At 64.7% G+C, this 57,315-nt stretch carries 53 protein-coding genes (2 of these 53 running past the window's edge); 24 read left to right on the top strand and 29 right to left on the bottom strand.

The window, feature by feature from the left end; genetic code table 11:
- Together LQ954_RS02110 and LQ954_RS02105 are read left to right on the top strand one after the other, a co-directional pair.
- Window positions 1–324, top strand: the 3' portion of a protein-coding gene (locus LQ954_RS02110; protein ID WP_231021714.1) for an aldehyde dehydrogenase family protein. It extends 1,104 nt beyond the left edge of the window; only the last 324 of its 1,428 coding nucleotides appear in the window; its start codon lies beyond the left edge, outside the window; its stop codon occupies window positions 322–324.
- A gap of 63 nt (window positions 325–387) precedes the next feature.
- The gene (locus LQ954_RS02105; protein ID WP_066780549.1) at window positions 388–684 is read left to right on the top strand and encodes an EthD family reductase; all 297 of its coding nucleotides are present in this window, start codon (window positions 388–390) and stop codon (window positions 682–684) included.
- Between the two features lie 465 nt (window positions 685–1,149).
- On the opposite strand, the gene LQ954_RS02100 is transcribed toward LQ954_RS02105, so the two are convergent.
- The gene (locus tag LQ954_RS02100) at window positions 1,150–1,713 is read right to left on the bottom strand and encodes an FKBP-type peptidyl-prolyl cis-trans isomerase (RefSeq protein WP_227771488.1); all 564 of its coding nucleotides are present in this window, start codon (window positions 1,711–1,713) and stop codon (window positions 1,150–1,152) included.
- Window positions 1,714–1,799: 86 nt separating this feature from the next.
- Window positions 1,800–2,006 (bottom strand): 30S ribosomal protein S21, encoded by a 207-nt coding sequence (rpsU, locus tag LQ954_RS02095; RefSeq protein ID WP_007404630.1) that lies wholly within the window; start codon window positions 2,004–2,006, stop codon window positions 1,800–1,802.
- 197 nt (window positions 2,007–2,203) lie between these two features.
- On the opposite strand from rpsU, the gene cysS reads away from it, so the two are divergent.
- Window positions 2,204–3,634 (top strand): cysteine--tRNA ligase, encoded by a 1,431-nt coding sequence (cysS, locus tag LQ954_RS02090; RefSeq protein ID WP_231021712.1) that lies wholly within the window; start codon window positions 2,204–2,206, stop codon window positions 3,632–3,634.
- Window positions 3,635–3,679: 45 nt separating this feature from the next.
- On the opposite strand, the gene LQ954_RS02085 is transcribed toward cysS, so the two are convergent.
- Window positions 3,680–4,696 carry a M48 family metalloprotease gene (locus LQ954_RS02085; RefSeq protein ID WP_231021710.1) on the bottom strand — a complete coding sequence of 339 codons (1,017 nt, stop codon included), beginning with the start codon at window positions 4,694–4,696 and terminating at the stop codon, window positions 3,680–3,682.
- Window positions 4,697–4,719: 23 nt separating this feature from the next.
- On the opposite strand from LQ954_RS02085, the gene LQ954_RS02080 reads away from it, so the two are divergent.
- Entirely contained in the window at window positions 4,720–5,658 is a 939-nt protein-coding gene (locus LQ954_RS02080) for a D-2-hydroxyacid dehydrogenase (RefSeq protein WP_231021708.1), read from the top strand.
- Here the strand turns inward: LQ954_RS02080 and LQ954_RS02075 are convergent, their stop codons facing one another.
- The 6 genes from LQ954_RS02075 to LQ954_RS02050 all read right to left on the bottom strand — a co-directional run bounded on the left by LQ954_RS02075 (window position 5,659) and on the right by LQ954_RS02050 (window position 12,597).
- A complete protein-coding gene (locus LQ954_RS02075) occupies window positions 5,659–6,045 on the bottom strand; it encodes a response regulator (protein WP_227771484.1) in 387 nt (128 codons plus the stop codon).
- Window positions 6,046–6,099: 54 nt separating this feature from the next.
- The gene (locus LQ954_RS02070) at window positions 6,100–8,436 is read right to left on the bottom strand and encodes a tetratricopeptide repeat-containing sensor histidine kinase (protein WP_231021706.1); all 2,337 of its coding nucleotides are present in this window, start codon (window positions 8,434–8,436) and stop codon (window positions 6,100–6,102) included.
- Window positions 8,437–8,483: 47 nt separating this feature from the next.
- Window positions 8,484–9,734: an EAL domain-containing protein gene (locus tag LQ954_RS02065; protein ID WP_227771482.1), complete on the bottom strand. Its 1,251-nt coding sequence runs from the start codon at window positions 9,732–9,734 to the stop codon at window positions 8,484–8,486.
- Window positions 9,735–10,229: 495 nt separating this feature from the next.
- Complete coding sequence (gene ald, locus LQ954_RS02060) at window positions 10,230–11,309, bottom strand: alanine dehydrogenase (protein WP_231021705.1); 1,080 nt, start codon at window positions 11,307–11,309, stop codon at window positions 10,230–10,232.
- Between the two features lie 151 nt (window positions 11,310–11,460).
- A complete protein-coding gene (locus tag LQ954_RS02055) occupies window positions 11,461–11,661 on the bottom strand; it encodes a CsbD family protein (RefSeq protein ID WP_231021703.1) in 201 nt (66 codons plus the stop codon).
- Window positions 11,662–11,712: 51 nt separating this feature from the next.
- Window positions 11,713–12,597 (bottom strand): tyrosine-type recombinase/integrase, encoded by an 885-nt coding sequence (locus LQ954_RS02050; RefSeq protein ID WP_231021701.1) that lies wholly within the window; start codon window positions 12,595–12,597, stop codon window positions 11,713–11,715.
- A gap of 58 nt (window positions 12,598–12,655) precedes the next feature.
- Here LQ954_RS02050 and LQ954_RS02045 point away from each other — a divergent pair, with 58 nt between their 5' ends.
- Window positions 12,656–14,824, top strand: a complete 2,169-nt coding sequence (locus tag LQ954_RS02045; RefSeq protein ID WP_231021699.1) for a primosomal protein N' — start codon at window positions 12,656–12,658, stop codon at window positions 14,822–14,824.
- An 81-nt stretch (window positions 14,825–14,905) separates the two neighbouring features.
- Here the strand turns inward: LQ954_RS02045 and LQ954_RS02040 are convergent, their stop codons facing one another.
- From LQ954_RS02040 to LQ954_RS02030, 3 genes are read right to left on the bottom strand one after another with little or no spacing between them, the layout of a single operon-like run.
- Window positions 14,906–15,409 (bottom strand): Smr/MutS family protein, encoded by a 504-nt coding sequence (locus tag LQ954_RS02040; protein WP_231021697.1) that lies wholly within the window; start codon window positions 15,407–15,409, stop codon window positions 14,906–14,908.
- Between the two features lie 31 nt (window positions 15,410–15,440).
- Window positions 15,441–16,691: a murein transglycosylase A gene (locus LQ954_RS02035; RefSeq protein ID WP_231021695.1), complete on the bottom strand. Its 1,251-nt coding sequence runs from the start codon at window positions 16,689–16,691 to the stop codon at window positions 15,441–15,443.
- Between the two features lie 28 nt (window positions 16,692–16,719).
- The gene (locus tag LQ954_RS02030; RefSeq protein WP_227771475.1) at window positions 16,720–17,364 is read right to left on the bottom strand and encodes a Tim44/TimA family putative adaptor protein; all 645 of its coding nucleotides are present in this window, start codon (window positions 17,362–17,364) and stop codon (window positions 16,720–16,722) included.
- Window positions 17,365–17,516: 152 nt separating this feature from the next.
- Here LQ954_RS02030 and secB point away from each other — a divergent pair, with 152 nt between their 5' ends.
- The 4 genes from secB (at window position 17,517) to LQ954_RS02010 (ending at window position 21,637) form a co-directional block, all read left to right on the top strand.
- Complete coding sequence (gene secB / locus LQ954_RS02025; RefSeq protein ID WP_227771474.1) at window positions 17,517–18,029, top strand: protein-export chaperone SecB; 513 nt, start codon at window positions 17,517–17,519, stop codon at window positions 18,027–18,029.
- Between the two features lie 131 nt (window positions 18,030–18,160).
- The gene (gene murJ, locus LQ954_RS02020; RefSeq protein WP_227771473.1) at window positions 18,161–19,720 is read left to right on the top strand and encodes a murein biosynthesis integral membrane protein MurJ; all 1,560 of its coding nucleotides are present in this window, start codon (window positions 18,161–18,163) and stop codon (window positions 19,718–19,720) included.
- Between the two features lie 10 nt (window positions 19,721–19,730).
- Entirely contained in the window at window positions 19,731–20,738 is a 1,008-nt protein-coding gene (trpS, locus tag LQ954_RS02015; RefSeq protein ID WP_231021693.1) for a tryptophan--tRNA ligase, read from the top strand.
- 143 nt (window positions 20,739–20,881) lie between these two features.
- Complete coding sequence (locus LQ954_RS02010; RefSeq protein WP_231022698.1) at window positions 20,882–21,637, top strand: metallophosphoesterase family protein; 756 nt, start codon at window positions 20,882–20,884, stop codon at window positions 21,635–21,637.
- 29 nt (window positions 21,638–21,666) lie between these two features.
- On the opposite strand, the gene LQ954_RS02005 is transcribed toward LQ954_RS02010, so the two are convergent.
- Window positions 21,667–22,611 (bottom strand): class I SAM-dependent methyltransferase, encoded by a 945-nt coding sequence (locus LQ954_RS02005; protein ID WP_227771471.1) that lies wholly within the window; start codon window positions 22,609–22,611, stop codon window positions 21,667–21,669.
- Between the two features lie 123 nt (window positions 22,612–22,734).
- Window positions 22,735–24,015: a hypothetical protein gene (locus tag LQ954_RS02000; protein ID WP_231021691.1), complete on the bottom strand. Its 1,281-nt coding sequence runs from the start codon at window positions 24,013–24,015 to the stop codon at window positions 22,735–22,737.
- A 173-nt stretch (window positions 24,016–24,188) separates the two neighbouring features.
- Between LQ954_RS02000 and LQ954_RS01995 the strand changes: the two genes are divergently transcribed.
- Together LQ954_RS01995 and LQ954_RS01990 are read left to right on the top strand one after the other, a co-directional pair.
- Complete coding sequence (locus LQ954_RS01995) at window positions 24,189–25,229, top strand: hypothetical protein (RefSeq protein WP_231021690.1); 1,041 nt, start codon at window positions 24,189–24,191, stop codon at window positions 25,227–25,229.
- 20 nt (window positions 25,230–25,249) lie between these two features.
- Window positions 25,250–26,290, top strand: a complete 1,041-nt coding sequence (locus LQ954_RS01990; protein WP_231021688.1) for a class I SAM-dependent methyltransferase — start codon at window positions 25,250–25,252, stop codon at window positions 26,288–26,290.
- Here the strand turns inward: LQ954_RS01990 and LQ954_RS01985 are convergent.
- Window positions 26,283–26,483: a hypothetical protein gene (locus tag LQ954_RS01985; protein WP_227771467.1), complete on the bottom strand. Its 201-nt coding sequence runs from the start codon at window positions 26,481–26,483 to the stop codon at window positions 26,283–26,285. The genes LQ954_RS01990 and LQ954_RS01985 overlap by 8 nt on opposite strands.
- A 381-nt stretch (window positions 26,484–26,864) precedes the next feature.
- Here LQ954_RS01985 and LQ954_RS01980 point away from each other — a divergent pair, with 381 nt between their 5' ends.
- Window positions 26,865–28,253, top strand: coding sequence for a sugar transferase (locus tag LQ954_RS01980; RefSeq protein WP_231021687.1), 1,389 nt, complete (start codon window positions 26,865–26,867; stop codon window positions 28,251–28,253).
- A 5-nt stretch (window positions 28,254–28,258) separates the two neighbouring features.
- On the opposite strand, the gene LQ954_RS01975 is transcribed toward LQ954_RS01980, so the two are convergent.
- The 5 genes from LQ954_RS01975 to LQ954_RS16190 are packed head-to-tail and all read right to left on the bottom strand — an operon-like array spanning window position 28,259 to window position 32,730.
- Entirely contained in the window at window positions 28,259–29,347 is a 1,089-nt protein-coding gene (locus LQ954_RS01975) for a glycosyltransferase family 4 protein (RefSeq protein ID WP_231021684.1), read from the bottom strand.
- Window positions 29,347–30,405, bottom strand: a complete 1,059-nt coding sequence (locus tag LQ954_RS01970) for a glycosyltransferase family 4 protein (protein WP_231021682.1) — start codon at window positions 30,403–30,405, stop codon at window positions 29,347–29,349. Before LQ954_RS01970 ends, LQ954_RS01975 begins: the two co-directional genes overlap by 1 nt.
- Window positions 30,406–30,432: 27 nt before the next feature.
- A complete protein-coding gene (locus LQ954_RS01965; RefSeq protein ID WP_231021680.1) occupies window positions 30,433–31,797 on the bottom strand; it encodes an O-antigen ligase family protein in 1,365 nt (454 codons plus the stop codon).
- Window positions 31,790–32,299, bottom strand: coding sequence for a glycosyltransferase (locus tag LQ954_RS01960; RefSeq protein ID WP_227771462.1), 510 nt, complete (start codon window positions 32,297–32,299; stop codon window positions 31,790–31,792). Before LQ954_RS01960 ends, LQ954_RS01965 begins: the two co-directional genes overlap by 8 nt.
- Window positions 32,296–32,730, bottom strand: a complete 435-nt coding sequence (locus LQ954_RS16190) for a glucuronosyltransferase (protein WP_231021678.1) — start codon at window positions 32,728–32,730, stop codon at window positions 32,296–32,298. Before LQ954_RS16190 ends, LQ954_RS01960 begins: the two co-directional genes overlap by 4 nt.
- A gap of 247 nt (window positions 32,731–32,977) precedes the next feature.
- Between LQ954_RS16190 and LQ954_RS01950 the strand changes: the two genes are divergently transcribed.
- Window positions 32,978–33,895, top strand: a complete 918-nt coding sequence (locus LQ954_RS01950; protein ID WP_231021676.1) for a glucosamine inositolphosphorylceramide transferase family protein — start codon at window positions 32,978–32,980, stop codon at window positions 33,893–33,895.
- Here LQ954_RS01950 and LQ954_RS01945 read toward each other — a convergent pair.
- From LQ954_RS01945 to LQ954_RS01920, 6 genes are read right to left on the bottom strand one after another with little or no spacing between them, the layout of a single operon-like run.
- Entirely contained in the window at window positions 33,883–36,015 is a 2,133-nt protein-coding gene (locus LQ954_RS01945; RefSeq protein WP_231021675.1) for a GumC family protein, read from the bottom strand. The two genes, LQ954_RS01950 and LQ954_RS01945, sit on opposite strands and share 13 nt — an antisense overlap.
- Window positions 36,016–36,059: 44 nt before the next feature.
- Window positions 36,060–37,382: an outer membrane beta-barrel protein gene (locus LQ954_RS01940; protein ID WP_231021674.1), complete on the bottom strand. Its 1,323-nt coding sequence runs from the start codon at window positions 37,380–37,382 to the stop codon at window positions 36,060–36,062.
- A 14-nt stretch (window positions 37,383–37,396) separates the two neighbouring features.
- A complete protein-coding gene (locus tag LQ954_RS01935) occupies window positions 37,397–38,092 on the bottom strand; it encodes a polysaccharide biosynthesis/export family protein (RefSeq protein ID WP_231021673.1) in 696 nt (231 codons plus the stop codon).
- A 6-nt stretch (window positions 38,093–38,098) separates the two neighbouring features.
- On the bottom strand, window positions 38,099–42,211 hold the full coding sequence (locus tag LQ954_RS01930; protein WP_231021672.1) for a translocation/assembly module TamB domain-containing protein: 4,113 nt from the start codon (window positions 42,209–42,211) through the stop codon (window positions 38,099–38,101).
- Entirely contained in the window at window positions 42,211–44,148 is a 1,938-nt protein-coding gene (locus LQ954_RS01925) for an autotransporter assembly complex protein TamA (RefSeq protein WP_443026595.1), read from the bottom strand. Before LQ954_RS01925 ends, LQ954_RS01930 begins: the two co-directional genes overlap by 1 nt.
- Window positions 44,149–44,196: 48 nt before the next feature.
- Window positions 44,197–44,406, bottom strand: a complete 210-nt coding sequence (locus LQ954_RS01920; RefSeq protein ID WP_227771455.1) for a hypothetical protein — start codon at window positions 44,404–44,406, stop codon at window positions 44,197–44,199.
- A 122-nt stretch (window positions 44,407–44,528) separates the two neighbouring features.
- Between LQ954_RS01920 and LQ954_RS01915 the strand changes: the two genes are divergently transcribed.
- The gene (locus tag LQ954_RS01915) at window positions 44,529–44,702 is read left to right on the top strand and encodes a hypothetical protein (RefSeq protein ID WP_231021671.1); all 174 of its coding nucleotides are present in this window, start codon (window positions 44,529–44,531) and stop codon (window positions 44,700–44,702) included.
- A gap of 9 nt (window positions 44,703–44,711) precedes the next feature.
- Here the strand turns inward: LQ954_RS01915 and LQ954_RS01910 are convergent, their stop codons facing one another.
- Window positions 44,712–45,326: a S24 family peptidase gene (locus LQ954_RS01910; protein ID WP_231021670.1), complete on the bottom strand. Its 615-nt coding sequence runs from the start codon at window positions 45,324–45,326 to the stop codon at window positions 44,712–44,714.
- Between the two features lie 86 nt (window positions 45,327–45,412).
- Between LQ954_RS01910 and LQ954_RS01905 the strand changes: the two genes are divergently transcribed.
- Together LQ954_RS01905 and LQ954_RS01900 are read left to right on the top strand one after the other, a co-directional pair.
- Window positions 45,413–45,586 carry a hypothetical protein gene (locus LQ954_RS01905; RefSeq protein WP_227771452.1) on the top strand — a complete coding sequence of 58 codons (174 nt, stop codon included), beginning with the start codon at window positions 45,413–45,415 and terminating at the stop codon, window positions 45,584–45,586.
- Window positions 45,583–45,900, top strand: coding sequence for a hypothetical protein (locus tag LQ954_RS01900; RefSeq protein ID WP_227771451.1), 318 nt, complete (start codon window positions 45,583–45,585; stop codon window positions 45,898–45,900). The genes LQ954_RS01905 and LQ954_RS01900 overlap by 4 nt, the downstream gene beginning before the upstream one ends.
- Before the next feature lie 17 nt (window positions 45,901–45,917).
- Here LQ954_RS01900 and LQ954_RS01895 read toward each other — a convergent pair whose 3' ends face one another.
- Window positions 45,918–46,817 (bottom strand): hypothetical protein, encoded by a 900-nt coding sequence (locus LQ954_RS01895; protein WP_231021669.1) that lies wholly within the window; start codon window positions 46,815–46,817, stop codon window positions 45,918–45,920.
- A gap of 30 nt (window positions 46,818–46,847) precedes the next feature.
- Window positions 46,848–48,053: a TIGR04063 family PEP-CTERM/XrtA system glycosyltransferase gene (locus LQ954_RS01890; RefSeq protein ID WP_231021667.1), complete on the bottom strand. Its 1,206-nt coding sequence runs from the start codon at window positions 48,051–48,053 to the stop codon at window positions 46,848–46,850.
- A 90-nt stretch (window positions 48,054–48,143) separates the two neighbouring features.
- Between LQ954_RS01890 and LQ954_RS01885 the strand changes: the two genes are divergently transcribed.
- The 8 genes from LQ954_RS01885 to LQ954_RS01850 form a co-directional block, all read left to right on the top strand.
- Window positions 48,144–48,284, top strand: a complete 141-nt coding sequence (locus LQ954_RS01885; protein ID WP_227771448.1) for a hypothetical protein — start codon at window positions 48,144–48,146, stop codon at window positions 48,282–48,284.
- A complete protein-coding gene (locus LQ954_RS01880; protein WP_231021664.1) occupies window positions 48,277–49,626 on the top strand; it encodes a putative O-glycosylation ligase, exosortase A system-associated in 1,350 nt (449 codons plus the stop codon). Before LQ954_RS01885 ends, LQ954_RS01880 begins: the two co-directional genes overlap by 8 nt.
- 365 nt (window positions 49,627–49,991) lie before the next feature.
- Entirely contained in the window at window positions 49,992–52,676 is a 2,685-nt protein-coding gene (gene acnA, locus LQ954_RS01875; RefSeq protein ID WP_231021663.1) for an aconitate hydratase AcnA, read from the top strand.
- 105 nt (window positions 52,677–52,781) lie between these two features.
- Window positions 52,782–53,939 carry an isovaleryl-CoA dehydrogenase gene (locus LQ954_RS01870; RefSeq protein WP_231021661.1) on the top strand — a complete coding sequence of 386 codons (1,158 nt, stop codon included), beginning with the start codon at window positions 52,782–52,784 and terminating at the stop codon, window positions 53,937–53,939.
- A 118-nt stretch (window positions 53,940–54,057) separates the two neighbouring features.
- A complete protein-coding gene (locus LQ954_RS01865) occupies window positions 54,058–55,659 on the top strand; it encodes a carboxyl transferase domain-containing protein (RefSeq protein WP_231021659.1) in 1,602 nt (533 codons plus the stop codon).
- A gap of 77 nt (window positions 55,660–55,736) precedes the next feature.
- Window positions 55,737–56,159: an endonuclease domain-containing protein gene (locus LQ954_RS01860; protein WP_269142162.1), complete on the top strand. Its 423-nt coding sequence runs from the start codon at window positions 55,737–55,739 to the stop codon at window positions 56,157–56,159.
- A complete protein-coding gene (locus LQ954_RS01855; RefSeq protein WP_231021655.1) occupies window positions 56,156–56,632 on the top strand; it encodes a nuclear transport factor 2 family protein in 477 nt (158 codons plus the stop codon). The genes LQ954_RS01860 and LQ954_RS01855 overlap by 4 nt, the downstream gene beginning before the upstream one ends.
- A gap of 130 nt (window positions 56,633–56,762) precedes the next feature.
- On the top strand, window positions 56,763–57,315 hold the 5' portion of the coding sequence (locus LQ954_RS01850) for an acetyl/propionyl/methylcrotonyl-CoA carboxylase subunit alpha (protein WP_231021653.1). The gene runs 1,295 nt beyond the window's last position; 553 of the gene's 1,848 nt are visible here — the first part of the coding sequence; it begins with the start codon at window positions 56,763–56,765; its stop codon lies off the right edge, out of view.

The following is a 57,315-nucleotide window of genomic DNA, read 5'->3' as shown; positions in this document are numbered from 1 at the left end:
GACGTGACGCCGGAAATGCGGATCTATCGCGAAGAGACGTTCGGTCCGGTCGCCACCATCACCACCTATGAGGATACCGATCAGGCGGTCGAGATGGCGAATGACACCGATTACGGCCTTTCCGCCACGATTTCGGGCGATCCGTCCGAAGCAGCCAAGATCGCGGGCAAGCTGCGCGCCGGCCTCGTCACGATCAATTCCTGGGGTCCGAACGGCGCAACTCCGTTCGGTGGCTACAAGTCCTCCGGCAACGGCCGTGAGGGTGGCAAATGGGGCCTGACCGACTTCATGGAAGTGAAGACCATCGTCGGCGAAAACGCCTGATTGGAAACCAACGACGGGCGCCCCTTCCAAGGGCGCCCGTTTTCATAAGGGGAGAGGGAAACAATGATCGTTAGTGTTCTGTATCCGAACCATGACGGCGCGAAGTTTGACGCGGGCTACTACAAGGCCAAGCATGCCGAGCTTGCCCGCGAGATCTGGAATCCGGATCGGGTGGAACTGATCGAGGGCCAGGCGCCCGGCGGCGGCGCTGCGCCGTTTGCGCTCATCGCCCATTTCCACTTCGCATCGCCCGAAGCCATGGGTCAGGCAATGGCCAATCCGCGGATCGGCGAACTTCAGGCGGATGTTCCGAACTTCACGGACATCACCCCGACGATCATGGTCGGCCGCACGCTTTGATGTGAACGATGCGTCGTACGTTCCTGATCGCCAGGGACGTGCGGCGCCTATGCCACAGTTGTAAGTCAACGAGGCTCTCAGCTTAGACAAGCGCAACGCCGCGCCAACGTCATCGCCCGCTAACCGCACGGCAGCTCCAGCGCAGCGCCGTCAGCTGATCATTGCGCATTCACCAGCCAGCGAGCGGGTCTGCACTCGTTAGATCAAGCGACGGTTCGGAACGCCAGGGTCTAGCGTTTGGTCGAGCTGATCGCGCCGGCGAGCCGGCAAGCGAACGTACTTCAGACCAGACACGTCGGATTTCAGCGCAGCTTGGCCGAATTCTCATGCCCGACTCAGCGCCTTGCCGATTTGACGGCCTGATTCGCCGACGGCCGACAGGGAGACGCTGAGCCAGATACGTCCGTAACGACAAAGGCGCCGCCGCTTCGTAGCGGCAGCGCCTTTCGAAAGTTTCAGGCCTGCTTAGCGGCCGGCGGGAGGCGCAGCGCCTGGGACACCGGCACCCGGAGCGCCGCCCATCATCTGCTGCTGCTGCAGCTGGCGGAGCACAGCTTCCGGCAGGAAGTCGATCAGCTCGACATCGAACATCAACGTCGAATTGCCGGGGATCGGACCCTTGGTTTCAGAACCATAACCGAGTTCCGGCTTGATCCAGAACCGGTACTTGGCGCCCTTCGGCATGAGCTTCAGGCCTTCCGAAAAGCCCTTCACTACGCCAGTCACCGGGAACGGTGTCGGCTGCTGCGACTTGTCGAAGGTCGTGCCGTCGAGCAGCTTGCCTTCATACATGACCAACGCCACATCCGTGTCCGTCGGCTTCGCGCCGGATCCGGCCTCGAGCACCTGGTACTGAAGGCCAGAGGCCGTCGTCACTACGCCAGCCTTGCGCGCATTGCGCGTCAGGAAGTCGTCACCCTGCACGGCCAGCGCCGCGGCGGCCATCACGGCGGCGACGATGCCGACGATCAGCCACACCACATAGCTGCGCTTGACCGGCGCGATCGGAACGGCGGTGACGGTCGACATGGCGATCCCCCGGTCATGACCAGGCGCGAATCAACGCGCCCGGATTGCAGCAAATGAAAGAGAAAGTTGAGACGATCGCGCGGTGATTACCGGGCGCCGTCACGCTCCGCACGCTTGCGCTCCAGCTTGCGAGCACGACGGACAGCAGCCGCACGCTCACGTGCACGCTTCTCCGACGGCTTCTCATAGTGCCGACGCAGCTTCATTTCGCGATAAACGCCTTCGCGCTGCAGCTTCTTCTTGAGCGCGCGCAGGGCCTGGTCGACGTTGTTGTCGCGAACGATGATCTGCATAAAACCGACACTTCTCCGAGATCTGAAACAGCCCGATTCCGCGAAACGGAAACGGCGGCAGCAAGCATAGCCCGCGCCGTGAACCCGCTGCGTCTACCACTCCCCTGTTGGCGGCGCAACCCGCCGCGCTGTGGCGATTGCGCCACAACCATGCGGCTCCCTTTGCGTGTGGCCAAGGCGGCGGTAGAGCGCGTTCCATGAGGACGCTTTCGCTCTACGACAGCCTGTCGCGCTCGCTGCGCGCGTTCGAGCCCCTTGATTCGGCGAAGGGCGTGCGCGTCTATTCCTGCGGGCCAACCGTCTACAATTACGCCCATGTCGGCAATCTGCGCGCCTATGTCTTTACGGACACGCTGTCGCGCGTGCTGACGTGGAAGGGCTTTGACCTCACCCATGTCATCAACATCACCGACGTGGGCCACCTGACCTCCGACGCGGACGCCGGCGACGACAAGATGGAGGCGGCAGCCAAGCGGGCCGGCAAGGACATCTGGGCAATCGCACGCCATTATACCGATGCGTTCAAGCAGAACCTTGCGGACCTCAACATCCGCAAGCCGACGCATCTGCCGCTGGCAACCGATCACATCGCCGAGATGATCGACTTCGCCGTCCAGATCGAGGCGAAGCATTGCTACCGGCTCGATAGCGGCCTGTACTTCGACGTGACGACGGTCCCCGATTACGGGCGGCTGGCGCGATTGGCGGATGACGCCGGCGAGGGTCGGATCGATCCGGTGGCCGGCAAGCGGCACGCGCAGGATTTCGCGATCTGGCGCACGTCAGCGCCGGGCGAGAACCGCCAGATGGAATGGGATTCGCCCTGGGGCCGGGGGGCACCGGGCTGGCATCTCGAATGCTCCGTTATGAGCAAGAAGTACCTTGGCGAATCATTCGATATCCACACGGGCGGCATCGACCATCGCGAGATCCACCACCCCAACGAGATCGCCCAGAACCAAGCCCATTGCGGTTGCGCCGACAGCGGCGCTGCTTTCTGGATGCACAACAATTTCCTGGTCGAGCGCGCAGGAAAGATGAGCAAGTCCTCCGGCGAATTCCTGACGCTGCAGGCCTTGGTAGATCGCGGCTTCCACCCCCTGTCCTACCGGATGCTGTGTCTGCAGGCGCATTATCGCAGCGAGCTGGAGTTCTCGTGGGATAATCTGGCCGCCGCTCAGGTCCGGCTGAAGCGACTGGTGCAGGCCATCGAGGGCCTGCGGACGCGAGCGGATGCGCCGCAGAAGGGCTCCGCTGCCGGCTATCGCGAGCAGCTGGAAGCCGCAGTGTCGGAGGATCTCAACACACCCAAGGCGTTGCCCATCCTGGACGCATTGATTGCGGACAAGAAGGTTTCGCCTGGCGACCGGCTGGCCGCGCTGCAGGACTTCACCGAAGTGCTCGGCTTGCCGCTCGACACGATCAAGCGCGAAGACCTGCGCGTGCGGCCGGCCTCGGCGACCATTGATGAAGCTGCGATCGCCGCCCGGCTTGCAGAGCGGCAGGAAGCCCGCGCGGCCAAAGATTTCGCTGCGTCTGACGCAATTCGCGACGAACTGGCAGGGGTGGGGGTGGAGGTGATGGATGGCGATCCGCTGGGCTGGGATTGGCGCATTACCACCGTCTGATGGACGCAGGACTCGCGGCTTCGCTCGCGCAGGTTCGGCCCCAGCTCAGCGCAGCGGCGAATCGCGCTGGGCCAAGACGGGCGAAAGGTAGGGTCGTTCGCCGGCCGGTATCGCGCCGGCCGCCGCTTCGATCGCCGCGATCCGACGCTTTGTCGCAGGATGGGTGCGGCTGCGGAACAGGCCGCCGTCGATGTCACCGCCCCGCTCCCGCCAGAAGCGCGCGGCGGACGCAGGATCGAAGCCGGCGTTGTGAAGCAGGGCAACCCCAAGCGTGTCGGCTTCCAGCTCAGCCGTCTGGCCAAGCTGCGCATTGCGTCCGATCTCCTTGAGCAGGCCTCCCTTCACCCCGGCAGCCTCGAGCCGGACGCGATGCTTCAGGATGACGTGCGCGAGTTCGTGCGCCACGATGACCGCCGTTTCCTCGTCACGATAGCGCTCGAAGAAGCGCATGCCGATCTGGACGACCTTGCCATCGGACTGGGCCGTCATCTTCGGCCCGAGCACCACTTCGAAGCGTGCCCGGCAGCCGAGACTTGCCGGGATCTTCACCTCGCGCCGCTCGCCGTCGCGAGCAACGGTCACAAATAAGGGGGATTTCTGGCGCTCCAGTACGTCGAGCGCAGCGTCGCGATCCGCGCTGGAAGGCGGTTGCGCAGCGGCGCCGAGCGCATCCGATCCGATCTTCGCCAGCCCATCATTTGCGCGGATCCCGGCAACAGCAGCGGGAGAGCCAGGCACCACCGCTTCCACCGATACCGGGGTTGCGAAACGGAACGCCTGACGCGCAGCTGGCTGTGACGCAGGGTCATACTGAGTTTCGGCGTGAAGGATCATGCCAGTGGCCGGCACGGTGTCACGGCAGAGGGTTGCGTTGGCCGTGACCAACCGCTGCGCAATGATAGCAAGCCGAAGGTCGATTGCACGCAACGCCTCGAGGCTGGCGACGTCAGGGTTGGCGACGGCAGGGCTGGCGGAGGTCGAGCCGAGAGGCCCAGTTAGGGCTGCGGCGACGACAACGGTGGAGAGGATGGCGATCACATCAACCCGATAGGCGAGCCGCATGCGCCGCGCTATCACCTAGGGTCATGAAGGCTGTTCTCCCCGCAATCGCCCGTCCGCTGCTCGAACCGCAGCTCCCGCCCGATCTCGACGTTGCCTGGTGGTCGAGCCCTGATGACGCAAAGGCGATGATTGCCGATGCAGAGATCGCCTGGGTCGACATGCAGCCGACCAAGCTGACCGAAGAGACGCTTCGCGCCGCGGGAGACGGGCTGAAGTGGGTCTCGACCATCTACGCCGGGCTCGACGCCTTCCCGCTGGATGTGCTGCGCGCGCGCGGAGCCACACTCACCAATGGCGTCGGTATTAACGCGATCGCGGTGGCCGAATATGCCGTGCTAGGCGTGCTGGCCGCGGCCAAGCGCCTGGACGAAGTGATTCGCGCACAGGACCGGGCCGAGTGGCTCCGCGATTCGCCCGGCAAGATCGAGCTTGCCGACACCAAGGCGATCGTGATCGGATATGGTGCGATCGGGCGCCTGATCGGTGATCGTTTGGCTGCGTTTGGCGTCGAGGTTACTGGCGTGACCCGCTCGGGCAGCAATGGCACGCTGACCCCTGATGCCTGGCGCGCACGATTGGGCGAGTTCGACTGGGTGGTGCTCGCGGCCCCCTCCACCGGGGAGACGAAGTCGATGATCGGCGAGGCAGAGATTGCGGCAATGAAGCCGGGGGCCTGGCTGATCAACATCGCACGTGGCGACATGATCGACGACGATGCGCTGCTCGCGGCTATTCACAGCGGGAAGCTGGGCGGCGCCTTTCTCGACCCCACCAATCCGGAACCGCTTCCGGCCGATCACCCACTGTGGAAAGCGCCCAATTGCATGATCTCCATGCACCTGTCGGGACGCAGCCAGACCAAGATGTTCCAGCGCGCGGGCGCCATGTTCCTGCGCAACCTGGAGGCTTATCGCACCGGACGACCGATGGAGAATGTCGCCGATCTCGACCGCGGCTATTGATCAGCCGATCAAGCCGCCGTCATGGGCCGCGAGCACGCGGCCCATCGCGTCGAACAGATTGTCCATTGCGACGGGCTTGAAGATCACCTCGTCTGCGCCCGCGACAAGGCAGCGCTCGCGCAGATCGACCGCAGTATCGGCGGTAACGACAATGATCGGAACGCGCCCCTTCTGATCCGGCCGCGCACGAATATGCCGAATGGCGGTGATCCCATCCATGCCGGGCATGCGCAGATCGACCAGGAGCATATCGAACTCCTGATCGTCGAGCAGGCGCAGCCCTTCCTCGGCGCTCTCTGCCTCGATCATGTCCGCTCCGGCCACGTTAAGCATATCGCGGACCACGCGGCGGTTCATCCGATCGTCCTCGATAAACAGGACGTTCATGGCCGCAGGCCGAACAGGCAGGCTAATCGTTCCATTGCCAGCGCTGTTATTGTCTCAAGCCGCGTGGGAAACAAGAGCGGAGACGTCCGGTTCGTCGCTAAACAGGGCCTGAACGAGTGCTTCTTTGCCAATCGGCTTGATGATGAAGCGCGAAACGCCGGCCTCACCCAGCCGCGCTTGCTCCAGCACCTCAAGCCGCGGGCCCAGCAGGGCGATCCGCGCTGCAGGTGCAGCCTGCGCCAGCGCGCGTACCGCTCCGATGGGATCCTCGCTGGCGCGCAGTGTTGCGTCGTCCAGCAACAGCGTTGCGGGCGACCGCGCCGCGACTGCTTCCCGGGCCTCCTCGGCGGTACCCGCGAAGGACACGGCGCCGCCGACCGGGGAGAGCAGCGCCTTCAACATCGCTCGAGTGATTGGATTGCGGTCAACGACCAGCACGCCTGCGCCGGGCGCCGCCGCCACTTCGTCAAGTACTGCAGGCTCATACGGCAGGTCGAGGACGAAGGTAGCGCCCGCCCCTTCCATGCTGGTGACAATCACGTCGCCGCCCATGGCGCGTGACAGATTGCGGCAGATGGACAATCCCAGCCCGGTCCCGCCGAATTGCCGGGTCGTACCGGCATCAGCCTGGCGGAACGCCTCGAAGATGATCTCGTGCTTGTCCGGTGCGATCCCGATGCCGGTATCCGTCACCACCAGGCGCCAGCGATCATCCACGATCTTGGCGGTCACGCTCACATGACCGCTGGCGGTGAACTTCACCGCGTTCGACAAAAGATTGAACACGATCTGACGCAGGCGGGTCGCGTCGGCGACGGCACAATGCGGCGCGTTTTCCAGATCGAGGGAGAAGCCAAGCCCCTTCGCGCGGGCCTGATCCTCCCAGATGCGCGCCGCTTCCTGGATGGTGCGCCTGATGTCGGTCGGTGCTTCCTCGATCGTCATGCGACCGGTTTCGATCTTCGCGACATCGAGGATGTCATCCACCAGCGCGCGCATCGTCATGCCGGCACCATGCACGACCGACAGCCGATCGCGCGTGGGAGGATCGGTTTTCGGATCGGCAAGCATCACCTGAGTCATGCCAAGGATGCCGTTGAGCGGCGTACGGATCTCGTGACTGGTAGTGGCCAGAAATTCAGTCTTCGCAGCCAGAGCTTTGCCCAGCGCCGTGTTGGTCCGCGCCAGTGCGTTACGGCTGCGCCGGATGGTCACGATGCCGAAGATGAGCAGAGCGATGATGAGCAACGTGCCCAGGAACAACCATTGCTGGGTTCGGGCGCGGGCACGCTCGAATGCCACCGTTTTCTGAAGATCCTCCGCCTTCAGCTGAGCGATTCGCAGTTCCTGATTGGCAAAGTCGAACTGCGCACTGGCAATGGCGGCACTATTGGACCGGGCCGTCGCGGTGGCCTGATCGTCGAGCCGCTTCAGGGCAGCCAGATGCCGGACCGCGAGGTCGCTCCTGCCGAGCTTCGCATAGATGCGGTATGCTGTGTCATGAGCGGAGCGATCGGGCGGCAGTGTCTTGTCGAGATCCTGGCCCTGGAACCGCTCCGTGATAAGGCGTTCTGCCGCCGCGAGGTCACCGCGTTCAAACGCCGCCTGCGCCGCAAGCGCGATGAAGCCGCTGCGGTGGGCGGCGGCGCCAGGTTTGCTTGCCAGGGTGAGACCCTCGGCGATGGTGCGTTGTGCAGCCGCCACATCTCCCTTGGCGAGAAGCACTTCCGACATGTTGATCATCACCTGCGCCTGGAGCGCCGGGCTCTTCATGTCGCGCGCAAAGGCGAGCGCCTTGGTCAGTTCAGTGCTGGCGCGACCAAGGCGACCCAGTTCCCGAAGCGCCATGCCGCGACCGTTGTGAATGGCGACCGACAACCCGGGATCGGCGCGATAGGCATCCATCGCTTCGTCGTAATAGCGAAGCGCGCCCTCGTAATCGTTGCCTGTGGCGTGGACCAAGGCGATCATGATCAGGGTCTTCGCCCGGCTTCGGGTGTCGCCGAGGTTACGGAAGAAATCGTGAGCGCGCCGCAAGTCGGAAAGCGCCCGACCGATCTGCCCAGTCGCATATAGCACGCCCCCCTCCGACAGGAGGATGTCGGCGTGAAGCTGCGTGCCGGGAGCAATCTTTTCGACCGTTCGCCGTGCGCCTGCCAGTGCCTCAGCAGCACGCTGAGGCTGCATAACGCGGCTATAAGCTTCACCCATCAGCCACAGCGCCGTGGCTTCCATCTGGAGAGATCCGGCACGGCGCGCGTAGGCAAGCGCAGACCGCGACTCGGCGACCGCTTCTGCCGGATCGGTCAGCATGCCAGCCTTAACCGAGGCGGCGAGCGCTTCAAACTTGGGATCGCTAATCCGCACAGTGGGCGCGGCGGCGGCCACCATCAAAGGCAATGCGAGGGTGAGCAGCCACCCTCGCCTAAACGGCGTTATCAACCGCGCTTCCACGCAGTGGCCAAGGCGTTGAACGTTGCCCGCGTGTCCTGCGACACGAAATGATGCCGATCCTCCTCCAGGAAGGTCATCAGCGCTTCAAGCGAGATCGGACGACTGATCAGGAAGCCTTGGACCATGTCGCAACCCATGACAGTAAGAAGCGCAAGCGCGGCATGCGTTTCGACGCCCTCTGCGACCACCTCCATCTCAAGGGCGTGAGCCAAGTCGATGGTGGAGCGGACGATCAGCGGATCGCGGTTGGAGCTGGTCAGCTGAGTCACAAACAGCTTGTCGATCTTCAGCTCGCGCGCAGGCAATTGCTTCAAATATGCGAGGCTGGACAGCCCGGCACCATAATCGTCGATCGCGATGACAATGCCGATGTCTGCGAAACGCTGTAGGTTCGCGATGGCCGACGCGGGATCGCGAATAACGGAGGTTTCTGTAACCTCGAACCCGAGTTTGGCGTCCGCTTCCGCTACCAAACGACAGGCCGCATCAACGAACGCCTGATCACCGAGCAATTGGCCAGAGATGTTGATGAAGATGCGCAGGTCATGTCCACCGGCCAGCAGGCGTCGCTGATCTGCAATGGCACGCTCTATCGTCCAGATCGTAAGTTGATCAATCAGCCCGCCCTCTTCCGCGGCACCGATGAAATCACCTGGCAGGACTAGGCCGCGCGATGGATGCTGCCAGCGCACCAACGCTTCGGCGCTGCCAATCTCCTGTCGGCGGACATGGATCTTCGGCTGATAGGCGAGGAAGAGTTGTTCCTCAGCGATTGCCACTCTCAACTCATCAATCAGCGACCGAATCTCACGAGCGCCCAGCGCTCCAACGTCATGACGGACCGGAACATGGGCCGCACGAGCCTCCGCCAGCGCCGCTTCCGCTTCCTCAGCAAGACGAACGTCGTCGAGATTCGCAGAAGGACCGGCGGCAGCGCCGAAGCAGATTTCCAGTCGGTAAACTTCGCCGTCGAGGACGAATGGCTCTTCACACACCGATCGTAGCAGATCCAGCGTTCGGTCAAGCTCAGTCGCCTCCTCGCCCTCGAACGCCAGTTCCAACGTAGTGCGCCCGACAACCGTGAGCCGCATTTCGGGCGCTGTCTGCGAAAGTCGGGAAGACACGTCCGCGACCAGCATGTTGCTGCGCGCGCAACCGACATACCGACGAACCACGGCAAAATTCGCGATCTCGGCAAGAACGAGGAACCGCCACGCCGGCCGTTGCGCCAACATGGATGGCAAACACGTCAGCGAGCCGCCTCGCACGACGGGCACCTGCGCAGGTTTGATGCCTGAACCGACCATACCGGTCCGGATTACTCAGCAGATTTGAAAATACCCTTAACTTGCGAGCGGAAGTTAGGACAGCAATGCTGTCTTTTATAAACTCTCTTGAATATTGGTAAACGGCTTGTTAACTATAAAGCGCGTCCTGTGGACGTTAATAACTAGGGAGTTCAAGATGCTCGCTTTCATTCTCGCCCTGATCTACGGCGGTTCGGACATTAAGCCCTGGTAAAGGGTTCAAACCACCCGAATGGCACCAAGAACGCTGCGGCTAGGCAGCCTTTCTCCAGGGTCGCAAGGGTGGGTTCGCCGACAAAGTCAGTGAAAAGTTCAACGTCGCTGCTCGTCAGCTACCGAGAACAGAAAACCCCCGATCCAGATGCTGGACGGGGGTTTTCTATTTGAACATTTCGCGGTCGAAGCTCTGTTCAGGCGACCGAATCAAGCGAGGCTTCGTGCCACGGCCTCATTGACGATTTTACCGGCCCGCACGTTCAGGCCCGCCATAAGTCCTGGGTCCTCATCGCACGCAGCAATGCCCTTCTCCGCCAGCGCTAAACCATACGGCAAGGTGGCATTATTGAGAGCATGACTGGATGTCAGCGGAACGGCACCGGGCATGTTTGCCACGCAATAGTGAATCACACCGTCCACTTCATAGGTAGGATTGGCGTGAGTGGTGGCGTGACTGGTTTCAAAACAACCTCCCTGATCGATTGCGACATCCACCAACACCGCGCGTTGGTTCATCCCACCGAGCATCTCGCGTGTAACGAGCTTGGGCGCGGAAGCCCCGGGGATCAGCACGGCGCCGATGACGGCATCAGCATCGGCGATCTCCTGCTCAATCGCTTCCAGGGTGGAAAAGCGCGTTCGCACACGGCCGCCAAACAGTTCGTCCAGCTGACGCAGGCGCGGCAGCGATCGATCGATGATGGTGACCTCTGCACCTAGCCCGACCGCCATGCGCGCGGCCTGGGTGCCAACCACACCCCCGCCGAGCACAGCAATTCGCGCCGGCGGCACGCCCGGAACACCACCGAGCAGGACGCCGCGACCGCCATTATAGGCCATCAGGGCCGAGCCAGCGGCCTCGATCGACAACCGTCCGGCAACCTCGCTCATCGGAGCGAGCAGCGGGAGCCCGCCATTGCGATCGGTAACAGTTTCATAGGCGATCGCCGTCACGCCCGATGCCATCAAGCCTTTTGCCTGCTCCGGATCGGGGGCGAGGTGAAGATAAGTGAAGAGGATCTGGCCCTCGCGCAGTTGTACCCACTCGCCCGGCTGGGGCTCCTTCACCTTCACGACCATCTCTGCGGTGGCGAACACTTCCTCGGCAGTGGAAATGATTACCGCGCCGGCGGCCGTGTAGGCACCGTCGTCAGCACCGATGCCGGCGCCCGCCCCTGTTTCGACGAGCACCTCATGCCCGCGCGCGACATACTCCCTGACCGCGCCCGGCGTCAGGCCAACGCGGTATTCATGGTTCTTTATCTCCTTGGGCACACCGACGCGCATGCAAGTCTCCTGGTGATCGATGAGACCGATTATGAGCGCCAGCGTCGCCGCGCCAGCACCGGGAAGTCGCTACGGCTGCTGCTCCGATGATACCCGCCGGCGCTGCGCGCACCGGATATGCAATGCGCGCGGCGCCGGCGCGACGACGCTGTTAGATATCGTCGCCCAGCGCGCCTTTGACCTTGCCCATGAACTGCTGGCCCTTGCCCTTCAGCTCCTGACCAGCGCCTTCGGCCTCGAGACGCTCGTCAGCCGCGGTCCGGGTCGCCGGATCCTTGTCTGCCAGCGCCTGCTTGGACTTGCCAACAGCCTCGTTCAAATTGCCTTTAATCTTGTCGACCAACTCACCCATGATTGCCTCCTGTCCAAAACAGGGAAACGGGAGGGGAACATCGATGTTCCCTCAGGCGCGGGGATGGGCGTTGCGATAAACGTCCAGCAGATGCGCGGCGTCCACCGCGGTGTAGATCTGGGTTGAGCCAAGGCTGGCGTGACCGAGCAACTCCTGCAGCGATCGCAAGTCAGCACCGCGGCCTAGGAGGTGAGTGGCGAATGAATGACGCAGCGCATGAGGCGTGGTTCGATCTGACAAGCCAAGCGTTGCCCGGGCGGCGCGAACCGCCGCTCGCACCACCCCCGGTGACAAAGCCCCGCCGCGAGCACCGCGGAACAGCGGTGCGTCGCGCTCAACCGGCCATGGCGACACCGCCAGATAGGCCTCTATTGCCGTTCGCACCTGAGGCAACAGCGGAACGACCCGAGCCTTGTCACGCTTGCCGTTGACGGTGATCGTCTCTCCGAGCGGCATCGACGCGCCCGTCAGGGCGAGCGCCTCGCCGATCCGCAACCCCGCGCCATAAAGCAGCAGCAGCAACGCCCAATCCCGCTTGCCGACCCATTCTAATCGCGCGGCATCACCCACTTCTTCGGCCAGGGCCACGGCCTCATGCGGGGCGATCGGACGCGGCACGCCCTTGCGCACACGCGGCCCCTTCATTCTCGGGGCGCTCCCCTCACCATTGGCCCAATCGAGAAAGTCGCGCGCCGCCGACAATTCGCGGGCCGCCGAGGCGTTGCTGAGCCCCTCCCCGCGGCGATGCGCCAGATACGCGCGCAAGTCGGCCGGCGTTACGTTCGTCAGCGCCTCGCGATCGACAGGACCGCCCAAGTGGCGATTCATGAACGCCAGGAAGCGAACGGCCGTGGCACGATAGGCACGCACCGTATGAATGGATCGCCGCAGATGACGGTTGAGATGCGTAGCGTAGAGCGTTGGTAGGTCTTCCACCTCGCCTTTCTATCACCCGCTTCCCTCCGAGTCGCCTGCACCCCATATGCGTGCTCGCATGTCCCGTGCCCGCGTTCTCGTACTCAATTCCGCCCTTGGCCCGCTCGACTATCGTGTGCCGCATGGCATGTCGGTAGAGCCGGGATCCATCGTCGTGGCCCCGCTCGGCCCCCGTCAGTTGATGGGCGTCGTCTGGGAGCGGGAGCGACTGCCATCGGATGCTGAGGTGGGCGACAATCGCCTGCGTAACCTGCTTGCCGTCGCCGACGCTCCGCCACTCCGGCCGGCACTGCGTCGGCTGATTGAATGGACCGCTGACTATTATCTCGCGCCACCGGCCTCGGTCGCGCGAATGGCCCTGTCGTCGACCTCTGCACTGGAGGGCTCGCGGCACGTCATTGAATATCGCGCGACCGGGCACATCCCCGAGCGCATGACCGCTCAGCGAGAACAAGCACTCGAGCGAATCGGCGATCGCCAAGGCCTGATTCGGGAGCTGGCGGCAATCGCCGACGTGTCGGACGGGGTGATTCGAGGGCTGGTGAAAGTCGGCGCCATCGAAGGGGTCGAGGTGGATATCGACAGCCCCTATCCCCTGCCCGATCCGGAGCATGCACCCCCGACCCTCTCCGCCGATCAGCGCGCCGCCGCGGACGTGCTCATGGGGAATGTGGCAGCCCATGCCTTTCGCCCGACGCTGCTGGATGGCGTTACCGGCTCCGGCAAGACGGAGGTTTACTTTGAGGCGGTGGCCGAGGCGCTCAGGCATGATCGGCAGGTTCTGGTCCTGCTGCCCGAGATTGCACTCACCGAACCGTTCCTGAAGCGCTTCCACGATCGGTTCGGATGCGAACCGGTGGCGTGGCATTCGGGCCTCCGCTCCACGCAGCGGCGGCGCGCTTGGCGTGCCATCGCGAGCGGCGACGCGCGTGTGACGGTGGGCGCGCGATCGGCGCTCTTCCTTCCATACGCAAACCTCGGACTGATCGTCGTCGACGAAGCGCACGAGACCAGCTTCAAGCAAGAGGACGGGGTCCATTACCACGCGCGCGACGTGGCGGTGATGCGCGGCAAGTTCGAGAGCTGCCCTGTCATTCTCGCCTCCGCCACCCCCGCGATCGAGACTCGCCAGCAAGTCACGCTCGGCAATTATGCGGAGGTGAAGCTGCCGGGGCGCTTCGGCTTGGCGGAAATGCCGGCGATCGAAGCGCTCGACCTGCTGGAGCACAAGCCGGATCGCGGCCGCTGGCTTGCCCCACCACTGGTGAAGGCGCTGGAGGAGACGCTGGAGCGCGGTGAGCAATCCTTGTTGTTTCTCAACCGCCGCGGCTACGCTCCGCTAACGCTGTGCCGACACTGCGGCCACCGTTTCCAATGCCCGAACTGCACCGCTTGGATGGTCGAACACCGGCTGACCCGCCGTCTGGCCTGTCACCATTGTGGCCATATCGAACCAGTGCCGCGGGCTTGCCCGGAATGCAGCGAGGAAGACAGCCTCGTCGCCTGCGGCCCAGGCGTGGAGCGAATCGCAGACGAAGCGAGCGCGCTGTTCCCGGAAGCGCGGGTGGCGATCGTCACCTCCGACACGATATGGTCTCCGGCGAAAGCGGCCGAGTTCGTCGGCCGGATGGAGGCTGGCGCGATCGACATCGTGGTCGGCACTCAGCTGGTCACCAAGGGCTATCACTTTCCCAACCTTACCTTGGTGGGTGTGGTCGACGCTGATCTTGGGCTGGAGGGCGGTGACCTGCGCGCCGCGGAGCGGACGTTTCAGCAGATCCGCCAGGTTTCCGGCCGAGCAGGTCGCGGGGAGAAGCCCGGGCGCGTGTTCATCCAGACTCACTCACCGGGAGCGCAGGTGATGCAGGCGCTGGTGACTGGCGATTCGGAGGCGTTCTACGAAGCAGAGACGGACGCCAGACGCGAAGCGGGGGCGCCACCTTTCGGGCGCTATGCGGCAATCATCGTGTCGAGCGAGGATCAGGCCGCCGCGCAGGAAACCGCCCGGCTGATCGGGCGCAGCGCTCCTGAGGTGGACGGCATGCACGTCTATGGTCCGGCACCGGCCCCGCTCGCAATGCTGCGTGGCCGGCATCGGTTCCGGTTGTTGGTTCATGCGCGCCGGGCGCTGGATGTGCAGGAAGTGATCCGTGGCTGGCTCGGCGCGCTGGACTGGCCGTCCAAGGTGCGGGTCGCCGTTGATGTGGATCCATACAGCTTCCTCTGACGGATCGGTCGGAGAAGCTTAGCAGCGCCATCATCGCGGTTGCACTTCGTCACCGGACGCGTGTGCTCGCTGGCCCTCCGGTCAGCCCCGCAACCGCCGCAGAACGATGTAAAGCGCGCCTTGCCCTCCGTGCCGCGGGTGAGCACCGCGCACCGCGGCAATGGAGCCTGCGTGACGCGAACCGGCCAGCCAATCACCAATCGCGGCGCGGATAGCACCGCGCGCATGCGGACGCTCGCTCTCGGGACGCGGCGGCTTGCCCGTCACCAGCAAGATGACACGGTCACCCCGCGCAACAGAACGGGCGAGCGCCCCATCCAGAAGATCATGGGCAGAGTGCAAGGTGTGCCCATGTAGGTCGATCGTGGCGTCCGGCGTCACCAGCCCGCGCGCCAGCTTCTTGTCCCAACCGGCATCAAGCGTGATCCCCGGCAAAGGCCGCTTGGGCAAGTCTGCCGCCTTCTTGGGCGCGGGCAGCGGCCGCGTGGGAAGACGGCCGACCGGGCGCCTGGGCGGCTCGACCACGGGAGCCGGCTTCGGCACGGCTGCCGGGGCGACCGCGCGGAGCGGGCGAACCGTTGCCATTACCCGCGCCCAGAGCGCAGCCTCTTCAGGATTAAGGCCGCGCGACACCAAGCCGGGCCAGCGTGCCGGTAGGCACCAACAGGAATGCCGTGCCACGCGCGCTCATACCGCCGGCAATCGCGCGCGCCTCATCACCCGCACCCCAGAACGTGTCGAACCGATTGGTGCCCTTGATTGCCCCGCCAGTATCCTGCGCCACCCACAGGCCGGTGGCGTCCGTGCGATCCATGGACAGGAACACAGGGGCGCCCAGCGGAACGAAGCGCACATCGGCAGCAACTGTGGCCTGATCGGACACCGGCAGGCCCATCGCCCCCAGCGGCGGGCCATCCAGCACGCGGAAAAAAACGTAGCTCTTGTTCTCGCGCATGATCGCACGCCCCTGTTCGGGGTTGGCGTGCAACCAAGCAACGATGCCCTGCATGCTTGCCTCGCCGCGGCCGATCAGGCCACGATCAAGCATCAGCTTGCCGATGCCAGTATAGTCGCGCCCGTTCTGGCTGTCGTATCCGATCCGAAGCACGTCGCCATCCGACATCCGGACAAGGCCCGAACCCTGCACCTGCAGGAAGAACAGCTCCACCGGATCGACGGCATAGCCGAGGATACGGGCCTTTCCGGTGAGTGCGCCTTCCTCGATCATAGTGCGATCGTAATAAGGCACGAAATTCGTGCCCTCGACCCGACCTCGGATCTTCTTGCCTTTCAGGTCGGCGGAGAATTGCCCGAGATCCACGTCAACCAAATCACTCGGGCGCGCGTAGATCGGTGCATAACCGGGGCGATGACTGCGCGAACCGGCGATTTCCGGAATATAATAGCCGGTGGCGAAAGCCTTGCCGTCGCCGACCTGCACCGCTTCGAACCAGCGCGCAAAAAAGGCGCGTGCGTCCCCGCCCCGCGCGGCGGCATCGCAGGCAGGCTTCCAGTCGGCGCCGCGGGTCAGCCCGGTCGGGTCCGTGCGGCGAACCAGAGAGGGACAGCTGATACGAAAGGCCGCAAGCGCACGCTCGGCACCCTCGTTGGTGATCGGCAGGCTGGATACGGAGGGGCCAGCAGCCAGGCCGGCCGTTACGGCAGTAACCGCATCTGGCACCGCGGTGCTGGGGATCGGCGCCAGCGGCGTCGAGGGAACCGGCTGACGAACAGGCCCGGCAGGACGGGTTGGGGAACTTGGCCTTGCGACCGGACCGCTGCCGGAAGAAGTGGGCGGCACAACACCGCCGACGCATGCCGACAGCGCCAACGCCGCCAACAGCGCAATACCACCACGACCCAGCATTACGCCCCCGATGTTCAAACCACGATGCTCAAGCTTCGTCGGTGTCCGACAGCTTCCAATTGGGATCGCTGCTACGCAGGGTACGCGCGAACGTCCACACATCGTGGGTCTCGACGGCATCGCTGGTCGAACCGGCAATCACATTGCCCTCCGCGTCACGAGTGACCGCGGCGATCAGGGCATCGAAGCGAATGGTGATACGCGCGTCCTTGCCCTGCAGCGAAGCACCCGTGATCATGGCCCGTTCGATCGACACGAGCCGATTATCGAGAACTTCACCAGCTTCGTTTCGCTGCGCAATCGCATCACCAAAGGCGCGACCGACGTCCGCCGCGACCAGATCGCGCAGTGCGGCTTCGTCGCCCTTCCAAAAGGATTCCAAAATCATGCGGTAGGCGGCCTGAGCACCGTCCAGGAACCGGGCGACGTCAAAACCGGGTTCGGCAGCGATGATGGCACGAATGCCGGGCTCGGCGTTGCCTTCGAAAGGCTTGATGGCCGGCTCGCGCGGTTCGCTCGTCTTCTCGATCGCGCGCGGCAGTGGAGCCGGCACGACCCGCTCCTCCGCGGGCTTTGGCAACGGCTGCTCATGCCCCGTACGCTTGCCCAGCACCGAATAGAGCCGGAGCGCAAGGAATGCTGCAACCATCGCGAGCAGGACTATGTAAAACACCCGGCCTCCGATACGCTAAGGTCTCAACATAGTCGCCAACGCCTCGGGTTTCAAATGGCTGCCGCCGTTGAAACGATGCGGCCTCGCTGCTAGGCGCCGCGCCTGACGCGCGCGGCCCGGTCGCGCCATTTCTTCCCGAAGGACGAACAAGCATGGACGAGCAGGATTTTGGCGCCGGCACCGGCAATGAACCGCAGGCAAACGGCGCGGACAATGCTCCTGCCGTTGGCCTGATCTCGCAATATGTGAAGGACCTGTCGTTCGAGAATCCGAACGCGCCCGCGGTATTCCAGAACCAGCAGGGCCCGGAAATCAACGTGCAGTTCGACATTGCCGCGAATCAGGTGGCGGAAGACGCGCATGAAGTGACGCTGAAGATCGAGGTTCGTGCGGAAACGCAGGGCCGCGTCACCTTCCTGGTCGAGCTGGCCTATGCTGGCCTGTTCGGCGTTCGCAACGTACCGCTGGACGCACTGCAGCCGTTCCTGCTCGGCGAGGCGCCGCGCCTGCTGTTCCCGTTCGCGCGCCGCGTGGTCGCGGACACGATCCGCGACGGTGGCTTCCCGCCGCTGCTGCTGGAGCCGATCGATTTCAACGCACTTTACATGCAGCAGGCCGAACAGCGCGACGCTCAGCTGGCCTCCGGGAACTTCGGCCAGGCCTAAGCGACCGACCTGTTGCAAACCGACCGGCGCCACCCAGCCGGTCGGGCTGAGCCTGTCGAAGCTGGCGTTTCAGACACGCGCTTCGACACGCTCAGGACGAAGGGGGCTGTTGGCGAACGGGGCCTAGCACGATGAACCTCACCCGCGCGCTCGGATCGGTCGGCGGTCTGACGCTCGCCAGCCGCATTCTTGGCCTTGTCCGCGACTCGCTGTTCGCGCGGTTCGTCGGGGCAGGATTTGCCTCGGACGCGTTCCTGATCGCGTTTCGCCTTCCTAACATGTTCCGGGCGCTGTTCGCGGAAGGCGCATTTTCCGCCGCGTTCATCCCGATGTTCAACCGCAAGGTGGCGGACAAGGACGGCCGTGGCTTGCCGGACGGCATCGGCTTTGCCAGCGATACTTTGTCCGTCCTGCTGCCCGCGCTGATCGTGTTCACTTTGGTGATGCAACTTGCAGCCTGGCCAGTCACATGGCTGCTCTCCGGCGGATTCAACGCTGCCAGCCGCGAGGAGTTCGCGTTCGCCGTCGAACTATCCAGGATTACCTTCCCCTATCTGATGTTGATCAGCCTGGTGTCGTTGCTTGGCGGGATCCTCAACTCGCTGCAGCGTTTCTGGGTGGCGGCAGCGGCGCCGATCCTGCTCAATCTGACGCTGATTGCCGCGCTGCTGCTCTTCCACCATGATGACAACCTCGTCACCGCGCGGAATCAGGCGATTGCCGTTACCGTGTCGGGCGCGCTTCAGCTGTTATGGCTGATCTGGGCATGCCGCCGCGCGGGCGTGGCGCTGAAGCTGAAGCGGCCCACGCTCAATCCCGAAGTGAAGCGCCTGCTGGCGCTGATCTGGCCAGCAGCCGCGGGGGCCGGCGCAGTGCAGATAAACCTCGTAGTCTCAACGGCGCTTGCCGCCAGCCTGCTGTCCGCGGGATCGGTAAGCTATATCTATTTTGCGGACCGCCTGAACCAGCTGCCGCTCGGCCTGATTGGCATTGGCCTTGGCACCGTGCTGCTGCCCACGATCTCGCGCCAGCTTGGCCGGGGCGAGGATGCTGCCGCGATGGAGACTCAGAACCGGGGCATGGAGCTAGCGCTGTTCCTCACCCTGCCGGCAACGGCAGCGCTGATCGTCTGCGGCGCGCCAATCGTCGCAGCATTGTTTCAGCACGGCGCCTTCACCCCTGCCGACACGACGGCCACGGCCCAATCGCTCGCCGCGTTTTCAATTGGCCTTCCTTCCTACATCCTGGTGAAGGTGCTCACCCCCGGCTTCTACGCGCGGCAGGATACAAAGACCCCCGTGCGCTATGCGACGATCTCCATGGTCGTGAACCTGGTCCTGAACCTGGCCTTCATTTACCCGCTGGGTCACATGGGTCCGCCGTTGGCGACGGCGCTTGCCTCGACCGTCAACGTTGCATTGCTGTGGCGCGCGTTGGTGATGCGGGGTCACTTCGTTGCTGACGCACAGCTAAAGCGGCGCACGTGGCGGCTCGCGCTTGCTGCGCTGGTGATGGGCGCAGTGATGTGGTTCGCGAATGACCTGTTCCGCCCCTACACCACCGGACCCAGCCTGCACCGTTGGGGGGCGATGCTGGTGCTGGTCAGCGCGGGTGCGCTGGTCTATTTCGCCGCGACCTTCCTGTTCGGCGCCTTCCGGCTTGCCGATGTGAGAAGGCTTGTTCGTCGATAGGATCCCCCCAATGCGCGTCGTTTCCGGCATAAAGCCCACCGGCAATCTTCATCTCGGCAATTATCTCGGCGCGGTGAAGCAGTGGGTGGCGATGCAGGACGAGATCCAGGCCGCCGGCGGGGAGACGATGTACTTCATCGCCGACCTCCATGGCTTGACCGAGTGGATCGCACCGGCGGAGCTCACCGCCAACACGATCGAAATGACCGCGACCCTCGTTGCCGCTGGGATCGACCCGGAACGCTCGATCCTGTTCAACCAAACGCGCGTGCCGGCACACAGCGAGCTTGCCTGGCTGCTCAACAATGTCGCGCGGGTCGGGTGGCTGAACCGCATGACCCAGTTCAAGGACAAGGCAGGCAAGAACCGCGAGGGCGCCAGCGTCGGCCTGTATGACTATCCCGTGCTGATGGCGGCCGATGTGCTGCTCTACAATGCGACCCATGTGCCGGTCGGCGAGGATCAGAAGCAACATCTGGAGCTGGCCCGCGACATCGCGACCAAGTTCAACCAGGACTTTGAGACTGAGCTGTTCACGCTGCCTGAGCCGCTGATCAGCAAGGCCGCGCCGCGGATCATGAGCCTGCGCGACGCGTCGGCCAAGATGTCCAAGTCCAACCCTTCGGCGCAATCGGTCGTGAAGCTGATCGACAGCGATGAGACGATTGCCGACAAGTTCCGAAAGGCGAAGACCGACCCTGACGCGCTGCCCGACACGTGGGAGGCGCTGGAGGGTCGGCCAGAAGCGCGCAACCTCGTCACCATCTTCGCCGCGCTGGCGGATCGCACGCCGGAGGATGTGGTGGCGGAATTCGCTGGTCAGGGATTTGGGCAGTTCAAACCGGCATTGGCCGATCTGGCAGTCGCGAAGCTCGGGCCCATTCGCGACGAAATGGTCCGCCTGTTGAATGATCGCGGGGCGATCGACGCCATTCTAGCGCGCGGGGCCGAGAAGGCGCGCGATTTGGCCGCGCCCGTGCTGGTGAGGGCACAACAAGCGATGGGGCTTTTGGCCTAACCGCCGCCGCCGCTTCGCCCGATCAGGCGGCGCGGCGGTGCCGCCGACGCGCGTCGCGAAAAGAGCGGCAGCCCTCGTCGACGGACAATTGCCGCCGGACGGGCTTTATGTAACGCTTCACGTGCACAGCGAGAGTTACAGTCATCCTAGACGCCCTTCGCAGACTTGGCCGATCAAATCGCGCACCCAGGGCCGCAAAGGGCGAGCGCATCTATGCGATTGGGGACGTCCACGGCTGCGTCGACTTGCTCAACGATCTGTGGACTAGGATCATGGCGCATCAGGCAGCGTTGCCGGCGGTGCCCACTACCCACGTCCTGTTTCTGGGCGACATCGTGGATCGCGGCCCGGATACACGCGGCGCGCTCGAATGGCTGGACCGCAAACGTCACGAGGTGCCCGGCGTCACGACTCTTCTGGGCAATCACGAGGAGATGCTGCTGCGGACATGTGATCGTGATCCGATGAGCTTCATTAATTGGCTGCGCAATGGCGGCATCGAGGCCGCGGCGAGCTTCGGCCTGCCTTCCTTCGACGGCACCGATGCTGGCGCTTATATCGAGGAATTGCGCGCCGCGGTCTCGCCGGAGTGGATCGAGTGGATCAGGCGTTGGCCGCTGACTGCCACGTCGGGCGATTATTTCTTCTGCCACGCCGGTATTCGGCCGGGTGTCGCGCTGCGCAAACAGCAACGTCGCGACCTGCTGTGGATCCGCGAGGAATTCCTGGACGATTCCCGCGATCATGGCGGGGTCATCGTTCACGGACACACCATTTCCCCCCGAGTGGAGGTGCTGCCGAACCGGATCGGCGTCGACACCGGCGCTTATGCGACTGGCGTCCTCAGCGCTGTCTATCTGGAAGGTACGACAGTGGAGGTGATCGCAACCGATGGCTAGGCGAGGATCGAGCGCCCCGCCCGCCCGCTTTACGATCGCCTGAGCACGTAATAACCGATCTTCGGCTTCAGCGCCGCCTTTACCAGCTCGACGCCCACTTTCATGGCACCACGCGCCAACGCGCGCGGGCCGCCGGTTTCCACCGAAATGCTGCGTCGCCTGACCTCGCTCACCTTCGTGAGGCCGTTGTTCGCCGCGAGCCAATCAATCGTCGCCTCGGAAAAGGCGTTGAGATGCTCAAGCGGCTGGATGGACGCGAAGGCTTCCGTCTCGCCCGGGATCGCCTTGGCTCCGCCACTTGCGAACATCGCTTCGGTGGGCAGCCCCTTGGCCGTCAGCAATTGCTCCAGCTTGCCGCGGTATGGGATTGCCGCCTTGAAGAGACCGCCGGGCGCCACAGCTCGGGCGAGGCGCGCGAAATCCCGACCGGGATGTACCAGATGCTCAAGCACCTGTTCGGTGTGAACCAGGTCGAAGGTCATGGCGTCGACGTCGTCGTCCTCGATCACCTCCAGCCCCAGCGTACGCGCCAGCCGCTTCTTGTCCTCGCCGATCTCGGTGACATAGACGGTGGCGCCCATCGCACGAGCTACGCGCGCCCAGCGGCCCTGCCCCACCCCAAAATCCAGCATGGTGATATCGGCCGGATGCTTGCCGATCATCTCGAACAGCACGGTGAACTCGCCCGCGATCCGGTGGAACTCGCCCAGCGTCAGCAACCCGCGCTCATACTCATCCAGAAATTCCGGCGAGATCATTTTGGTGTAGATGATCTCGAGCATCGCCTCGTTCGGCGTCTGAACCTGGAACAGCAGGTCGCAGGTGCGGCATTTGTCCACTTCGAAGGGGACGCCAGCGAGCAGCGACCAGTCGATCACCCCCTGTCGGCCGAAGTTCGATTGCACCAGCGCGCGAACCGGATCCTCGTCATAGCGCGCGGTGTAGATCCGGACGATGTCTTGGCCTTCGCACACGGGACATGCGCTGCGTGGGCTGAAATTGGGCATCGCGGTCGGCTGTAGCGTCAAAGGGGCCGGCCTCCTTGGCGGAAGGCCCTCGTACAGCGGTGTCGGCGGGCGCTGTCAAGGAAGTGAAGGTCACTCCGACGGCATCGCTGCCCATTGGCGCCGCGCTGCGCGCTGAACCAGCACAAGATCGACGAGCCAACCAAGTGCCATCGCCACGATCGTCCAGACTGGCGCGAAGAACACCAAGGCGATTACCACCGCCGCCACATTCACCAGCGAGGACCATATCACCGTTCGGGCAAGTTGGCGGAAGCCACCGGAGGCCTGAACCATGATATTGGCCGGCACCTGCATCATGATCAGCAAAGTGACTGATATCCACGACAGCGTGGCAAGGCGGACCAGGTCAAGATCGTAATCCGGCGGGAAAACAAGATGCGGTGCCAAGCACAGGACGCCGATCGCCAGCGCAACCGCCGCTAACCAACCGAGCATCAGCACCCAGAAGAACAGGCGCACCGTTCGCCGCAGCTCACTCGTTTTCCCGGCAGCGATCAGCCGTGCCATCTGCGGCCGCTCGTACTCGCCCAGCGCATTCTGCACGACGTTCAATGGCCGCAGCAGCAGCGCCGCCGCCGCCAGGGGAGCCATCGCCGCCGCGCCCGACGTGAGCGTCACCAGATAGACGTGCGTGTTGGCTGCCGCTTCGGATGCCAGCACACCCAGCAGCGCCCATCGCGACCGGCTCTGCCATACCCCGCGATAAAAGCGCCAGGACTGGCGACCGGGTCGGGCGAGCAGCTGGGACAGATACGGCGCACCAAATGCCAGCAGGCTGGACGCCGCGCCGAGCGCCAGCGCACCATAGCATGCCGTTTCAGGAGTGAAGCGGATCAGATAGGCAGCCGCTCCAAATGCCAGCAATGTGATCGCACCGTAGCTTACGTCGGACACAGCCGCCCTGCCCGCTTGATCGTTCGCATAGGCCCATGCCCGGCCCACCCAGCGCAGGATCATCATCGCCGTATAAAGGCCGTAGCAAAGCGCAGCCGGCGTCGGCAGCTCCATGGCACCGGCCAGCAGACCAAAGGCGACGGCGAGAATGACGGCGGCGAGCACAGTCGCGCTCAGGATCGAAGCTACAGAGCCTGCCCGGTCCTGCACGGTGCCGGCGGAGATCGTTTGAAGCGGCGCGCCGAACAGAGCCATGGACAGCGCGACAGTGAATTGCGCCGCAACGAACAGAAAGGTGAACGTGCCGAATGCGGCGGGTGTCTCCAGGCGAAGCATCGCGAAAGACAGTAGGAAGTGTGTCCCGGCGAGCACGACCGGACCCAGCGCGGCGAGCAGATAGCGTCGTACCCGCAAAAGATACCAGCTGCCGGAATTCGTTGACGAGTGGCTAGCCACCAATGCTCCTTGCCCGAACCGGCGAGCCCGGCTCGTGGCGAAAGCGAGCCGTTCCATCAAGGGGTCTGGCAACAAAGCGTTACCTACCCTCCTGTTGCAGATACTATTGATTTGACGCAAATCCGCAGCGCGGCGGGGGGCGCCGCTTTCACGCGGGTCAAGGAACAGAGGAAATGGCGCGGCGGTTCATCGTTCACGCGGGCGCGCACAAGACAGGCACGTCTGCATTTCAGGAATGGGCGGTCCGCAATCGTGCCGCTCTACTGGAGGCCGGCTTCCTTTACCCTGCGACCGGCGCCACGAAATTGGGCAATCACGCGGCTATGGTCAGCGCGCTTGCCGGCGCCATCGACGACGAAAAACGATCGGCCCACCTCCTTCGCGCGTTCGACATTGAGTTGAAAACGCGGCCGGATGCTGCCGTGATCCTTTCCGCTGAGCTGATGTCCACGCTGGGCTTCATTCGCAAGGTGGACGGGCTATACCGCTCGCTCGCGCAGTACAGCGACAACGCAACCGTGGTACTGGTCGTCCGTGACCAAATCGAATGGCGGAACTCCTGCTACGCGCAGGCTCGCCAGATGCTGAGCCACTTGCCACGATTTCGGGATTTCACGCGGGTGGGAAAGCAGGGCCCGCGCAGCGGCAATTGGGATTTCCTCGAACAGAAATACCGAGATGCCGGCTTCGCATTCGAAACCCTCGCCTTTGACAAGCGTGTGCGCGACTCCGGGATCGTCGCTGCGATGGCCGGCCTGCCCTGCCTCGCCGGCACGGCTGACGTTGGCGATCGCGAACGCACCGAAACAAATCCCACTGTCGGCGCCCTCGCCCTTTTGGTTGCAGAGCAGGTCCGCGCGGCGGTTGATCAGGGCCCGGCACTGCCGCAGAGTTCTCGCGTAAAGCTGGCGACGATCATCGCGAAACACACCGATCACCTTCCGACGACCCGTTTCAACGGCTTCGACGCGGAGTTGGCCAACCAACTGCGAGCCACCTATCGCGACAGCAACGACTCCTTTGCCAAACGCCATTTCGGCGTGCGCTGGCACGAGCTGTTTCCGCCCAAGAAGATCGAATATGTGTCCTGCGATACAATCGAAGAGCTTGAGCCCGCCGAACGCGACCAGATCCGTGACATTGCCGGTCGCGTGGTGATCGAGGCGGTCGAAACCGGGCTGCTGCAGCTCTCGCCAGCAACGCTTTCTCGCTGATTCCTGAACGGAGCTGATCCATGCTCGTCGACGACACGTCCGCAATTGCGGATCTCCTTGCCTGCCCCATTTGCGGCGGCAATCTGCGCATGAGCGGTAGCGAGCAGCTGCAGTGCGAAAGGCCCGGCTGCGGCCATCATCAGGCGCCTTTCCCGCGGCTCGGCGGCAAGGACGTGCTGATCGATTTCGACGACAGCGTGCTTAATCGGGAAACGACGCTCGCCAGCGGCGCCACCAGCGTCGTCGGCCGTGGACGCTGGCGGGCCGTGCTCAGCCGCGTGGTCGATGGCTCAAACCGCTATGCGGCGACCCTGGCCAGGCTGATGGTAGAAGGCGTCAGCCAGCGCGCCGGCCAACGCAAGCCCGTGATCGTCGTGATGGGCGCCGGTGAGATCGGCCATGGATCGGAACCGCTGTACGCAACGACTGACGCCGACATCATCGCCTTCGATATCTACGCCTCGCCGAACATCACCTTCGTGGCAGATGCCCATGCCATTCCGCTGCGCGACGGGGTTGCGGATGGTGTGTGGATCCAGGGCGTGCTGGAGCTGGTGGTCGATCCCCGGAAGGTGGTGGCCGAGGCGAGCCGGATCCTGAAACCGGGCGGCCTGATGTTCACCGATACCGCCTTCATGTGGCCGGTGTGCGAACAAGCCTATGACTTCAATCGCTGGTCGCCGAGCGGGCTACGCTGGTTGTTCCGCGACTTCGACGTGCTTGCTGCCGGACAGTCGACCGGGCCTGGCACGATGACGGTGTTGGCGATCCGGTACCTGTTCCAATCCCTGCTTCGCAGCACCAAGCTTGGTCAGATTGCCGCGTTCCCGTTCGTGTGGATCCGTCTGCTCGATTATCTCTGCGGGGATCGGCGCGCGCTCGATGCATCAGTGGGCATGTTCATCTTCGGCCGAAAGCGTGATCGCCCGATCGAGATCGATGATCTGCTTTCCTACTATGGAGAGCAGCCCCGCCTGAAAAAGGCGATGCGTACGCTTGGCCGGGATCCCAAGGCACGGCGCGCCTTGCTTCAGGAACGAGGACGGTCAGACCTCAGATAAGCGCGGGAATAGCGATAAGAAGCCAAAGCAACGTGGCCAGTCCGAGCCAGATGCCGAGATGCGAGGTTTCCACGGCGCGCTCAGCGGTAAATCGCGGGCGCGTGAAGCGGCGCTCCTCATCGATGTAGGACATCGCAAAACGCACCTGCTTTCTACCCTTGCTCATCAACACCGCCCCGCGTTCGTCAATCATATCTAGGAGCGATTTTGCCTCGACGGTGAATGCACGCCGATATTTTCGCGCCAATCCAAGAGTAGCAATGCTCGCCAGTTGTTGGTGGGCTCTTATGGCGCATCACAGGGCTCGTGAGCGGATCCTCTCCAACTATCTGGGTTTACGCCCTTCTTGTCGTATCAATACGAACAGGTACAAGTTCCGTTCCGCTGATGTTCAGAAACGGACCGTGTTGACGTTCCTTCGGCTATGAATTGCACGTTTCGCGCTTGACCGCTGGACGGCGCACCGTAATGCAACATTCCACAAGAAGCGACGGCCGCTGGGGGGCAAGGGCCGAAACGCCGCCGTTCCGAAGTCGCTTTTCGGGGGGAACAGCAAAGGGGGCATGTTATTCCCATGTCCGACATCTATCCGTCGCAGGATTGGCTTAAACCAGTCCAGACCGACACGGCGCCTAGTGAAGACAAAAGGGCGATGCGACTTCGCTTCTATGTCGCGTTGCTTATCGGAGACGTTGTTTCTTTAGGTACCGGTTTCGGTATCGGCCGCACGATTGCCGATGTTCGCGGATTACCGTCCGAAAGCTTCGGATTGCTTGGCGCCGTATTGCCAATCTACCTGTTACTAGGTTCACGCGCGTATTCGGCTACCACACTTGAGCGGTGGCGCTCATCTGCGTGGATTGCTTTCGCCAATCTGCTTACCGCCTTTCTCGTCACAATCTTTGTTGCCTTCCTCCTGAAGGAAGTTTCTCCGATCTCGCGGCTCAGCGCTGCCTTCAGCTTCGTATGCTCGGCGGCCCTGCTCCTGCTTACCCGCAGCCTCATCGGGACGTGGAGCGAACGCGTGTTTCGGGGCGCGGCGCTAAGCCGAATGCTGATCATTGATGGCGTCAACATCCCGCTGCCCGAAGGGCTCAAGATCGTTTCGAGCGAACCGATTGAGTCGACGGAGACGACCATTCATCCGCTGGCCCTCGACCGGCTCGCCCGCCAGTTGAAGGGCGTCGACGAGGTATATGTCGCGTGCCCTCCTTCCCGTCGGGCCAACTGGGCAACGGTGCTGAAAGGAACCAGCGTTCAGGCGCAACTTCTGGTGCCGGAACTCGACACGATTGGCGTGATTGGAAACAAACATTTCGCCGGCATCGCGTCCGTCCTCGTCTCCGCCGGCGGGCTGAAGCTGCGGGAACGGATCCTCAAGCGCATGCTGGATCTGGTGATTGCGGTGCCGGCGTTGCTCTTCCTCGCGCCCCTGTTGCTGGTAGTCGCGATCCTGGTGAAGCTCGACAGCCGTGGGCCGGTGCTGTTCGTTCAGACCCGCGTCGGCAAGGGCAACCACCTGTTCGCGATGTACAAGTTTCGAAGCATGCGGCAGTCCGCCTGCGATAGCGACGGCAATGTATCAACCGCGCGAGACGATGACCGCGTGACCCGTATCGGCAAGTTCATTCGCGCGACCAGCATCGATGAACTGCCGCAATTGTTGAACATCCTGCGTGGGGACATGAGCTTCGTCGGGCCGCGCCCGCACGCCATGGGATCGCTGGCTGGCGACCAGCTCTTCTGGGAAGTCGATCAGCGCTACCACCATCGGCACGTCTGCAAACCCGGACTTACCGGCCTTGCCCAGGTGCGTGGCTTTCGCGGGGCCACCCATCGCCGGGAGGATCTCGTCAACCGCCTGGATGCCGATCTAGAATATGTGAACGGCTGGAGCCTGATGCGTGACGTGATTATTCTCTTCGCCACCTTGAAGGTCGTGGTTCACCGCAACGCCTTCTGAGGGGATCAATAATCAGCCATCAGTTGCGCCGCGATCCGATCCCAGTTCAGGCGCGTGGCAGCAGTGCGGGCGGCTCCGTTGCTCAGCCGCTCACGCAGAGCCGGATCCCCGGCCACCTCGGTCAATGCCGCCGCAAGCGCAGCGGGACTGTCGGGTGGCACCAGCAACCCGTTCTCACGGTCATCCACCAGATCCACCAAGCCGCCGACACCTGACGCGATCACACATCGGCCGCCCGCGAATGCAGCGGCCAGCACGCCGCTCTGGCTAGCCTCCTGGTACGGCAGCAGAACGCAGCTCGCGCCCTCGATCATGCCGATCAGGGAAGCCGCAGGCAGGAAGGCGTTCGTGGCCGTCACCCCCGGGAGATCGCGCAAGCGATCCTCCAAACGATCCATCTCAGGTCCGCGCCCGGCAATGTCGACATGGAGCGAGCATCCCGAGCGCGCCAAATGCTCAAGCGCGTCGGCCAATGTATCGAGTCCCTTATAGGCTTCCATCCGCCCGAACATGAGCGCGCGGAAAGCCGGAGGCGGATCTCGAGGCTCCGGCGGCGAAAGCAGAACCCCGTGATCAGTCAGTCTGACCCGCGGGTCCGGCGTGTCGGTGCCAAGATAGTCCTGCTGATACTGGTTCACGCAGGCGGGCCCGTGTAGAAACAGCCGGTCAACCCGTGCACGAGTGAAGCGGCGCAGGCGGGCCAGGCGGGCCGCGACCCGCGAGTCCCTGCCAGCATGGGGCACCGGATCATGGATGGTTACCACGGTTCTCGCCGAACGTGCCACGGCGCTCACGGTAACGGCTGCGAACAAGGCCTTGATGAAACCGGACGGCTCCTGCCAGTGCAGCACATCGGGGCGAAAGCGACGGATATGCACGAGCAGGCGCGCCAGCTCCGCCAGCGATGCGAAACGACTGTGGCTGATGCTCAGCCGCGGGTGCAACGGCATGGTTCTGCCGGCGAACTCCGCATCTAGGACTGATGTATCGAGAACCAGTGACACTTCGGCGTGCTCCGCCAACGCCGCAGAGAGGCGGAGCGCATATTCCTCGAAATGCGGTGCGATCATCAAGATCCGGCGTACCGTTGCCATCAGCAGCTTCGCCGATTGCGGCTCGCCAGGGTCTCCTCGGCCGCCGAAATCACCTGTTCAGCGCATACCTGCCAGCCATAGTCCGCCCGCACGGAGCCCGCCGACGCAACGCCGCCCTGCCGAAGTGAATCGAACGACCTCGCCGCCAGCCAGGAAGCGGCGTTTTCGGCCGTACTCCCCTCAGCGACATGCCCCCCGTACAGCGCCACCATCGATCGCGCGCCAGCCATGTCACCGACCACTGGCACAACGCCCATCGCCAGCGCCTCGAGGACGATTAGCGGGAAGCTGTCGAGCGTGGAGAGGTGAGCAAGAACGTCGGCTTCGCTCAAAAGGCGGATGAGGTCGGCTTCGTCGACCCATTCGATCAGTTCGACGGTGTCTTCGAGCTGCGCCGCCGTGATGGCTGCGCGCAGATCGACCATGGTGCGCGGGTCGGAGCGGCCGATGATCTTCGCCGATACTGGCATCCCCCGGTCGCGCAGCGCCGCGCACAACGCGACCGTGCGGAACGTCCCCTTCCCTTCCGACAGACGACCGGCGTGAACCAGCCGAAGCACCGTGCCGCTGCGGGCGGGCAGCGGTGATGCGAGGCAGGCGGGCGGCAGGAACGAGCGCACCAGCGATCGCGGCACCCCCGGAGGAAGGGCAATCTCTTCCTCCTGCCCGGCAAACAACAGCGCCAGACGATCTGCCGCCCGCAGCAGGGAAACGCAGGTACGCCGCAGCATGGGCACCCGCTGCAACCTGGCATTGGCGCCAAGATGCGGCGTGACCATCACCGGCAGGCCGAGTGCGCGCGCCTGCCAAAGAAAGGCGAGATCAGCGATCGCACTCCACTGCAGCCACACGAGATCGACCTTTGTCCGCGGTAGCACCCCAAGCCGACCGGCCGCCCGGGGAAGCTGACCTGCGGTCAAATAGGCGGTGTCCGTCGTCTGCCACTCGGCGGTCCAGCCAGCGTCGGCGGCATTCACCGCCTCCGTCGCCCGCGCGCAATAGGATTCCAGCCCGCCCCAATGGGCATGCGAGCCGCCCAGCACCAGCATATGCCGCATCCCAGGCGCTCCCGCTCGGCGGTCCGCTCAGCGTCGCCCGGCCAGCGGCATCGTCACCCGCGGCGCACGCATGCCAGCCACGTCGCTTGCCGTCGCCATCCACAGCCAGGCGAGCGCGATCAGCAGGAATACCTGGCTCAGCGAGTCGCGGTCGAAGAGCATGGATTCGGTGAGGTTGTGCCCCAAGCAGAAGATGAACGCGGCGGCGGCAAGCGGCCGTACGGGGTGATCGCCCCCGCGGAGCAGGCGCTGGGTTGGCCAAACCAACGTGGCGAAGAGCACCAGCAACGTGCCGGGCAGACCGATTTGGACGAGCAGATCGAGATAGCCGTTATGGCCCTGGCTGATCTCCGTCACCCAACCCTTGCCATATTGGAAGATCGGCCCCGTCGGCCCGAGATCCCAAAAGGAGCCGTAACCGGCGCCGAACAGCGGATAATCGGCGTAGAAGCGGATCAAAGCGGTCCAGATCTGGGTCCTGCCTGTGAAACCCGCCGGATCAGCCAGCATTTCCAGGTAGGGCGCATTGTTGATCGCCATGCTCACGAACAGAATGGCCGGGATCGCGAGAAGCACCCAGGCGAGCCCAGCGGGTGCAAGACGCTCCCGCCCCTTTGTCTGGGCGAGCCAGGTGAACAGCGCGCCGATGATCAGGCTCACCACAACCATGATCTGCGACGTCTGGGAGTCCGACAGATAGAGAAACACCGCGCTGGCGATGATCACGGCTACTCTCAACGCCACATGAACCCGCTCCGCATGAAAGGCGAACAGCAGGATCGTCATCGCGCAGGTGAGGCCGGCGTAATTCTTCTGGATCATGATCCCGCGCCAGTCGCCGCTGAGATCGCTTTCAAAGCCGCCGGGATTCACCGGATGGATGCCGACGGCGGGGCTGGTGAGCGCAACCACGAAATTGGCAACCAGCGTAATGACAAATATGCCGCGAACCAGCAGCACCGATCGCTCGAGATCAAGCCTTCGCACCAGTGCAAAGGTGGACCACAGCACCAACGACGTGAGCACCAGCCGCCGCAGTCCGACTGCCGGCTCGATGGCCCAGGCAAGGCTCAACCAGCACCAGCCCAGCCCGACCAGCAGCGGCCACGGAACCACCAGCAGTCGTTCCGGTCGGCGCCATGGCTCCAGCGCCACGAGCGACATCAGCGAGATCAGCAGATACCCGGCCATACGGATCTGGCTCTGCAACCCGTAGTTTTCGCTGGTCATCGAGGGACCAAGGATCGTCAGAGCAAGCAGCGCCGCGAACCCGGCGGAGGCCAACCATTCCGTCCCGCCATGGCCCTCTGCGGTGCGCGCGTTCAGCGGCTTTCGCCGCCGGCGTGCCAGCATCGGCGCGGCGTGATCTGGCGGTCGAACGGCGTCAGACAAGACGTGAGCCCTTTGCGTCGAACAAGCGGTGCTGTTCGCCGATGAACGTCGCAACGGCGCGGCGCAAGCGGTCGCGCTCGGGAAGCTCGCTCACCGGCTCCGGCACCGGGAGCGGCCCAGCGACGAGAGCGGCCAGTTCTCCTTCGTCACAGGCGCAGTGAATACCCGGTCGTCCACGCAGCGCGCGTACGGTCGCAAGTTGATGATCGTTGCGATGTTCGTCCAACACGCCCAGGCGCGGAAACAGGATCAAGGGCTTTCGGTGCTTTTGCGCGGTCACGATCGTCCCGATCCCGGCGTGGGAAACGATGCGCGAGCATTGTTGAACCAGCCGTTCGAATTCGATCGGACCGATCACCTGCTGCGATCGCATGTTCACCGGCCGATAATGGCCGCGCCCGATCTGCGCGAAGACTTCCTCGTCCAACGATGGCGCCAGCGCGTCCATGATCCGGACGAAGCGATCGAACGGCAGTTGCGTCCCGACCGTGACCAGGATCACAGGAGCGCGCCCTCGTAATCACGCGCGGGGGACTGAAGATGCTGCCATTGCGTGTACCACCGCGTGGCGAAGGGACGAGCGAACGCCCCGCTGAGCGACGGGCGATCGGACGCTGCGATGCTGTCGATCCACACCGTTCGTGCCCCGATCAGCCGGGCGAACACCAAGCAGAACAGGCCTGGCAGGGCACCCGTCGTGACGACGACGTTAGGTCGCAGGCGCCATACCAGCCGCGCCGACGCGATCATCGAGGACATGGCACGCATCGGCTCATCGCGGTTGGCATCAGGCAACAGGTGCACCCGGTCGAGCCCATCTCGAACGGCAAGCTCCCGGTTGGTCGTGGCAAAAACGACCCGCCCCTCGGTTAATGCGGGCCGGAGCAGCATCAGTTCTTCCCAATGCCCGCCACCTGAAGCGATCGCGAGCACCGTGAATTGAGATGGTTGCCTGCTCGACACCGACCGTACTTCTGCCCCCGACCGGCGCCCGAGGCACCCAGATTGTGATCAACGCCCTCGACACATATCCCAGGCCGACTAAGCTCCCGTTGGGTACGCGAGCGATGATGCTATCGCAAGCGCGGCGGTGGCAATGTGCGGTGTGATCGACCGGGCGCCCGGCCGAGCGAGGTTGGCGCCAGCGGCGCGAACTCCAAGCAAGCGCAGGATATTCTTGATGCAGTTGGTTAAGGACTTCTGGCGCTGCGGGGTGGTCGGCGCCGATGCCAGCAGCATCGCCCGGGCGGGCACGCTGGATCATGTCCCGATCACCTGGATACCGAACCGCTCAAGCCTGCATTACCTGGCCGACCCGTTCGGATTGTGGCGGAACGATCGCCTCCATGTCTTCATGGAGAGCTTCAGCTATCGATCGGGCATCGGCCATATCGAAGTGGCGGTGCTGGATCGAACCCTCACCTTTGTCGATCAGCAGGTGGTGCTGCGGGAACCCTGGCACCTCTCCTACCCCTTTGTCTTCGAGGCGGAGGGCGACACCTGGATGCTGCCGGAAGCGCATGAGTCGGGAACCTTGTGGCTCTATCGCGCGACGAACTTTCCATTCGGCTGGGAGCGTGTGCAGCAAATCGTGCTGGATCATGTGCCGCTCGACGCATCGCTGATCCGGTATGAGGGGTTCTGGTGGCTATTCTACGCGCCCGCCAATCCGCCAGCCGGACGATTAACTAGCCTGTGCGCAGCTTATGCGGAAAGGCTTTCCGGGCCGTGGCATCCCCATCCCGCCAATCCGGTCCTGGTCGATGCGGAAGGCCTTCGTCCCGGTGGAACGCCGATGATTATCGACGGTATGGTGCATTTGCCCGTTCAGCGGTGCAGCGGCAGCTACGGCACTGGCCTGCGTTTGCTCCGGTTCGATCGGCTGACTGCGGCGCGTACGGCCACGACGTTCGTGGGCATGCTCACCGCCCCCGCGGCCGCTGCGCCGTTCACCGACGGCTGCCACACGCTGTCCACGGCGGGCGATGTTTCGTTGATCGACGTGAAGCAGATGCGCTTCTCAGCACCAGCACTCGCCGCCTGGCCGGAACGCTGGCTCCGGCGCAGGCATGCGAGCGGCGGTGCTCAGTTCGCCTGATAGTAATCGGAATATTGCTTGGAGTAATAATACAGGCCGCCCACAGCCTGCGCTGAGGGATCTACCTGCGTGTAGAGGGCGCCAACCGGATTGCTGCCGTCGCTGCGCAACCAGTTCAGCGAGGAGATCGCGGCCGCTACCGGCGTGCTGTTCCACTTGATGACCAGCGTAGTGGCATCCGCCAGCACCGCCAGGAAACGGCCGTCGGCCAGACCCATCAGCGGCGGCAGATCGAGCACGATGTGATCGTAGCGCTCGCGAAGCGTGCCGAGCAGCTGCTCCATGCGGCCTTCACCGAACAGATTCTCAGCTGAGAAGAAGGGGCTAAGGACGAGAACCTGGTCGAGATTTGGAACGTCGCCGGGGTGAATTGCTTCGTCGACGCTCGCCTCACCGTGCAACACCTCCACGAGGCCGACAGCCGGAACCGGGGTGCGCACGATCTGGCGCACCGCGGCGCGACGAACGTCGCACTCGATCAGCAGCGTCTTCGCGCCCGCGGTGGCCAGGGTACGCGCAAAGGCCACGGCAGAGGTCGTCTTGCCCTCCGCCGGCAGCGAGGACGTGATGGCGATTACCTTCGGCGAACGCGTTCCCTTCACCCCGAGCACCGCTGCACGCGCAATCCGATAGGATTCGGCGAACATGGACGTGGGCCGCTCCAGCATCAGGTCGGCCGGGTTCTGGCCCTTGCCGACCTTTGGCACCACCGCGAGTACAGGGATGCCGAGTTGATCCTGCACCTCTTCCACCGAGCGGAACCCGCCGCTGGTCATCTCCATGACAGCGATGGTCCCCGCGCCTGCGGCCAACGCCACCAGCAACGACAACGCGTAGAGCAGCGGCTTGTTGGGCGAGGTTGGCTGCGGCTGCGGCTCCGCTCGGTCGATCACCTCGGCCTGAGCGATGGACAGGCGCGCTGCCTGGGCGCTCTCGAGCGACATCTGCGACATCTTGTCGTACAACGCGCGCTTGGCGGCCGCTTCACGCTCAAGGCTTGCCGCGGTTACGGAATCACGCGCGCTGCGCTCACGCTCGCTTTCCAGCTGGCCCAAGGATCGGCGCAGGCTGTCAGCGCGCGCTTCCGCAGCTGATGCGGTCGCCTGCAGGGCACCCACCACACGCCGCGCCTCTGCCTGGATTTGAGCATCGAGCGACGCGAGCTGATCGCGCACGCGGATGCTCTCCGGGTGACGCTCGCCATAGCGTGCCTCGACTTCGCCACGGCTGCGCAGCACCTCGGCGCGCTGACGGCGCAGGTCAGCGATGACCGCCGATCCGAGCACTTCGGACACCGCGTCGAGACCGCCGCGAGCGACCTGCGCACGCGCCGCCGCCAGGTTGGACCGAGCGGCAGCCGCGTCCGATTCCGCGGTCGCTAGACTGCTGGCGAGCGGCGCCACCTGCTGGTCGTTGATGGTGCCAACTGTGCTGTTCGCGACGCTGCTTTCGACGATGCCGGCCCGGGCGCGGTAGTCGGCCGCGCGGGCCTCCGCCTCGCTGGCCTGCTTGCCCAGCTCTTCCAGACGCTGCTGGAACCACTGGCTCTGCCGCTCAGCCGTGCCGACCTTGTTGGTGGTGCGGCTCTCAATATAGCCGTCCGCGAAGGCGTTCGCGAGCTTCGCTGCCTTTAGCGAGTCCGTGGACGTGAAGCGAACATTCAAGACATAAGTCAGCTTCTCACGGTCAACCTTCAGGTGCGACAGCACCGCAGCGGCCAGGGCATTCTCACGAGCCTCGGTGGTGCCGATGTTCGCGGAATTGCCGCTGATCTCCTCGGCGAACTCCGGATCGTTCGCCAGGCCATGAGCACGCACGATCGAGCGCGCGAGATCGAGCGAGCGGATTGCCGTCACTTCCGTCTCGATCGCCTCGGGCGTCAACTCCGCACGGGTTGCCTGGGAGTTGTTCGCCAAAGGATTGCGCGAGGGATCGAGGCGTACCTTCGCAGTGGAGGTATATTTTGGCGTCATGAACGACACGGCCACCACACCGGCAAGAAACACCGCGGCCGTGACAGCCGCCATGATCTTCCAGCGACGGCGGATCGTATCACGAACGACACTGATGACGTCTGCCAGCCGCGCCTCATATTCGTCGGCTTCGTGTCTGACTTCCATGCTCGTCTGGCCTCGGTCTTGAGCCGGTGCGGCTCGAAGGGTTGTTACATGTGATAGGTGAGACCCGCCTCGAGCCGTCCCTCTCCGGCATCATTGCCGGCCTGAACTCCGCGCGAATCCCGATCCGAGTAGCTCACTGAGCCCTCCAGGGTCATGCGACGGGAAATCAGATAGCGGGCGCGCGTAGCGAGCCGATAAGTCGAATTCTTGCGGTCTTCGCTGATATATGTCTGCAGGGCATATTGGCCCTCCGCGGACAAGATCAGATTGTTGAGGAGCTCATAGTCGCCGCCCAGCGAGATCCGATTGTCCCAGAACGGCCGGGGCGTCAAATTGCCGAACGTCGCATCCTCGACTGTGCGCCGGGCGCCCGCGGTGATGGTGAACCGCTCCGTCGGGAACAGCTCCACCCGCGCTTCCGCGATCAACCCGCCGACGGTGTCGAAACCGGATCGACGATAATCGCGGATGCTGTAACCCAGGCTGATCGTGCCGCGCGCACGACCGGCAAGATCAACGTTGAGGCCGCCGATCGCCCGGGCCGCGTCCGAATTGAGCGCACCGGCGTCAGCAATGCGGCCGTCGAACGTCGTCCCTGTATAACCCAGTTGCCCGAACAGCGAGACGCTAGGGGTGCGGGCATATTCGAACTGACCGGTGATCCGGGTGACGTTCCGGTTGCGGTTTTCCTGGCTCCGGAACGCGCCATCGTTGAGCCTGACAGGCGCAAAGCGGAAGTCGGCATAGTCAGCCAACAGGAAGGTGCGCACGCGGCCGCTGGTATATTCGCCACGCAAGGACACGAAATCACGCCGGAATCGCGACAGTGCGGCCACGTTCGAGGCGACTTCCCCGGAGAACTGGTTCTCGAAGCTCTGCGACGCACTTGCTTCGCCGGTGACAGTCAGGGCCCGGCCCAGCTCCACCTCGCTGCGTGCCCCGAGATTCCACTGTCGCTCGTTACGCCGGCTCTCACCGATATAGTTGCGCAGCAGCGCGGAGGCATTGAGTTGGAGCGAATGCCGCGACCAAATCGATGCAACACGCAGTGATGGTTCCAATGAGGCGTAAGGCGCCTCCACTTCATTTTGCTGCGTCAGGTAAGCGTTGCTGGTCACGCCCGCACTGGTTTCCAGCTGGGGAAAGAACATCAGCCCGCCGACGTGAATACCCGTGGGCGTATAGGAAGGCCGCGGCCGCGCCTGGACGCTGACGTTGCGGTCACGATCGAAACCTTGCGGGATCGATGGCTGCACGATCAGCCCGTCCTGCGCGCACGCGACGCCTGGGACGCCGCTGGCCACCACTGCCGCGAACGCCAGCGCGGGGCGTCCCCGCGCAAGAATCTGGTTGCCCCGCGTCGACACCCCCAGGCCAGGCCTTAGAAGAACCGCTCGCCGATCCGGATGGTATCACCGGGATAAATGATCAGCTCGGGCGTGAGCCGGTAGTTGACCTCTTCGGTTTCCCCCTGCCGCCGGATGCGGATCACGTCGCGATTGGCGCGCGGCGTGAACCCCTTGGCCAGCGCCACCGCGTTCATCGCGGTCAGGCCATTAACATAGGGGTACTGCCCGGGTGTCGAAACCTCACCCAGGATGTAGAACGGTCGGAAGACCACCACTTCCATGGCCACCTTCGGATCACGCAGATAACCATCCGCGAATCGCGCCCGCGCATCCGCCGCAATCTCCCCCACGGGACGATTGTTGGCCGGTACGTTGCCGATCAGCGGCAATGAAATTGTCCCGTCCGGATTCACCCAAAACTCTCCGGTGAGATTGGGTTCGTTGTAGACGGTGACCTTCACCCGGTCGCCGACGCCAAGGCGGTAGTCGCTGACTGCCGATGCCGAGGAGACATACCGCTCACCCGACGACAGGACCGGGCCGGCCCCCTTCTCGGCGCAAGCAGAGAACAGCATGGTAATCGCAAGTAAGAACGCCGGGCGCAGGAGCATGGAGCCTCGAGGAGTTGGTGACGGCGGCGGCTTGATTGGCATGTCCCGGCAAGCGAAGCAATGTGCGTGCAACGCCGGTGTTCCGTAGCGGCGTTGAAACCTGCCCTCGGTGGCCATCGCTGATCAATAATCTCGCGAAATTCGTAAGTTGGCGCTTTGGCGTCCCAAGGTCGAGATGCTCGACAGCAGGGACAACCACCTCGTGACCTGGAATTCCACCCTGGTTGCTGAATAACCCTGCCCGTCCGTCACGATCTCGGCATAGAGACGGCGCGACACATATTTGCCGGCCGCTACCGACGTGCCCTGGCCGGTCTGCGGATCGGCCGGGAGGATACGCAGACGGTCGAGCCCCGCGGCGCGGCGCACCGCATTGATCGGGTTCAACCCGCCGGAACCATCCTGCAATGCCGCGACAGCCGCAGCAAGCTGCAGCGCTTCGGGAGCGGACAGATTGGTGATGGAGGTCCCGAACAACAATCGGGACAGCAGTTCGTCCTGCGGAAGTGCCGGCGTGCTGGCAAAGGTGATTTCCGGCTTCAACGCCACCCCGCTGACGCGGATCGACGCCTTCAGCCCGGTGCTGTCGGCATTGGCCTCGATGTCGAGCGCCGGATTGGCCGGCACCTCACCCGCGAATCGAATGACTCCGCGTTCCAGCTCGAACTCGCGACCGGCGAACTCATAATCGCCCCTGATCAGGTCAGCACGACCATTGATGGCGGGATTGTCCGGCGTGCCGCCAATGGTGACGTCTGCCGACCACTCGCTGGTCAGGCCAAGGCCGGTGACGAGAAGCTGTTCCGCGGCCCGGGCCTTTATGTCCAGCTGCCAGGGCGCACGACGCGCCGCCATGTCGTCCGTGCCATCGGGTTGGTTGATCTCGCGCACCGTGATTTGCGGGACTGCGCTCGCCGCCGTTGCCTGGCCCAGCCGGTAGCGACTGCGGTTGAGCCGCACCGTCCCAGATATCGTTCCGCCCTGCCCGTTCGATTGGAAGCGCAGCGGCCCCGTTACCGTCGCCGCAATGTCATCGCGGTTGATCATCACTGCCCGCTCGGCATTCAGGTTGAGATCGAGTCCGATCCCGCCGCGTGCCGCAAAGTCGAACCAACCGGCGCCCGATACCTTACCTTCGCGCCCTGCCGACGCGGTGAACCGGTCAACAGCGAGGCGCGAACCAGCGAAGCGCCCGTCCGCTTCGATATTCCTGAGAACCGTGCCGGTGGTTGCACTTTCGATCCGTGCCCCGATTGCCTTCACCGATCCGCGAATCACCGGATCGAGCAGGGTGCCCCGAACGTCCGCGGCAAGCGCTACGGGTCCCGAGAGCTCGAACAACTCGACCCGGCTCAGCCGCCAGAGGGTATCCGCCGGCCCGCTGTAGCGCAGTTGCGCAAACAGCTGCGCACGGCTCAACCGAGTGACCCAATCCCCTTCCCCGAAGCGGAGCAACGCTTGGGCCCGGCCGATCGTCTTGCCACCAGCCGCGGCGACAGCGCGCAACCCCGCGCGATCTGCCGTCAGCACGCCGGCCACACCCATGTCGATGGGGTCGGAGGACGCGAGAAGGCCGGATCGCGTGAGGCCGCGCACCGTCATGTCGATGCGTCCCGTCGGCGCGCCGCCCCTGTTGCTTGCATAACTGAGCTTGCCGGATGCGCTTCCGCCAAGACCAAGGCCGGGATAGCCGATGTCGAGGACCGCCAACGGCATCTTCGCCAGCGTCGCCTCGATCGCATTTCCATCGGGAGCGAACCGGCCGGATACGCTCCCCTCGCCGCCCGCGAAGGTCAGTCGCGTGGGGGCGAGCCGCCAGCCGTCGCCGTCCCGCGTCAGCAGAGCCGGGCTCTCCAGCCGCAACGGCCGGCGGTCTACCGTTCCTTGCGCGATGATGCTGTAGCGATCGGGAGCAACATCGATCACGCTCTGAATATCGAAAGCGCGCCCCCTTGATCCTGCTGCCGCGGCACGGATCTGCCCGGCGCCGTCATGCAGCTTTGCGTTGGCTGCCACTCGGGCAATGCTCAGCGCGCCTCGGCGAAGGCCCGTGCCATTGAACGTCGCCTCAACGTCGGTGCCGGCGGCATCAAGCATCGCCACCAGTTCAAGCCGTCCCTGCCGCACAGTCGCCTCACCCGCCAGGCGGGCGGCGCGCAGGGCCAGATGCGCTTGGATCCGCTGCGCCGTACCCGTCGGCCGCAACAAAACCTCGCCGTCAATGCCGCCGCCAGCCACCGCCAGTCGGCCGTCGAAGCCATCATCCGTGATGTCGATTGCGCCCGTCGCCCGCGTGCCGCTGACAGCAAGGCTGCGCACGGCGACCTGGGCATCCGCGCCGTGCGGGAGCAGGATGTCGCCTTCCCCTTCGAACGGACCCAGCCGTGAACCGCCGACAGCCGTGAACGCAAAACCGCGCGGGTTTGGGTCCAGCCGGAGGCGCACGTCGCGCAGCCCCAGCGCTTCATTCGGCCGCTGGAAGACGAGGTCCAGCTTTGGCCGGTCGATCTTTCCATCGAGGCGCAGGGTTACCGGACCGTAGGTTGACTGGCGTCCCGCTCCGGCAAACACAAAGGTGCCGTCCCGGCGGCGATAGCCATCGCCCGTCAGCCGTATCGACGGGCCGGTCAGCACAAGATTGCGGAAGTGAAGGATCCCGTCGGGCGTGCGCTCCAGTGCCGTCGCGATCCGCGGCAACCCGCCGGCAAGACTGCGGAAAAATCCATTGTCCAGGCGCACCATCTGCGCGGTCCCGGTGCCGATTACCCTGGTGCCACGCCCGCCCGCCCCAGGCACGACTCTCAGCTGTGAACTGACATCGACCACGCCGAGGCCGGGGATCAGGTAGCGCCCCAATGCCCCGTTCAACCCGACCTGATATTCGCCATTGCGCAAGTCCAGCACCAGGCTGATCCGCCCCGACAGCTTGTCCGAGCGGAGGCGAAGGTCATCGCCGGTCACCATCGTGGAGGTAACGCGAAGCACGCCATCCACCGACAGGTTGCGCAGGATGCCACCGGCCACGTCGCCCACCCCGGTCACACGTTGGGCGGTAAAGCGGGCGGGTAGCAGGACTGGCGATTTGGACAGCCGGCCCTTGCCTGCCACCCGCGCCCCTTCGAACCCCGTGTCGTCAAAAGCGAAGCGCGGGGCGGTGATGCGATAGTCGAACGCCGCCGTCGCAAACGGTCCATCCAGCACGGCGCGAAGCTCCACGTCGCGTCCGCTCATATTGGGGAACAGTGCGGCGGGCCGCAGCAGCCGCGCCCGCAGGCGAAGGTTGCGCCAAGCATTGGACGCTAGATCCGCCGTGCCGCTCGCCTCCACCGCCAGCGCGGAGGAGCGGAGGGAGAGCGTTCCGTCCAGGCGTCGATTGGTGAACGTCGCTGCACCGTTCGCCAGCACACGTGGGCTGGTTAATCGCTGCACCTTCCCCTTGGTCAGGCTTGCGGGGACGAAGCTGCCGAACAGGGTATAGGCGCCGGCGCGGTTGTTCAGTTTAAGATCGATAACGCGCACGCCGCCTGCCTCGGCAACGGCGCGCCCGTGCCAAGCCGCCCAACGACCCTCGCCGTTCACGTCGGCAACCAGGGATCGACGGATGCCGGTCAGCCGGGCAAGCACACCGTTCGCGGCGCCGCGGGCGCGCATATCGATGTCAAAGCGATTGCGATCTGGCGCGGCGTCAATCGCCAGCCGCAGTTCGTCGCTACCTTCCACCACCGCATCGATCGCGACCAAGGCACGACCGTCGCGAATGTTGGCCCGCCCCATCAGCCGACCGTTGCGCAGCACGCCGGTCACCGCCGGCGCGACAACCAGCCGCTCCACCGCCAGCCGACCAATGGTGATGTCAAAATCCGGCAGAATGGGTGCAGCGCGCCCGGTCGGGCGGGCGCGCGGCAATTTGGCCAGCATGGCCACCGGAACGCGCAGCGACCGGATGTCGAGCCGGTTAGAAAGCCAGGCAAAGGGGCGCCAGTCCAGCTCTGCCCGCGGCGCAGCGAACACCAGCCCCTCGGGATCGTGCACCCGCACATCACGCAGCACCGCGGCCCCGTACAGCGAACCGTCAATGCGCCCCACGGTGAAGCGCAAGCCATTTTCGGGGCGAGCCGAATTGATCCGCTGCGCAACCCAGCGATGGCCGACATCAGTGTCGATGATCCACAAAGTGGCGGCCAGGACTGCGACCAGCGCCGCCACCGCTGCGGCGGCCCACCGCCACCACCGCATCAGAACGCCTGTCCCAACGAGACATAGACGGCCAGACGCGAATCGCCTCGCTGCGGGTTCAGCGGCGTGCCCACGTCGACCCGGATCGGGCCGAAGTTGCTGTAATAGCGCACGCCAACGCCCGCGCCGTAGCGCAGCCCGGAAAAGTCCGGAAATCCAGCGGTGTAAATGTTGCCGGCGTCAAAGAACGGCACGACCCCGAAATTGCCGAACGCCTTGATGCGGCCCTCGACGGCGAACTCCGCCAGGCTTCGCCCGCCGATCGGATCATTGTTCGGATCGCGGGGTCCGATTGACTGGTAACCATAGCCGCGAACCGAGGCACCGCCTCCAGCGTAGAAGCGGCGCGATGGCGCGATGGCATCGCGGGGCGCCCCCAGGATCGTCCCGATCCGGAGGCGACCGGCAAGCACCACGCCATCGGCGATCGGCGTATAAGCGCTGGCATCCAGTTGCGTGCGGGCATAGCCGAAGGCTGCGCCCTGAAGCGAAAACTCCGGGCTGAACCGCCCGCCCAGGCGGAAGCCTCGTGATGGGTTCAGCAGGTCGTCGGAGCCATCATAAGTCAGGCTGGTGGGAACCGCGGCGATGAAGAACGTCCGCCGCCGCGGCTCGCCAGTGGAAACGATAACGTCCCGCTCATCTGTGGCGACGAGTTCCGCGCCAAGAGACCAGGTCCACGTCTTCTGGAAGAAGATGTTGGTCTGCCGTTCCAAACTACCGGAAAGCGAGAAGGTGTTTGCTTCGTAGGCATCGCGGTTGGTGTGCGCGGCGGCGATCTGCGCGGTCAACACGCGGTCTCGTGCATGGAAGTTGTTGCGGCGGAATGTCACCGCGCCCAGCTGTTCCTGAGTGCCGAGCACCGTGCGGATCGTGAGCGCTCCTTCCGGCGGGAACAGGTTGCGGTGGGTCCAGCTCGCCTCCACGCGTGCGCCCTCGCCCGTGCCATAACCGAGTTCGCCGGCAATGGTGCGCGGTGGCGCGGGCTCCAGCCGGACGTCGATGTCCACGGTTTCCGGCGTGGCGCCGGGTACCGGCTTCACCTCGGCGACGGACACCAGCCCGGTCTGCACCAGCGCGCGGCGCAGATCGGCAAGCGCCGGCTCATAATAGGGCCGCCCGGGCGAAAACCGGGCGATCTCCTGCACATGATCCGCCCCGAATACCCGATTGTTCGGGTTGGTGCGAATCCGACCGAAGACGCGCGGTGTGCCCGGATCGACATTCACATCGAGCGTCGCAGTCCGCGCCTCGCGGTCGATCGTCACAACCGGGTCGCCGATAGTGGCAAAGGGGAAACCCTGTTCGCCGACCTCCACGCGCAGCTGCGTCTCGCCGGCTGCGATCTTGTCGGCGTTCACCGGATCCTGTGCCTTCACGCCAAAGGCATCGCGCAGCGCCGCGGCCTTGTCCCCTGCCGCTTCGACGCCGGCGATGGTCACGTCCTTCAGGCGGTAGATCGCGCCGGTACTGGCGCTGAGAACCACCATCGGCCGCCCCTCGACCGTTTCGAGGCGCGGCTCGACCTCGGCATCATAATAGCCCTCGGCCCGCAGGAGCGTGACCAGCAGCGCGGCATCCTCGCGCGCGCGTCGATCGATCTGCGCCGCGTTGGCCGGCTCGGCATCATTCTGGTCCAGCACCGAAAGCGCCGAAAACCGCTCACGCAGCAGGGGTGTGCCGGCCGTGTCCAGCCCCTCGATACGCCAGCCATAGCGCGTCTCCCCGAGCGTTGCGGCGCGCGCCTGTTCGGTGCCCGATGGCTCGGGTGTGAGTTCCGGCCAGGCAACGCCGATGTCCGGCATGTCGGCAAGCGGCGCGGTGGGATCCAGCGCCGGTTCCGCATCGGGCATGACGGTTTGTTGCGCCGCAACGGGCTGCGCGGCGAGGAACGCGATCAGACCTGCCGCGCCGATCGGCCCGCCCCGCCCGTACATTCCAGCCGCCCTAAGCCCTTGCACGGCCAGCGGCAATGCCGCTTGCCCTCAATGCACCGTGCCGACGGGCTTATCCGTCTCAAGCAGCCGCACCAGCCGCTCCACCTGCCGCCAGCGGCAGAAGTGAACGACATTGCCGACCGATCGGCTGCGCTCTGCGCGGAGGGCGGCTTCGTCCGCGGCATAGGCGCCAAAGGAGCGCATCAATGAAGACGCATCGGCCACCATATGGCGGTCAGCGAGGTAGAAATGGGGCAAGAACGGCCTGCGATGTCGTTGTCGCGGCCTCACTAGAACGGAACAACCATCACCCGGTGAACGGCAAGGGTTAACGCGGCAACAGTAGCGCTTTGGCGTGAGCCGTGCCAAAGGCCCGCCGCATGTCCGATCCCGATCAGCGCTCCAAATCCGCGAGCGGTTTCCTGCTCGCCATGTCGTTGATGGTTGGCACCATCGTCGGGCTGCTGCTTGGGCAGCCCTCGATCGGCTTGCTGGCCGGCCTTGCCGTCGGGTCAGGCACCGCCGTCTTCCTGTGGCTGAAGGGCCGGGACTGAGCGCAGCGCTCAGGGTTGGCGCAGCAGCAGCTTCACCCGCCCGATCACAGCCGCTTCCCCCGCCTCGCAGCGAATCGGCGTGTAATCGGCATTATCGCTGAGCAGGACCAGTGCGGCGCCTTCCCGCCTGACGCGCTTCACCAGCAATTCGTCCTCGCGACGCACGACGAAGATCCCGGTACTCACCAGCCTGGTATCCGCGCGGTCCACCAACAGCCGGTCGCCCGCGAGGATGGTCGGCTGCATCGAATCGCCGACAACGTCGATCAAGGAAACGTGACCGGCCGCCACACCGGCGTCGCGCAGCATCTGCGCGGTAAACTCCTCCTGGCGAATCGAACGCTCATCGCCGACGGCAACGCCGCGGCCAGCCGATGCTGCCACCGATAGATAGGGCACGGCATAGGTCGCCTCGCGCGGCTCCCCGCCGAGCAATGCTTCATCAACGCCAAGGAAACTGGCGAGCATCCGGCGATCGCGTTCGGCCAAGCGGCGGGGCGTACCGCGCCGGACGAATTGCTGAAGATAGGCCAGGTTCCGCCCGATCAGCCGCGACAGCTCCGACAGGCTGACGCCTTGCGCCGCCGCCAGTCGCTCAAGCGTGTCGCCCACCGTGTCCGCCATGGCGTAAGCATAGTCTAGGATTTTTCCTAGACAAGTTGGAAAAGCTGCGAGAACAAACAGCGAACAAAGAGACTCGGGAGCTTGCCATGTCGCTGTTGATCAGGATCGATCGCTACCTTCGACAAACCGGGATACCGCCCTCGACGTTCGGGCGGCGCGCAGTGAACGATCCGCGCCTTGTGCGCGATCTGCGTGCCGGACGGACGCCGGGGGCGCGGGTCTGCGCGCGCGTGGAAGCCATGTTGCGGGAGAGCGAATGATGCGCGGTCCCGGCGCGACATTGTTGCTCGCGCGCGCTCTTGCGGCATCAGCGGCGCGCGACGGCCTTGACCTGGCCGTGGAAGAGCAAGGATCAACGCCCTGGCACAGCGCGACGTTCAGCGGCCATCGTCATGCGCTGATCGTAACAGCAACGCCGGCAGGCGCGGCCGCCAGCGCCTGGCTGGAAACAATCGGCAGCCTGGAGGTGCGGCTACCGGGCGAATTGCTCGCCGACTTGAGCGTGGTACAGGAAAACGAACGTGGCGGTCTTTGCCAGGCACGCATCGAGGCGTTGACCGTTGAGCGCGCCTGACCGGCGACACTCGCGGATCAGCGCCGCGCCATGCGCCGCAGCATCAACAAGGTATCGCTGAGGCTTTCCGGTGGCGCCGGCGGTGCGGGCGGTGGTGGCGGTTCCGGCGCCTTGCGCTGGCGAGCCCCGCGCTCTAGCCGGTCGAGGAGGCTCGCCAGAGAATCGCCATCCCCCGCCGAAGCAGTCGAAGTTGCGACAGTCGGTTCCGCCTCCTCCTCGGGCGCATCCGCCATCAGGCCTGGCATATCCCGGCGCGGTGTTTCCATGGCAGCAACGTCGTTATCGCCGGCGCCGGCATCAAGCCCGGTTTGCATCGCTGACGGAACAGGCGGCGGTGCGACCTTCTCCACGGGCGGCTCGGGCGTGATCGGCGGCGGGGGCGCCAGCGGTGCGACGGCGCGCACGGGATCCCGCGGCACGTCGGGAATGGCAACCGGGTCAAATGCGGCAAGCGGCTGGTCGAGGTTGCGGGGAAGCGTCTGCTCCCCCGTGCGGGCGCGAGCCAGAGCGCGAGCCGCCGCGGGCGTAACCGTCGCCATCGGTAGCGGCGGGCCCAGATCCTCCTCCGCACGAATCGGCAGTCGCGGTGCGGCATCCGGATGGGCATCCGCCCGCCGGATCGTCGGCACCCGAAGCGCCGCGTCGGGGCTGGCAAGCGCCGGCTTGCGCTGCACCCCGATCAGGTAGCCGCGCCGCCGTAGCGCAATTGCCGCCAGGGCAACGAACGCGATCAGCACAAGGATCGCCAGCATGGTGCGCCCGGTCACGCCGATCGGCGGCGTTGCCGCCGGGAGAACATAGGGAAGCCCGAGCCGCCACATCAGCACATCTAGCGTCGCCTGCGGCATAGCGGCGACCAGAGCAGCTACGACCACGCCGACGACAAGCGTGATGCACGGCCAGATCAGCCGCTTCATTTCCATTCCGCGTTGTTCAGCGCCCATGCCTCACCCTTTTCCGGCGGCAGCCATCAGCCGCCGGTACACGGGTTCGTACCGGGAAATATTTGAGGACCAGTTACGTTCGCGCTCCACAAAGGCCCGGGCGCGGACGCGTCGTTCATCCCATCCGCCGCGATTGCCCAGCAATGTCGCCAGCGAGGCTGCTATCGCCGACGGATCATCGGCGGCGAACAGCGTGCCGGTCTCTCCGTCGCGGATCAGCTCGCGATGGCCGCCGACATCGGACGCGGCTACCAGTCGCCCCTGCGCCATCGCTTCCAGCGGCTTCAGCGGCGTGACGAGATCGGTGAGCCGCATCTTCTTGCGGGGGTAGGCGAGAACGTCGACCAGGCTGTAATAGCGTTCGACCTCCTGATGCGGCACGCGCCCGACGAAGCGGATGCGATCGGCCACTGGAGACGCGGCCGCCTGATGGCGCAGCGCTTCCGCCATCGGCCCGCCGCCGACCAGCAGCAATTGCGCCTGTTCCCGCCGGGCCACGAGCGCCGGCATGGCCGCGATCAGATCATCGAGCCCTTCGTAGTCATAGAAGCTGCCGATGAAGCCGATCACCTCGCCGCCCAGGCCCAGCGACTCGGCCAGCGCCGAATCGCGCGGCGGCGGATCCCCGAACAGCGCCATGTCGACGCCGTTGGGCGAAACCATGATCCGTTCCTCCTCGACGCCGCGGGCGAGCAGGTCTCTCTTCAATCCCTCGCAGATCACCGCCACCGCATCGGCGCGCTTGACCGCCCAGCTCTCCAGCGCGCGCGTCGCGCGATAGCGCAGCGAACCTTCCGTGCCGGTGCCGTTACCGACCGCTGCATCCTCCCAGAAGGCGCGGATTTCATAGACGAGCGGCACGCCGAGCCACCGTGCCGCCGGCATGGCTGCGAGCGCGCCCAGCACGGGCGAATGGGCATGAATGATGTCCGGGCGAAAATCCTGCGCCACTGCGGTGATGCGGCGGCCGAACGCGGCCACTTCCGCCAATTCACCAAGCGGCGCCGGCAAGCGCGGCGACGGCGGCGTGCGGAGAAAGGTGATCCCGTCCACTATTTCGCTGGCGGGTGCCTCGTGATGATGCCTGGGGCCGGTTACCGCCGCCACATCCCATCCACGCGCGATCTGCGCCTTCACGATTGCCCGCGTGCGGAACGTATAGCCGCTCTGCAAAGGCAGGCCGTGATCGAGTACGTGGAGGATGCGCATGACGGCTTGCTGCCATCACGGCGCTTAACGGCACGTCAACTGCCGGTGCTTAGGCGTGGCGCTGCTTTCGGGAGCTTCGAACCCAAATCTATGATCGACAATCTGGCACTCGGGATCAGCCATGGGCTGCTGCTGCTTGCGGCATGGCTGCTGCTGCGCCGCGACGATCTCGATTCGGAAGCCCCTGCTGCGGAGAAGCCTGGCCGGCCGGGGCGTCGCCCCCGTGCGTGATCTCGCCTTTATCGGCTTTCTGGTGGCACTTTTCGGCCTCGGCTTTCGCCGGCCGTTCATCTTCGTGCTTGCCTATATCTACATCGACATCGTCTCACCGCAGCGGATCACTTATTATCTGCTGAACAGCGTGCCGATCTCGGCGATCGCGGCGGGCCTTGCCATGCTGAGCTGGCTGGTGGTGGACGACAAGAAGGACGCCCGCTTTGCCCCGCGTCAGGCGTTGATCCTCTTCCTGCTGCTGTATTGCGGCATCACTACCCGCACCGCCGACTTCCCGATCGAGGCAGCCGGCAAATGGGAATGGGTGTGGAAGAACCTGGCCTTTGCCGCATTCCTTCCGCTGACCCTTCGCACGAAGCTGCGCATCGAGGCGCTGCTCCTGTTCGTGGTGCTCTCGGCCAGTTCGATCATCATCGTCGGCGGCATCAAGACGCTGGCCTCGGGCGGCGGCTATGGTGAGCTGAACCTGATGGTCGCAAACAATTCAGGCCTTTACGAAGGCTCGATCATTTCGGCCGTGTCGATCTCGCTGATCCCGATCATCCTCTGGTTTGCGCGTCATGGCACCATCTATCCGCCCGGACGGCTCGTCTGGCTGTTCTGCGCCGCGCTCACTTTTGCCTGCCTGCTCATCCCGGTCGGCACCTCCGCCCGCACCGGCCTGCTGTGCATCGGCCTGCTCGCGCTGCTGATGCTGCGCGAGGTGAAGCGCAAGATGCTCTACCTCGCAGCACTCGGCCTCGCCGGCACCATCGCCATTCCGTTCCTGCCAAGCGCCTTCAGCGAGCGGATGGGGACCATCAAGACCTATCAGGCCGACGAATCCGCCTCTACTCGGATCGCCGTGTGGAAGTGGACGTGGGACTATGTGAAGGATCACCCGTTCGGCGGCGGCTTTGAGGCCTATCTGCAGAACCGCATCCGCTACGACACCGTTCACGTCGCTGGCGAAGGGCCGAACCGGACGATTCAGCGCAACCTCACCGTGGACAAGAGCCGCGCCTATCATTCGAGCTATTTCGAGGTGCTGGGTGAGCAGGGCTATTTCGGGCTGGCGATCTGGCTGCTTGTCAACGCCATCGGCATCGTCCGCATGGAAGTCCTTCGCCGTCGCTACCGGGAGGGTGAATTTGCCTGGGCCGGCAGCCTCGCCGGGGCACTCCAGCACGCGCATCTCATCTATCTGCTGGGCGGCGCGTTCGTTGGCATCGCTTTCCAGTCTTTCCTGTACATGGTGATCGGCGCACAGATCGGTCTCGATACCTATCTGTCGCGCCGCCGCGCGGAAACCGCCTGGCGCCCGATGGGCCGAGGGCGACCAGCACCCGCCGCCGCTTGAGGCGGCATCTCGCCCGGCGGTGAACGGGAGCCATGACCGCGCCCCCGCCAGGTGATTGCGTTTGCAGGGAAGTTATCCTTCACACGATCGGGCATCTTGAACGCTGGGGTGGGTGCGGGCGCATCGATCGGCGGCGTGATCTCGCCGCCGCGCAAGCCCCTTCTTGCGAACGGATCGCGAAAAGCGGGTTCGTCAAGCCTTTTCGTCGAACAGCGCTTCTTGGCACCTTCCCCCACCCGCCTGCCGCTGCTATCGCCGCCCGCGACGCTTCACATCGCCCGTCCGGGCGCGCCCGCGCGTGGGTTCACCACCCCCGCTTCCCCGCCGCGCCCAAGCCGGGCCGAACCTATGGGGAAAGGACCCGCATGACCGCCATCGGCCAGGATACGTTGAAGGCCCGCCGCACGCTCCAGGCGGGCGGCAAGAGCTACGATTATTATTCGCTCGACGTCGCGGCGGAGAAGTTCGGCGACATCTCGCGGCTGCCCTTCTCCATGAAAGTGCTGCTGGAGAATATGCTGCGCTTCGAGGACGGCAAGACCGTCACGCCCGAAGACGTGCAGGCTGTCGTCGACTGGCAGAAGGAGCGCCGCTCCGACCGCGAGATTCAGTATCGCCCCGCGCGCGTGCTGATGCAGGATTTCACCGGCGTTCCCTGCGTGGTCGACCTCGCCGCGATGCGCGACGCCATCACCAAGCTTGGCGGCAACGCGGCAAAGATCAATCCGCAGGTTCCCGTTCACCTCGTCATCGACCACTCGGTCATGGTCGACGAATTCGGCACGCCCAAGGCGTTCGAAGAGAATGTGGATCTCGAATATCAGCGCAATTCGGAACGCTATGAGTTCCTGAAGTGGGGCTCCAAGGCGCTCGACAACTTCAAGGTCGTGCCCCCGGGCACCGGCATCTGCCACCAGGTGAACCTGGAATATGTCGCGCAGGCGGTGTGGACCTCCAATGAAACCGGCGAGAATGCGACCTCGGGCGCAGCGATCGCTTACCCCGATACCTGCGTCGGCACCGACAGCCACACCACCATGGTGAACGGCCTGGGCGTGCTGGGCTGGGGCGTCGGCGGCATCGAGGCGGAGGCAGCGATGCTCGGCCAGCCGGTGTCGATGCTGATCCCGGAAGTCGTCGGCTTCAAGCTGACCGGCCAGCTGCGTGAAGGCATCACCGCCACCGACCTGGTGCTGACCGTCACCCAGATGCTGCGCGCCAAGGGCGTCGTCGGCCGCTTCGTCGAATTTTACGGCCCGGGCCTCGACCAGATGACGCTGGCCGACCGGGCGACCATCGCCAACATGGCGCCGGAATATGGCGCAACCTGCGGCTTCTTCCCGATCGATAACAAGACGATCGATTACATGAAGCTGACCGCCCGCCCGGCCGAGACGATCGCGCTGGTCGAAGCCTATGCCAAGGCGAACGGCTTCTGGCGCGACGCCAACACGCCGGATCCGGTGTTCACTGACACGCTGGAGCTCGACATGAGCACCGTCGTGCCGTCGCTCGCCGGGCCCAAGCGTCCGCAGGACAAGGTGGCGCTCGACCGCGTGGACGAGGTGTTCAACGGCGATCTCGTCAAGGTCTATGACAAGGCCGAGCCGAAGCGCGTCGAAGTGGCTGAGCGTGGCCATGACATCGGCGACGGCGACGTCGTGATCGCCGCCATCACCAGCTGCACCAACACGTCGAACCCGTCGGTGCTGGTTGCCGCGGGCCTCGTCGCCCGCAAGGCGCGCGCGCTGGGCCTGAAGCCCAAGCCCTGGGTCAAGACCTCGCTGTCGCCGGGCTCGCAGGTCGTCACCGACTATCTCGAAAAGGCCGGCCTGCAGGACGATTTCGACGCCATGGGGTTCAACCTCACCGGCTATGGCTGCATGACCTGCATCGGCAATTCGGGCCCGCTGCCCGGCCCGATCAGCAGCGCGATCAACGAGAATGACCTCGTCGTCGCGTCGGTCCTGTCGGGCAACCGCAACTTCGAAGGCCGCGTGTCGCCGGATGCGCGCGCGAACTTCCTCGCCTCGCCGCCGCTGGTCGTCGCTTATGCGCTGAAGGGCAGCGTCACCACCGACATGAACCAGACCCCGATTGGCGAGGGAACGAACGGCCCGGTGTACCTCAAGGACATCTGGCCTTCGAACCAGGAAGTGTCGGAGCTGATGACCGCGAACATCGACGCGGGCATGTTCCAGAGCCGCTACGGCAACGTCTATGAGGGCGACGCCAAGTGGCGCGGCATCGAAGTCACCGGTTCGGACACCTACAGCTGGCCGGCCGCGTCGACCTACATCGCCAACCCGCCGTACTTCGAGGGCATGGAGATGACCCCGGCGCCGGTGACCGACATCATCGAGGCGAAGCCGCTGGCGATCCTGGGCGATTCGATCACCACCGACCACATCTCGCCGGCCGGCTCGATCAAGGCCGACAGCCCGGCAGGCCAGTGGCTGATGGAGCGCCAGGTGTCGAAGGCGGACTTCAACAGCTATGGTTCGCGCCGCGGCAACGACCAGGTCATGGTCCGTGGCACCTTCGCCAACATCCGTATCAAGAACGAGATGGTGCCGGGGATCGAAGGCGGCATGAGCCGCTATGGCGAGGAAGTGATGCCGATCTACGACGTCGCGATGCGCCACAAGGCGGATGGCACGCCGATGGTCGTCGTTGCCGGCAAGGAATATGGCACCGGCTCCTCGCGTGACTGGGCAGCGAAGGGCACCAACCTGCTCGGCGTGCGCGCAGTGATCGCGGAGAGCTTCGAGCGTATCCACCGTTCGAACCTGGTCGGCATGGGTGTCCTGCCGCTCCAGTTCGCGGAAGGGGTGACTCGCGAGACGCTGAAGCTGACTGGCGACGAGACGTTCACCATCCAGAACGTCGCCGGCCTGCGCCCGCGTCAGACGGTGACCGTCACGCTCGCTCGCAAGGATGGCACCACCGAAAAGTTCGAGACCCTTTGCCGGATCGATACCGTCAACGAGCTGGAATACTTCCTGAACGGCGGCATCCTGCAGTACGTGCTGCGCAACCTGGCGGCCTGATCGGCCGTATCCGTCCGCCGGCTCCTGTACGAAGGGGCGGCGGACGGGAATTGTTGCTTTCGTTACCTCTTTCCCCCGCTTATGTCGGGGGCAAGAGGAGTTTCGATGCAGTCCACTCTCGATTTTGCGCTTGGTGAAACCGCGGGAATGATCCGCGACACCACCCGGCGCTTCGCCGACGAACAGATCGCCCCGCTCGCCGCGAAGATCGACGCGGACGACTGGTTCCCGCGCGACGAACTATGGCCCGCCATGGGCGAACTGGGCCTCCACGGCATCACCGTCGAGGAAGAGTTCGGCGGCCTCGGCCTCGGCTATCTCGAACATGTCATCGCCTGCGAGGAAGTGAGCCGCGCGTCGGCCTCCATCGGCCTCAGCTACGGCGCGCACTCCAACTTGTGCGTCAACCAGATCCGCCGCTGGGCCTCCCCGGAGCAGAAGGCGAAATACCTCCCCAAGCTGATCAGCGGCGAGCATGTCGGCAGCCTCGCCATGTCGGAGGCGGGCGCCGGCAGCGACGTCGTCTCGATGAAGCTGAAGGCGGAAAAGACCGGCGCGGGCTATGTCCTGAACGGCACCAAGTTCTGGATCACCAACGCCGCTTATGCGGACACTTTGGTGGTCTACGCCAAGACGGGCGAGGGCAGCCGCGGCATCACCACCTTCCTCATCGAAAAGGACATGCCCGGCTTCTCGATCGGCCAGAAGATCGACAAGATGGGCATGCGCGGCTCCCCCACGGCGGAGCTCGTCTTCGACAATTGCGAAGTGCCGGACGAGAATGTCATGGGCCCGCTCAACGGCGGCGTCGGCGTGCTGATGAGCGGTCTCGATTACGAGCGCACCGTCCTTGCCGGCATCCAGCTCGGCGTGATGCAGGCCTGCCTCGACGTGGTGCTGCCCTACATTCGCGAGCGCAAGCAGTTCGGCCAGCCGATCGGCGCCTTCCAGCTGATGCAGGCGAAGGTCGCCGACATGTATGTCGCGCTCAATTCCGCCCGGGCGTACGTTTATGCCGTCGCCCGCGCCTGCGACAGCGGCCAGACGACCCGCTTCGATGCCGCCGGCGCGATCCTGCTCGCCAGCGAAAACGCCTTCAAGGTCGCCGGCGAAGCGGTGCAGGCGCTGGGCGGCGCGGGCTATACCAAGGACTGGCCGGTCGAACGCTTCCTGCGCGACGCCAAGCTCCTCGACATCGGCGCCGGCACCAACGAAATCCGCCGCATGCTGATCGGCCGCGAACTGATCGGAGCGGCGTCGTGATCTCAAACAACTGCCGTCACCCTGAACTCGTTTCAGGGTCCATCTCTCCGCAGGCGTCCACGCCGCGCGTCGCACGATGGATGCTGAAACAAGTTCAGCATGACGGAGGCGCGGCGCAATGACCGCCCCCGTCCTCGACACCAAGGTCTCTTCCACGGACGCGACCTTCCAAGCCAACGCCGCGCACAACCGCGCGCTGGCGGAGCAACTCCGCGCCGACGTCGCTCGCGCCGCGCTCGGCGGCAACGAAAAGTCCCGCGAACGCCACACCGCGCGCGGCAAGCTCCTCCCCCGCGAGCGCGTCGAACGCCTGCTCGATCCCGGCTCGCCCCTGCTGGAGATCGGCCAGCTCGCCGCGCATGACGTCTACGGCGAGGATATCCCCGGCGCCGGCCTCATCACCGCGATCGGCCGCGTCTCCGGGCGCCAGTGCATGATCGTGTGCAACGACGCGACGGTGAAGGGCGGCACGTACTACCCACTCACCGTGAAGAAGCATCTGCGCGCGCAGGAGATTGCCGAGGCGAACCGCCTGCCCTGCATCTACCTCGTGGACAGCGGCGGCGCGAACTTGCCGCACCAGGCGGAGGTTTTCCCGGACCGCGATCACTTCGGCCGCATCTTCTTCAACCAGGCGAACATGTCGGCCAAGGGCATCCCCCAGATCGCCTGCGTGATGGGCAGCTGCACCGCCGGCGGCGCGTACGTCCCCGCCATGTCGGACGAAACGGTGATCGTGCGCGAACAGGGCACGATCTTCCTCGCCGGCCCGCCGCTCGTCCAGGCCGCGACGGGCGAAGTCATCAGCGCCGAGGATCTCGGCGGTGGCGATCTCCACGCGCGCAAGTCCGGCGTCGTCGATCACCTCGCCGAGAATGACGAGCACGCCCTCACCATCGTGCGCGACATCATCGCAACGCTGCCGCCGGAACGCGAGGCGGACGTGAACCTGCGGCCATCGAAAGCGCCGAAATACGCCGCGGAGGATCTCTACGGCATCGTGCCGCAGGACGTGCGCGCGCCCTATGACGTGCACGAAGTGATTGCCCGGCTCGTCGACGGCAGCGAGTTCCACGAGTTCAAGGCGCTCTACGGCTCCAGCCTCGTCTGCGGCTTCGCGCATATCCACGGTTCGCCGGTCGCGATCCTCGCCAATAACGGCGTCCTGTTCAGCGAAAGCGCGGTCAAGGGCGCGCACTTCATCGAACTCGCCTGCCAGCGGCGTATCCCGCTCCTGTTCCTCCAGAACATCTCCGGCTTCATGGTCGGCGGAAAATACGAGGCGGAGGGGATAGCAAAGCACGGCGCAAAGCTCGTCACCGCCGTCGCCACCGCCAGCGTGCCCAAGATCACCGTGCTGATCGGCGGCAGCTTCGGCGCCGGCAACTACGGCATGTGCGGCCGCGCCTATTCCCCGCGCTTCCTGTTCACCTGGCCCAACAGCCGGATCAGCGTGATGGGCGGCGAACAGGCAGCGAGCGTCCTCGCCACCGTCCACCGCGACGCCGCCAGCTGGACGCCGGAGGAGGCGGACGCCTTCAAGGCCCCGATCCGCCAGAAGTACGAGGACGAGGGCAACCCCTATTACGCCACCGCTCGCCTGTGGGACGACGGCGTGATCGACCCCGCCCAGACCCGCGACGTCCTGGGGCTGGCGCTGGCCGCATGCCTGAACGCGCCCATCCCCGAACGCCCGCAGTTCGGCGTGTTCCGGATGTGATGGGCGCAACGGATCAAAATCCTCCCCGGCACGGGGAGGGGGACCAGCCGCAGGCTGGTGGAGGGGCTGGCCGCAGGCTGACCGGGCCTCAAACGACCGTCACGAACGCCCGCCGTCTGCGACGGGAGATGACACTGCCGGAAATAATCCTCTGGCAGAACATCCGCCGCCAACAGCTAGGCGTGAAGTTCCGCAAGCAGCATCCGGCGGGCCAGTATGTCCTCGATTTCTACTGCCCCTCCGCGCGCCTCGCGATCGAGGTGGACGGAGAAGCCCACTCACACCAGAACAAACTCGCCAAAGACCACCGCCGCGACCTCTGGCTAGCCCGAGAGAACGTCAGAATCCTTCGCATCCCGGCGAAAGCCATCCTCTCCGACCTGCCAAACGTAATCGATGCGATCAGTGCCGCGGTCACCCCCGACCAGCCCCTCCACCAGCCTGCGGCTGGTCCCCCTCCCCGTTCCGGGGAGGATTTGGAATTGAAAGCTCCCGCATGATCCTCCCCCTCCTCCTCGCCCTGCAAGTCACGCCGGTCGCACCCTTGCCCAAGGGCACCGCGCTCCCGCCGTCTGCGTCCGAAGAAGGCCAGGTCATCGCCCCCGTGCAGCGCCTGTTCGACGCGCTCGCCGCCAACGATCCCGCCGCGATCCTCGCCGAGGTCCGCCCCGACGGCCGCGCCACCGCGGTCGTCGAAAAGGCCGACGGCACCACCGCCGTCACCACCAGTGACTGGCCCGCCTTCGCCGCCAAGCTCGGCAAGCCCGGCCCGAAGCTCGCCGAAACCTTCACCGGCATGCCCGCGATCGAGATCGACGGGAATATCGCGATGGTCTGGGGCAGCTACACCTTCACCGTCGACGGCAAGCCGAGCCATTGCGGCACCAACCATGTCGATCTGGTGCGCGACGGCGGCCGCTGGCGGATCAACAACATCACCTGGACACAGCGCACCATCGGCTGCGCGCAATGATCGCTGTCCTACGTCCCACCCCCGCAGGTATTCTCCGTCTTATGATCACTGCCCCCGCCCCGAATGTTGAGGCTTGTTGGAAAAAAACGCGCCAGAGTCTCAACTTCCTCAACATTCGCGGGGTCGCGGCATGATCGGCTCCCTGCTCATCGCCAACCGCGGCGAGATCGCCTGCCGCATCATCCGCACCGCCCGCGCGCTCGGCGTGCGCACCATCGCGGTCTATTCCGATGCCGATGCCGCGGCGCTGCACGTGCGCGAGGCGGACGAGGCGGTGCACATCGGCCCCTCGCCCGCACGCGAATCCTATCTCGTCGGTGAGCGGATCATCGCCGCTGCCCGCGAAACCGGCGCGGGGGCGATCCACCCCGGCTATGGCTTCCTCAGCGAAAATGCCGATTTCGCGCAAAGCGTGATCGACGCCGGCCTCGTCTGGGTCGGCCCGCGCCCCGCCAGCATTCGCGCCATGGGGCTGAAGGATGCCGCCAAGAAGCTGATGCAGGAAGCCGGCGTCCCCACCACGCCCGGCTACCTCGGCGACGATCAGTCCCCCGATCGTCTGCAGCGCGAGGCGGATGCGATCGGCTATCCTGTGCTGATCAAGGCGGTCGCCGGCGGCGGCGGCAAGGGCATGCGCCGCGTCGATCAATCGGAAGAGTTCGCCGACGCACTCGCCTCCTGCC

It is taken from the genome of Sphingomonas sp. IC-11 (assembly GCF_021043365.1).
Classification (GTDB): Bacteria; Pseudomonadota; Alphaproteobacteria; order Sphingomonadales; family Sphingomonadaceae; genus Sphingomonas.
Note: the sequence above shows the minus strand (reverse complement) of the source record. Positions and strands in the feature narration are given on the sequence as shown.

Coding starts and splice junctions, on each gene's coding strand:
- LQ954_RS02105 (WP_066780549.1), top strand. CDS start 388: ATGATCGTTAGTGTTCTGTATCCGAACCATGACGGCGCGAAGTTTGAC.
- LQ954_RS02100 (WP_227771488.1), bottom strand. CDS start 1,713: ATGTCGACCGTCACCGCCGTTCCGATCGCGCCGGTCAAGCGCAGCTAT.
- rpsU (WP_007404630.1), bottom strand. CDS start 2,006: ATGCAGATCATCGTTCGCGACAACAACGTCGACCAGGCCCTGCGCGCG.
- cysS (WP_231021712.1), top strand. CDS start 2,204: ATGAGGACGCTTTCGCTCTACGACAGCCTGTCGCGCTCGCTGCGCGCG.
- LQ954_RS02085 (WP_231021710.1), bottom strand. CDS start 4,696: ATGCGGCTCGCCTATCGGGTTGATGTGATCGCCATCCTCTCCACCGTT.
- LQ954_RS02080 (WP_231021708.1), top strand. CDS start 4,720: ATGAAGGCTGTTCTCCCCGCAATCGCCCGTCCGCTGCTCGAACCGCAG.
- LQ954_RS02075 (WP_227771484.1), bottom strand. CDS start 6,045: ATGAACGTCCTGTTTATCGAGGACGATCGGATGAACCGCCGCGTGGTC.
- LQ954_RS02070 (WP_231021706.1), bottom strand. CDS start 8,436: ATGGTGGCCGCCGCCGCGCCCACTGTGCGGATTAGCGATCCCAAGTTT.
- LQ954_RS02065 (WP_227771482.1), bottom strand. CDS start 9,734: ATGTTGGCGCAACGGCCGGCGTGGCGGTTCCTCGTTCTTGCCGAGATC.
- ald (WP_231021705.1), bottom strand. CDS start 11,309: ATGCGCGTCGGTGTGCCCAAGGAGATAAAGAACCATGAATACCGCGTT.
- LQ954_RS02055 (WP_231021703.1), bottom strand. CDS start 11,661: ATGGGTGAGTTGGTCGACAAGATTAAAGGCAATTTGAACGAGGCTGTT.
- LQ954_RS02045 (WP_231021699.1), top strand. CDS start 12,656: ATGTCCCGTGCCCGCGTTCTCGTACTCAATTCCGCCCTTGGCCCGCTC.
- LQ954_RS02040 (WP_231021697.1), bottom strand. CDS start 15,409: ATGGCAACGGTTCGCCCGCTCCGCGCGGTCGCCCCGGCAGCCGTGCCG.
- LQ954_RS02035 (WP_231021695.1), bottom strand. CDS start 16,691: ATGCTGGGTCGTGGTGGTATTGCGCTGTTGGCGGCGTTGGCGCTGTCG.
- secB (WP_227771474.1), top strand. CDS start 17,517: ATGGACGAGCAGGATTTTGGCGCCGGCACCGGCAATGAACCGCAGGCA.
- murJ (WP_227771473.1), top strand. CDS start 18,161: ATGAACCTCACCCGCGCGCTCGGATCGGTCGGCGGTCTGACGCTCGCC.
- trpS (WP_231021693.1), top strand. CDS start 19,731: ATGCGCGTCGTTTCCGGCATAAAGCCCACCGGCAATCTTCATCTCGGC.
- LQ954_RS01995 (WP_231021690.1), top strand. CDS start 24,189: ATGGCGCGGCGGTTCATCGTTCACGCGGGCGCGCACAAGACAGGCACG.
- LQ954_RS01990 (WP_231021688.1), top strand. CDS start 25,250: ATGCTCGTCGACGACACGTCCGCAATTGCGGATCTCCTTGCCTGCCCC.
- LQ954_RS01985 (WP_227771467.1), bottom strand. CDS start 26,483: ATGATTGACGAACGCGGGGCGGTGTTGATGAGCAAGGGTAGAAAGCAG.
- LQ954_RS01980 (WP_231021687.1), top strand. CDS start 26,865: ATGTCCGACATCTATCCGTCGCAGGATTGGCTTAAACCAGTCCAGACC.
- LQ954_RS01975 (WP_231021684.1), bottom strand. CDS start 29,347: ATGGCAACGGTACGCCGGATCTTGATGATCGCACCGCATTTCGAGGAA.
- LQ954_RS01970 (WP_231021682.1), bottom strand. CDS start 30,405: ATGCGGCATATGCTGGTGCTGGGCGGCTCGCATGCCCATTGGGGCGGG.
- LQ954_RS01950 (WP_231021676.1), top strand. CDS start 32,978: ATGCAGTTGGTTAAGGACTTCTGGCGCTGCGGGGTGGTCGGCGCCGAT.
- LQ954_RS01945 (WP_231021675.1), bottom strand. CDS start 36,015: ATGGAAGTCAGACACGAAGCCGACGAATATGAGGCGCGGCTGGCAGAC.
- LQ954_RS01935 (WP_231021673.1), bottom strand. CDS start 38,092: ATGGCCACCGAGGGCAGGTTTCAACGCCGCTACGGAACACCGGCGTTG.
- LQ954_RS01930 (WP_231021672.1), bottom strand. CDS start 42,211: ATGCGGTGGTGGCGGTGGGCCGCCGCAGCGGTGGCGGCGCTGGTCGCA.
- LQ954_RS01925 (WP_443026595.1), bottom strand. CDS start 44,148: ATGTACGGGCGGGGCGGGCCGATCGGCGCGGCAGGTCTGATCGCGTTC.
- LQ954_RS01915 (WP_231021671.1), top strand. CDS start 44,529: ATGTCCGATCCCGATCAGCGCTCCAAATCCGCGAGCGGTTTCCTGCTC.
- LQ954_RS01910 (WP_231021670.1), bottom strand. CDS start 45,326: ATGGCGGACACGGTGGGCGACACGCTTGAGCGACTGGCGGCGGCGCAA.
- LQ954_RS01905 (WP_227771452.1), top strand. CDS start 45,413: ATGTCGCTGTTGATCAGGATCGATCGCTACCTTCGACAAACCGGGATA.
- LQ954_RS01900 (WP_227771451.1), top strand. CDS start 45,583: ATGATGCGCGGTCCCGGCGCGACATTGTTGCTCGCGCGCGCTCTTGCG.
- LQ954_RS01895 (WP_231021669.1), bottom strand. CDS start 46,817: ATGAAGCGGCTGATCTGGCCGTGCATCACGCTTGTCGTCGGCGTGGTC.
- LQ954_RS01890 (WP_231021667.1), bottom strand. CDS start 48,053: ATGCGCATCCTCCACGTACTCGATCACGGCCTGCCTTTGCAGAGCGGC.
- LQ954_RS01885 (WP_227771448.1), top strand. CDS start 48,144: ATGATCGACAATCTGGCACTCGGGATCAGCCATGGGCTGCTGCTGCTT.
- acnA (WP_231021663.1), top strand. CDS start 49,992: ATGACCGCCATCGGCCAGGATACGTTGAAGGCCCGCCGCACGCTCCAG.
- LQ954_RS01870 (WP_231021661.1), top strand. CDS start 52,782: ATGCAGTCCACTCTCGATTTTGCGCTTGGTGAAACCGCGGGAATGATC.
- LQ954_RS01865 (WP_231021659.1), top strand. CDS start 54,058: ATGACCGCCCCCGTCCTCGACACCAAGGTCTCTTCCACGGACGCGACC.
- LQ954_RS01855 (WP_231021655.1), top strand. CDS start 56,156: ATGATCCTCCCCCTCCTCCTCGCCCTGCAAGTCACGCCGGTCGCACCC.